We start from the raw sequence: 57,209 nt of genomic DNA on the forward strand, positions 1-57,209 counted from the left end.
CGCGGACGACGCCGCGAAGCGCTCGGGGCTGCGTGACCTCGGGATGGTTGTGCTGGCGGTCACCGCCGCTGACTTGGATGCCGACGACGACGGCATCCAGCCGGCAGCCCCAGCCTGGTACCGGCCGGAGCTGGCGCAGCGGCTCAATGCCAAACCCCAGCTCCAGCACAACGACATCGCCCGGAAGGCGTTGACCGGTGGTCCGATAGCTTTCCTGGAGGCCTGGCTGCAGGGCATCGACGTCGCAAACCTGTCCCGTTTCGGCCATACCGTCCCGGTGCAGCTGTTCGCCGCCGGCAGGCCGCCTTCGGATCCGCTCGGGCACCAGGCAGTCGCGGCGCTGCCTGGTGACGACGTTAGGGTGTGGCGGCACGGCACGCTCGCCGTCGCCGTCGCGAAAGGACCACCGGGTGAGATGCCGTTGCATGCGGTCCTCGACGACACCGCCGACCTGGGAACACCCGAAGCGCAGGACTCGTGGCGGGAGTGGCTGCGCCTGGCCAATGCTGTCGTATTGCTGCCGGTGCATCAGGCGCTGCTGAGTGCCGCGACCATGGCGGCCAAGACGGCTGGACGGCCGGCGGAGAGGACGAGCGTCCCCGTCGATCTGGTCCCGGGCTGGGTGCCGGTGGCCGCCGAGTTCGGCGGAGAGGAGATGGCGCAGGTGCTGATCGGCCAGCTCAGCGCAGCCGGGGTCGAGCCACCGGATGGCGGGGTCGGACAGGAGCTGGGCGACGGCATCCCCTTCGACCTGGTGTGGGAGCAGGACCGGATCGCAGTGCAGCTCGATCCCTCGGCCGAGACGGTGTCGCTGCCGGGCTGGCGCGTACTGGCGCCCAAGGCCGATCTGATAGTCGCCGCCTGGAAGGAGCAGCGGAATGGCTGAGAGCATGATCATCTTTCCGAGACAGAGCAGCAGGCTCGATGGGAGCCTCAATCAGAAGGTGATGGCCTTCCTGAACAAGCTGGCCACCGATGATGCGGCCGCGGGACTGCACATCGAGCGCATCCACAATGCCGCCGACCCGCGGGCCCGCACGGGCCGGGTGGACCTGAGCTACCGGGCCCTGCTGTTCAAGCTCACCGGGGAGAAGACCGCCTACGTCCTTCACGGGGTCTATCCCCACGACGAGGCCTACGAGGTGGCGGCGAAGACCCGCCTGAGCGTCAACCCGGTCAACGGGATCACGGACTTCGTCACCGCCGACCCCGCTCAGCCACCCCGCTACGAGGCTCCGGCGCAGGCCAGCGTGGCGGACGGCCCCAGGCCGCTCATAGACTTCAGCGCGGAGGACCTGATCGTGTCGCTCGGCATCCCGCCCGAGGTCGCACGGACCGCCGTCAGGCTGACCACCCCGGAGACGGTCCGCGACTATGCCTGCACCTTGCCGGAATGGCAGGGCCTGGCGCTGGTGATGCTGGCCGGGGGCGAGTCCATCACCAGCGTCGGTGAGGAGCTCAAGATCTTCAAGGCCGACGAGGCCCCCGCGAACCTGGATCAGGCCGAGGCTGCGTTCAAGCAGTACGAGCAGTCCGATCTGGTCTCCGACCAGGTTCTTCTCGATGGCTTCGACAAGCCGGCTGCCCAGATGGGGTTCGCCAAGCTGGCCGGCGCCGAGGAGCTGCGTCGCGTCATCATGGAGGGCGACTTCTCCGCTTGGCGGGTGTTCCTGCACCCGCAGCAGCGCAACTGGGTGAATCGCGACTGGCGGGGCAGCTTCCGGCTGGGCGGCGGCGCTGGTACCGGCAAGACCGTCGTCGTGGTGCATCGCGGACGGCGGCTCGCCCGCCAGCACCCGGGTGCTCCCGTGCTGCTGACCACGTTCAACACCAATATCGCCGCGGAGCTGGACCGCAGCCTGCGCAGCCTGGACCCGGAGCTGGGACGGGCCAGCAGGCTGGGAGAGCCCGGGGCCTATGTCAAGGGCATCGACGCGCTGGCCAGCGAGGTCCTGCGGCAGGCCGGGCCGGGCATCATCGACGCATGCGCCGAGGTGCTCGGGGTGGGACGCAGCGACCTGCAGCGCCGCACCGCACGCAGCGCCTGGCGGGACGCCGTCGAGACGGCCGGCCAGGGGCTGCCCGAGCGGTTGCGCCGCGATGTTTTCCTGCAGTCGGAATACGAGATGGTGATCCTGCCGGCCCGCATCACCCGTGAGGAGGAATACCTGCGGCAGCCCCGTCCCGGCCGGGGGGTGCGGCTGAACCGGGCGGCTCGCCGGGCGGTGTGGGCGGTGGTGTCGGCCTACCGGGCCGCGGCCCTGCAGGATGACACCATCGATTTCGCGGAGGCGGCCATGATCGCCGCGACCCATCTGGAGCGCTCCGGCACAAGGCAGGCCCAGCATGTCCTCGTCGATGAGGGCCAGGACTTCAAACCCTGCCACTGGCACCTGGTGAGGGCCCTGGTCGCACCCCAGGACAACGACATTTTCATCGTCGAGGACTCGCACCAGCGGATCTACGGGAACAAGGTGGTGTTGTCGCATCACGGCATCCAGATCCGGGGCCGGGCCGCCAAGCTGCGGCTGAGCTACCGCACCACCGCCGAGAACCTGGAGTTCGCGGTGAGGATCCTCGAAGGGCACACGTTCACCGACTCGGATGGCCAGGAGGACTCCCTGGACGGTTACCTGTCCGCCCGCACCGGTCCGAGGCCGCAAGTCGAGAGCTGTCCCTCCCCCGCCGAGGAACTCGACTTCGCCGCCAGGACCCTCAGGAGCTGGCTCAGGGAGGACGGCGTCGCCCCGGAGACCCTGGCGATCCTGGTGCGGGACACCGCGGGCCGGGCCCGTGTGGTGGAGGGGCTCGCGCAGCATGGCATCGAGGTCCGGCCGCTGGACCGGGGCATCCCCCACCCAGGGGCCCCAGTGGCGCTAACAATGCACCGCGCCAAGGGCACGGAATTCGCGAAGATCCTGCTGTTCGGCCTGTCCACCGGTTCCATCCCGATAAGGCTCGACGCCTACAAGTACGACACCGCCGAGTACGAGGATGCGATGCTGCGGGAGCGCTCCCTGCTCTACGTGGCTGCCTCCCGCGCCAGGGATGAGCTGGTGATCACCTATCACGGCAGCCCCAGCGAACTGCTCCCGCAGAGCCCGGCCGAGGTCCACAAACCCCAGCCTCTGCCCTAGCCAGGGTGGCTCAGCAGCTCCAGTGGATCCTCTACGATGTCCGCATGTTCTGCACCCTGACCGATGACTTCGATGCCGCCACCGTCGGAAGGATCCAGGCCCGGCTGGATGAGGTGGAGCTGGAGCATGGCGTCAGGGTGGTGTGGGCGGTCGAGTCGGGCAGCCGGGCCTGGGGTTTCCCCTCCCCCGACTCCGACTATGACTGCCGCTTCTTCTACATACGATCGTATGACGACTACGTCTCGCCGTGGCGGCCCCGCGATGTCATCGAGACCCCGCTCGATGACGTTCTCGACGTCAACGGCTGGGATCTCATCAAAGCCGTCCGGCTCGGAGCCAAAAGCAATGCGACCGTATTGGAGTGGTTGCGCTCGCCGCTGGTCTACCGCGGCCAGCCCGAGTTCGCGGAGGAGCTGCTTGAGCTGTGCAAAGGCCTGGTGAACTACGACGCGGTCCGAAACCACTATTTCCACACCGGCCGTTACGCCTGGGACCGGTCGGGCGTCACGAACGGCGAGGTCATCTCGCTGAAGAAGTTGTTCTATGCCATCCGTCCCGCGGCAGCCCTGCAGTGGATGCGCCTGCACGGCTCTGCCGTGCCACCGATGAACCTGGCGGCGCTGCTCGACGAGGCCCCACCCGCCCCTGACGTCTTGGAGGCGATCACGGCTCTAGTCGAAGCCAAGTCCGTCACCCGTGAACTCGGGAAGGGCATCGCACCAGAGCCCATCCGCCGCTTCATCCAGCACGAATTCCAGCTGGCCGCCGAGACCAAGAGCGGACCACGCCACCCCGCCGCCGAAGCACGGGCCCAGGCATCCCAGGTCTTTATCGACCTAGTGAGGCGTTTCGCCCCCCACGCGAACGTCCCTGCCACATGAGCTCAGCCCACGGCTGGCGTAGGACTGGAGCGCCTCTCCCGGCTCTGACCAGACGTCATCGCGACGGCCAGGTCTCTTCAGCCAGTTGCCGATGCTCTCCTCGAAGACGCCATAGCCCTTTTCCATATCCGGACCTGCCGGCCACCACCGAATGAGAGTCTATCCCAGTGCCCCAAAGACAGGAGCAATGCGCCATCATCACCAGCCCGGACCCCAGCTCCCGGCCTGGTGGGCAATGCAGTAAAAACCCAAGTCAGCCGTGATGGGAAATCTATAATCCAACGTCCCGAAAGCAGCATTTCTACACCACAAGAAAGCTGTTATCACCGGCACCAAGAGCACTGAGATATAACCTGTAAAAATATCTGATTATGGAGACCAGAACATTCACTTGACCTTTAAAATTACCTGCCGACCAGAGGTCAGCTACCCCTGGAAACCTGGCGCAAACAGCCCACAGACGTCGACCTCACGAGATTTATGAAACCCGCCTTACTAATTTGGCCAGCTCCGCTCGTCAGCTCTGGCTGATCCCACGAGCGTCCCGCACCCTGCCCCGGAAACTGCCTTTGAGACAAAATAAATACAAAGTTAACGAGTTTCTGTCTCAGAGTTGGGAAGTCGAGAGTAGAGTTATCCTGTGCCTAGATTCCTAGCCGCCAAGCCGGATGCAGCGCTGATCCGTCTGCCGTGGAACACGCCACTGGAGGCGTGGCCTACGCAGCACTTGGTCGCGCTCCCGAGAGGCATCTCCCGGCACGTGGTCCGATTCATCCAGGTGGGTGACGAGATCCTAGCGGCCAAGGAGATCCTAGAAGATGTGGCGGTGCACGAGTACCGGCAGCTGACGGAGCTGCGGCGGCTGGGGGTGCCGTCGGTCGAACCCGTCGGGGTGGTCCTCGGACGCCAGACCGGCAACCACGACCCGCTGGACCCGATCCTGCTCACCCGGCATCTGCCGTTCTCTCTGCCCTACCGGGCCTTGTTCTACTCGGGCGTGAAGCTGGACACGGTGAACCGCCTGCTCGACGCCATGGTGGCGTTGTTCGCACGGCTGCACCTGACCGGTTTCTACTGGGGCGACGTGTCCCTGTCGAACATCCTGTTCCGGCGGGATGCCGGCGAGTTCGCCGCCTACCTCGTCGACGCCGAGACCGGCGAAGTGCACCCCTCCCTGACCGATGGCCAGCGCGCCCATGACCTGCAGATCGCCCGCACCAACCTGTTCGGCGAGTTCTGTGACCTGGAGGCCGGCGGGATGCTGGATTCGTCACTGGACCCGCAGTGGCTGGTAGACACCATCGAGGAGCGCTATCAGAGCCTCTGGGCGGAGCTGACGGGCGTGGAGGAGTTCAGCGACTCCGAGATGTACCGGCTTGAGGGCCGGGTGCGACGCCTGAACGCGCTGGGCTTCGACGTGGCGGAGATCGACGTGCAGACCTCCCCAGATGGCCGCACCATCCGCATGCAGCCGAAGGTGGTCGAGGCCGGACACCACGCCCGTCGGCTGATGCGCCTGACGGGTCTCGACGCGGAGGAGCACCAGGCCCGGCGGCTCCTGAACGACATGGATACCTTCCGGGCGAAACTCCCTGGGAACATGACCGAGTCGGTGATGGCCCACAAGTGGCTGATGGAGGTCTTCGAGCCCGCGATCAACCGCATCCCGGCGCATCTGGAGGACAAACGCGACCCGGCACAGTTCTTCCATGAGCTCCTCGACTACCGCTGGTACCAGTCGCAGCGGGAGAACCGGGAGGTCTCCATCGACGAGGCGGCCGGCGGATACATCGCCGATGTGCTGACCACCCTGCCCGATGAGCATATGAGCAGCATCGACCCCGTCGGGCAGGAACTGGCCAACAAATACGACCCGTCCCAGGGTTTCATCGACGAGGAATACGAGAAGCCCTACGACCCCTGGGAGGACGAGGCCAACGCCCCAGAGGTGCCCATGAGTCTCGGCTTCGACATCGAGGCGCTGCGGGCAAAGGCAGTGCGGGATTCCTGATTCAGGGCCCCAGAAGCCCCAGGGGAACCACGGCCACCCCGTCCTGACGCCGGTAGGCCCGCTCGCCGGTCGTCAAGATGACCAGGTCAGCGATCCGGTCCGGGACCGTGTCACGCAGCCACCGCAAGTGACGAACATCATCGTCCTTGGGCGCAGCTGTGAGCTTGACCTCCATCGCCACGCACCGGCCGTCGTAGCCCTCAACAATCAGGTCAACCTCATGCTGTCCCCGAGCCGTACGCAGGTGGGAGACCGTTGCCTCCGCCGCCTGGGCGAGAACACGCACGGTCAACGTCGCGAGACTCTCAAACAGCGCCCCGAGAAGACCCCCGGCATGTGGAGCGGCGAGCTCTCCCCGTAGCAGGTCACTGGTCTTGACCCGGAGCAGTCGCGCTGCCAATGCCGGATCAGCCAGTTGATGTTTCTCACCACGGCCGAGGTTGCTCATGCCAGTCCCCACAGGAAGCCAGGGAGCCACCGGGTCAAGCAACCACAGCGAGGTGAGCCAGTCCCGGTAGTTCATAGCGGTGACCTTGGTCGGGGGATCGCCATCGCCCGGAGTGGCGTCGCGCCTGATGTTCTCCCAAGTGCTCGTGGAGGATGAGGCCTGGGCATAAGCAGCAGCCCAGGCACGCAAAGTCGCCGGACGCCGCACCTGGATGCCTCTTTCCTCAGCCAGATCGCGGGAAAATGCCCTTGTCAGATAGGAGTCAAGTTGTATACGCCTGGCGCGGGCCCCGAGAGGACGGATACCAGGAAAGCCCGAGGCCTCTATCTCTTCCACGTAATCGGCAAGCTTCAAAGGACAGGTGCCCTCTATTGCCGGATTTTCCCCCGCCAAGAGACCCTGCAAGCTGATACTGGGCCTCGCCACGCCGCGTTCAGGCAGCGACATCGGCCGCATCCGCAGAGACACGATCCGGCCTGCCCCCGAATGGATCTGGGCATCCGCGGGAGTGGCGCTACCCGCCAATAGAAATGTCCCCGGAGCAGCGCCATCATCCACTGCCCGCCGCACCGTGTCCCACAGCCACGGCAGGCGCTGCCACTCATCGAGCAGGATAGGAGGTTGGCGCTCTGTCCAAGACTGCGGGTCGGCTTCAAGCAGAGCCGCCACCTCAGGGACGTCGGCACGCAGAACCGTGCTGGCGCGCTCCAGCCCTGTCGCCGTCTTGCCAACCCCCTTCGGACCATCCAGGGCAATTGCCACTAGCTCCGGTGTGAGCAGGTCCAGCTCGTCATCGATCAAACGCCGTATATAAGCCATCAACTCACCTTGCCGCCATGCTTTACTATACTTTTATGTAACTTCTTAGTATACCTTTGCGTCAATCTGTACTGGTCCTTTCGTCGGTGTTTGACGGCTTCGTCACGCCGCCTGGCAGCAGTCAGCTGCACGTGTGCAACGCACGGCACTAGACTGCACAGGGTGAGTTTGCGCCTGTACAACACCGCCACCCGAGCTGTCGAGGACTTTGTCCCGCTGGTTCCCGGGAAGGTGTCGATCTATCACTGTGGGCTCACCGTCCAGGCCTCGCCTCATCTCGGGCACATCCGCAAAGAGGTGGTCTTCGACGTGCTGCGGCGCTGGCTGGCCTTCCAGGGCTACGAGGTCACCGTCGTGGCGAATGTCACCGATATCGACGACAAGATCCTGGCGAAGTCGGCGGCGGCCGGCGTCGAGTGGTGGGCGCACGCTTACCGCTATGAGCGGGAGCTCCACGACGCCTACGCGGCACTCGGCTGCCTGCCACCGACCTACGAGCCGCGCGCCACCGGGCACATCCCCGAGATGATCAGCCTGATTGAGATTCTCCTGGAACGCGGGCACGCCTACGTCGCGGAGGACGGCTCCGGGGACGTCTACTTCGACGTGCGGTCCTGGCCGCGCTACGGGGAGCTTTCGGGGCAGAAGGTCGACGACATGGCCCCCGCCGAGGACGCCGACCCGCGTGGCAAACGCGACCCGCGGGACTTCGCCCTGTGGAAGGGCCACAAGGAGACCGAACCGGAGACAGCGTCCTGGCCGACCCCGTGGGGGCGGGGACGTCCTGGCTGGCACCTCGAATGCTCCGCCATGTCTGGAAAGTACCTCGGAGACACCTTCGACATCCACGGCGGCGGCATAGACCTGCGGTTCCCGCATCACGAGAACGAGCTGGCCCAGTCCGCCGGGGCAGGGCACGGGTTCGCCAAGGTCTGGATGCACAACGCTTGGGTGACGATGGCCGGCGAGAAGATGAGCAAATCGCTGGGGAACACAGCCCTGGTCTCAGAGGTCACGAAGGCCTTCGATCCACGCGCGGTGCGTTTCTTCCTGCTCGCGCCGCACTATCGCAGCCAGATCGAGTTCTCCCCCGCCGACGAGACCACCCGCGGTTCACTCGCGGAGGCGGAGAAGGGCATTGAACGTATCGACTCCTTCCTGAACAGCGCACGAGAGCTAGGCGTTGCCGCCGGCGAAGCGGGCGGCCCGCACTGGGAGGCCTTCGCCGCGGCGATGGATGACGACCTGGCCACTCCGGCAGCCGTCGCGGCCCTGTTCGACGCGGTCCGGGCCGGGAACCGGGCGATCACGGGGCACGGGGAGGTATCGGACCTGTACGCCACGGTCACGGCGATGACACGCATCCTCGGCATCAACCCCGACGAGGCTCCGTGGGCGCAGACGTCATCCGGAGATGACCTGGGCCCCGTCGTCGACCGGTTGGTGGCGACGCTGCTGGAACAGCGCGCCGAGGCCCGGGCCGCCAAGGACTGGGGGCGGGCCGACGCCATCCGTGACACCCTGTCAGAGGCTGGGCTGAGCATCACCGACACCCCCGAGGGGGCTCGCTGGAGTCTGGAGAAGAAGTAGATGGCAGGCAATTCGAGACGTCCGGGGGCCAGGCACCACGGAAAGGGCAACACCGCAGGCTCCGGGGGGCGGATCCGCCGCTCCCTGCGTGGCAAGGGGCCGACGCCGAAGGCGGAGGATCGCGTCTACCACAAGGCCTACAAAGCCAAGCAGGAGGCTCTGAAACGACAGGCGGGCAGGCCGAAGCCGAAGACCTCCCGGAGCGCCGTCGGCGCGGACTGGGTGGTCGGGCGCAACCCGGTCCTGGAGGCATTCCAGGCGGGCCTGCCGGTTAAACAGGCCTATGTCGCCGAGGGCGCAGAACGCGACGACCGGCTCCGCGACATCCTCAGGTTCGCGGCCGAGCACTCCGTGCCGCTGCTGCAGGTGACCCGCGCCGAACTGGACCGGGTGACGGGCGGGCTGGCGCATCAGGGGGTGGCGTTGCAGCTCCCGGCCTTCGACTACGCGGACGCCGAGGACGTCTTCGAGGCCGCCTTCGACGTTCCATCACAGGGCTTGGTGGTGGCTTTGGACGGGGTCACGGATCCGCGGAATCTCGGGGCGATCGTCCGCTCGGCAGCGGCGTTCGGGGCGCAGGGTGTGGTGATCCCGGCCCGGCGGTCGGCGTCGATGACGGCGGCGGCCTGGAAGACCTCGGCTGGCGCTGCGGCCCGGATTCCCGTGGCCAAGGTGACCAACCTGAACCAGATGCTGCGCCGCGCCTCCGGCATGGGTTTCACCGTCGTCGGGCTGGCTGGTGAAAGTGGGACGCCGCTGTCGGGGCTGCCCGGCATGGATGGACCACTGCTGCTGGTGGTCGGCTCCGAGGGCGACGGCCTGGCGCGGCTGGTGCGTGAGCACTGCGACGCGCTGGTGTCGATCCCGATCACAAGCCAGGTCGAGTCCTTGAATGCCTCGGTAGCGGCGTCAATCGCGCTGTACGAGGTCACGCAGCAACGCTCTTGACGAGGTGCCCTTCAAGGCCGGACCGGACCAATTAAGTTGCACCGGAGGCCTGTGACCCGTCCGGCCGTACGGCTCCCGTCAGTTGCGTTCGATGCTCCTCCTCGACCCGGCCAGCATCTGTGGGGCCTCCTGCGGTGACGGCAGGTAGTACAAGGCAAGCGATGCCAGCGCCCATCGCACCTGCCATGTCCCTCATCGAAGACTTGCAACCCGCCACCTATAAAACTCCAAGCCCCAGCCATGGGAACCCGAGAGCCTGGAAACTGTCACTGAAAAGTCTACCGAGTGGCCAGCCCACCAGTAGAGTCTTCACGTGACCCTGGATACCGCCACAACGTTGAGGAGAGTTCCATGAACGACAACGCCGCCATCTCGTCGGCCTACCGCACCCTGCTGGGCATCGTCGGGGAGGTGGAGCCACGGATCAGTCAGGCCATCCGCGACGAGCTCACCGACCAGCGCGCATCGCTGAAGCTGATCGCCTCCGAGAACTACGCCAGCCTGCCGGTGCTCGCGGCGATGGGCACCTGGCTGAGCGACAAATACGCGGAGGGCACCATAGGGCATCGCTTCTACGCGGGCTGCCAGAACGTGGACACCGTCGAGTCCGTTGCGGCCGAGCACGCCCGGGAGCTGTTCGGCGCCGAATACGCCTACGCACAGCCACACTCCGGAATCGACGCCAACCTCACCGCCTACTGGGCGATCCTGGCCCACCACATCGAGACCCCGGCGCTGAAGGAGTTCAACGCCAAGAACGTCTCCGAGCTGACCGAGGCCGACTGGGAGACGCTGCGCAGCAGGTTCGGCAGCCAGCGGCTGCTGGGCATGAGCCTTGACGCGGGTGGGCACCTGACGCACGGCTTCCGGCCGAACGTGTCCGGCAAGATGTTCCACCAGCGCTCCTACGGGACAAATCCAGAGACTGGGTTGCTGGACTACGACGCCCTCGCCGCGCAGGCGGCCGAGTTCAAGCCGCTGGTGATCGTCGCCGGGTATTCCGCCTATCCACGTCGTATCGATTTCGCGAAGATGCGGGAGATCGCCGACTCCGTCGGTGCGGTGCTGATGGTGGACATGGCCCATTTCGCCGGCCTGGTGGCGGGCAAGGTGTTCACGGGGAACGAGAATCCAGTCCCGTTCGCCCATGTGGTGACCACCACCACCCACAAGTCGTTGCGCGGACCACGAGGCGGCCTGGTGCTGGCCACCAAGGATTACGCCCCCGACGTCGACCGCGGCTGCCCGATGGTGCTGGGCGGTCCTCTGTCGCACATCATGGCCGCCAAGGCCGTCGCCCTGGCCGAGGCCCGCACCGAGGCGTTCCAGGACTATGCGCACCGCGTCGCGGACAATGCCAAGGCTCTCGCGGAGGGGTTGCTGAAGCGTGGCGGCAAACTGGTGACCGGCGGCACTGACAATCACATCGTGCTGCTCGACGTCACGTCCTTCGGGCTGACGGGCCGGCAGGCCGAGTCGGCGCTGCTGGACGCGGGCATCGTCACGAACCGCAACTCGGTGCCGAATGACCCGAACGGCGCCTGGTATACCTCCGGTGTGCGGCTCGGCACCCCGGCGCTGACATCGCGGGGCTTCACCACCGCCGACATGGATGAGGTGGCCGCCATGATCACCGACGTGCTGAAGAGCACCGAACCGACGCTCACCAAAGAAGGCAAGCCGGGCAAGGCGAAGTACGAGCTCTCATCAAAGGTCGCGGAGGACTCCAAGGACCGCGCGGCCAAGCTCCTAGAGATGCGCCCGCTCTACCCAGGTCTTGAGATCTGAGGGGCCCCGCCCACCAGCAGCATGAGAAGGCCGCCCCCATCTGGGGGCGGCCTCCGTCGGTACTGAGGTCATCGTCCGGTGAAAACCGGGATGATGCCGTCGAAGACCAGCTGGACTCCAAGTCCGTGCGCGATGATCGTCGCAATCCCCGCGAGGACGGCCAGTAGCACCACCGTGAAACACACGCCGGCGGTTATCCAGCCAAGGAGGCTGGGTCTCTGGCCTGGGCCACCGGAACCCAGCGACAACGAACGCACACCCAGTGCGAACACCGCTGGCAGCCCGGCACCCAGGATCAGGCCTGCCAGCAGGACGTGCCAGGTGCCCTCGAATGCGAGCCAGAGGATCGTCATGCCTTGCTTTCCTCAGTCTGCTCGACATCGATTAGTTCCCCGATCTCAGGGACCAGAGGCCGTGGGGCGGTGGCGTTCTCCACCCACTCGTCGTTGACGTTGCTGTGGTCGACAGAGGATTTCCTGGAGTGCAGGTACATCCACAGCGACGTGGCGACCAGGATCAGGAACACCGCCAGGGCACCTGCCAGCCCACCGATGAGATGCCCCACACCCCACATGACGGCACCCACGAGTGCCGCGGCGGGAAGCGTGATGGCCCACGAGGCCAGCATCCTTCCCGCCACGCGCCAGTTCACCTTGGTCTTTGAACGCCCAAGCCCGCTTCCCAGGATCGACCCGGTGGCCACATGCGTGGTGGACAGAGCGAACCCCATATGGCTGGATGCCAGGATCACCGCCGCCGACGAGGCGTCCGCGGCCATGCCCTGCGGGGCGTTGATCTCGACGAGCCCCTTCCCCAGGGTCCGGATGATCCGCCAGCCTCCGAGATAGGTTCCCAGTGCGATCGCGACAGCGCAGGCCACTTTCACCCAGAACGGAACCGAGTGCAGTTCCGTCCAGCTGCCAGTGGCGATCAGTGCCAGGGTGATCACACCCATGGTCTTCTGGGCGTCATTGGTGCCGTGGGCCAGCGAGATCAGCGACGCCGACCCGACCTGCCCCCACTTGAATCTTTTCTCCCGGCGCCTCTCATCCATCGTGCGTGTGATGGCGAACACCAGCCAGGTGCCGACGCTCGCGACGATAATCGCGACCACCGGAGAGACCAGGGCGGGCAGGATCACCTTCCCGACCACGCCGTCGAGTTTGGATCCGTCACCAACCCAGTTGACTCCGCCAAACCCCAGGCCGGCGATCGTCGCCCCCACGAGGCCGCCGAAAAGAGCGTGCGAGGAGCTCGACGGCAGGCTCCACAACCAGGTCAGGAGGTTCCAGATGATGGCGCCCGCCAGTCCTGACAGGATGATCAGCAGAAGCCCCTCGCCGCCGTCGCCGAGCAGCTCGGGACGCGGTGCCCCGGCGTCATCCTGCAGGTTGACCACCGCATTGGTGACGGTAAGAGCCACTTCAACCGATAGGAACGCCCCGATGAGGTTCAGCAGTGCGGAGAGCATCACAGCGGTCTTGGGTTTCAGCGCCCCCGTGGCGATGGACGGAGCCATGGCATTGCCGGTGTCGTGAAATCCATTGGTGAAATCGAAGGCCAAAGCTGTCACGATCACCAAAGACAGCACGACTAACAGTTCTAGCGGCACAGCACTAGTTTGCAACTTCCAGCGGTGAAACCCGCAATCTGAGTCTCAAACCGCGGATATGTCGCATCATCTCAGGGATCAACTCGCAATACACCGGAAAACTCCTCTGGTTGCGGCCGCACCCAGCCAGCGCTCTCAGTCAGCGGCTGAAGAGCTGGCCTTGGACGGTGTTGATGAACTGGTTCAGGGACGGCGGCAGGTCACGCAGATGCCAGGTCTTAGGCGCGTGATACCAGGCGACATCCGTCGGATCCGGGGTGTCGTCGTCATCAGCTGCGGCCATCGCCTCAAGCCAGCGCTGCCGAGCGCCCAGCACGACGGTGTAGGGCAGCAGACGGGAGATCTCCGCCAGCTCCCGGCCCTTCGGCATCTGGTCGGTCGGGTGCGTAGCCAGGAGTGCCGAGAGCGCCCCCAGAGCCGCCACGAGACGCGTACCCTCTGGGGTGCGGCGGGGCATACGTGGCGCTATCCACAGCAACGCGATCGCCAGGGCCAGCAGCACCAGAGCCACCAGCCCAAACGTGGTGAAGGCCACCAGCGCCGCTCCCGCTGCCACCGCGACGCCAAGCCCCACCCAGCCGCGGACAGCCCATGAGCTGCGGGTGGAGTCCGGGCGGGACTCAAACCAGCCCCGCTCCACGACCTCGTTGTAGAGGGCGTCCTGCACCCCGCCGAGGGCGGGGGCCAGCACCTGGGGAAGCTGTGAGGCAAGGGAGTGACTGCCATCAGGCACCACCGCGTCCAGGAGAAGCGCCTCATAGGGGGCCAGCTCGTCACCTGGATTCTCCAAGCGGCTGAACTGCCAGTCCACCAGGCCGTACTGGGTGTGCTGCAGCTCGGTGATGCGCAGGTGCCCACGGACCGCCAAGTCGATCAGGGTTGCGGTCACGTCGATCGGGTCGACGCGTTCGTCAGCGACGGTGCCCACCAGCCCGGGACGCATGCCCTCGGCAGGCTCGAAGACCGACTCGCCGTCCCCGACCGGACGGAAGGATCCGACAGCTGCCACGTCGCCGGAGAAAGACAGATCCGCCCCGGTGCGGCGATGCAGCCACCACAGCAGCAGCGCACCCACCACGAGGGTGGCCAGCGCCGCACCCGCTGTGGCCAGGTCGATCCTGAAGGCGCGGTCAAGGTTCCACTGCTCATGGACCTCCTCAGTCGGCGCTACCTGCTCCGAGGCGAAACCGACCGTGAAGGTCACCTGCTCCCCGGCGCCCCGGGCGCTGGTCTCGAACATCGGCGTGAGCGAATTGTGGGTGCCTGCGGTGTAGACCTGGCATTTGTCGAGAGCCCCGGGCGGCCCCGCCGTGCAGTCCACCAGCTGGGGAGTTGCTCCCACCTGGAGAGTGCCGGAGGCCTTCTCCGTCGCCACAGACAATCCCTGCAGAGCTCGCCAGGTGAACACGCTCGTCTGCCCGTTGGAGCCGGGCTCACGCCGGGTGGTGCCCGTCACCTGGTAGCTAATCTTCACCGTGGTGGAGGGCTTCATCGAGACCACCGTGTAGTCCCCCTCCACCTTGGTGTCGACGTTCTCGGCGCCAGTCACCTCCATACCGGAGATGTCATAGGTGTAGGAGCGTTCCCGGTCGATGGGTGCCTGATTCGCTATCCGCTGGGTCAGCTCCGCGGGCGGGGTGTCGAATTGGATGGTCTCGGTGACCTTGAGAACGCCGGACTGGTCGAGCTGTCCCTCAAATACATATGACTTGGCTATGGGGTCCTCGGCGTGGGCCTGTGGTGTGCCGGCATAACACAACAGCAGCGTGAACGGGACCAGAAGCAGACGGAACAATCGCACCTTCGGGCTCCTCAAGTTGTCTTTGTCTGCCCTGACGGTATCGCATCGAGCACGCAAGGTCTGGCCGCCGGAGGCCTGTTGCCCCCTCAAGAAGATACTCTGACCAACATGTCGAACCCGATGCAGCCGCAGCCTCCGGCTAACCCGAGCCGCCAAGGCCCTGGCGGCAGCCCTGCTCCGCAGCGAGGTTCGCAGCAACCGGCATCGTGGCAGTGGCCCACAGAGCCTCCCGCCCCACGCCGGCAACAGCCCGCCCCATGGCAGGGGGCACCGGAGGGGGTGGGCGCCAATCCACTCCGGCCAGAGCAGCCCTCTCCAGGGCAGGGAACGCCATCCCAGGCGCAGCAGCCAATCCCCTGGAGACCACCCCAGGCCCTAAAGCCCAGCGCACCGCAGCATCAACCTATCCCTCCGGGGCTTCCCCCGGGGGCGCCACGAAGAGCCGCGGCGCCGCAGCAGCCGTTGCCTGCCCAGCCCTTCCCGCAACCGCAACAACCTGTCTATCCCGGGCAGCCCACAATGAAAGCCCCAGGTCACCTGCCTCAGGCACCTGGGCGGCCTCCTACTGCCTTCACCCCGGCCGGCGCTCCGCCGGCCGGCTTCGCCATGCCCGGGGCACAGCATCCGGGATTCCCGCCAGGTGGATTCGCCCCCTACCCAGGACCCTATGCCGCTCCCGCCCGCAAACGCCCTGTCGGGTTGATGGTCGCGCTGGCGGCAGCCGTCGTGCTGCTGTCCGGGGTGCTCGTGCTTGCGCTGTCCCAGGTAATAGGCCAACACCCCGAGACCACCAGCGCCGGATACCAGAACGAGGACTGGAGTGTGCCACCTGTCAGCTCGGAGCCACCGCAGCTACCGACCCCAGAGGACGAGGCAGAAGCCAAGAAGCTCACCCGCCAGAACCGGATCTACGACGTATCGCTGGCATCACCGGTTCGCTGCGATCTGCAACTTCCCCCAGGCGGCGAGATCGACGACGACAAGCTGCAAGAGCACATGGAGGCCTACATAGGCTGCCTGACCCGCGTGTGGGGACCGGCCATCGAGGCGGCAGGCAGCACCGCCTACCAGCCGAAGATCACCGTGTACCCGGCCGGCGAAAAAGTGACGACGGGCTGCGGCAGCACTGACTCCGGGAACGCCTTCTACTGTCCCAGCGACCAACAGCTCTACATCGCCCAGGATGTGTTGAAGGCCCTGTCCGATGACGCCTCCCAGGCGCGCATCGTCTTCGACCTGATCATCGCTCACGAGTTCGGGCACGCCGTGCAGGGACGTACCGGGATTCTGGGCGGTGAACGCTGGCTGGCCGAATCCGCGTCTTCGAAGCAGGAGAAGGCGGAGTTGAGCCGCCGAAGCGAGGTGCAGGCCGACTGCTTCGCCGGCGCAGCCCTGAATTCACTCTCCAGTAGCCTCCAACTCACCGAGACCGACCGAAGCGACATCATGCGCGTCATGTTCGAGATCGGCGACGACCAGTTGGCGGAAAGACACAACGTCAACCCAGACCGGGTCGATGCCCACGGATCGGGCCAGAACCGCAGGATGTGGGCGGAGCGGGGTCTAAAAGCCAAGTCCGTCGAGGACTGCAACACCTTCACGGCCCCGAGCAGCGAGGTGGAATAACCAGTGCTGAACGCTGTGATGACACATCAATACCCCTTCCACACCGTGGTTCGGGGAGCTGCTAGGCCTCTGGGAGGCTACCCTGATGGACGTGGTAGACCCGACGCAGCCATTACCCCCAGGACAGCCGCATCCCCAGCGCCAGGGTTCCGGCCAGCCGGTGAGTCCCTGGGGGGCGCCCAGCAGTCCACGGCGTGCGATGCCCTCACCTGACCCGCAGGTCCCGCCTGGTGTTTTCCAGCCCGCCGGATCCCCGTTGCGTCCCACCTTCTCCCCGGGACCTGCTGGTTTCCAGCCCATGCCACAGGGCTTTCCCGCCCTGCCCCAGCACCCCGGATTCGCCCCTGGCGGATTCTCCCAGTATCCGCCGCCCGGCGGCGCCCCGTCCTGGACGCCCCCGCCCAAACGCCCGGTGGGACTGCTGGTCGCACTCGCTGGAGCCACCACACTCCTGGTGGGGATGCTCATCATGGTCGTTTTCCAGACGCTGAACGGGAACGATCAGCCTCAGACCGTCAGTGTCGAATACCAGAACGAGGACTGGGAGCTGCCCCCTGTCACCTCGAATCCTCCGCCGCTTCCCTTCCCGGAAGATGAGCAAGAAGCCAAGAAGGTGACAGACGCCAACGATCTGTACGACGTCTCACTGGCCTCGCCGGTACGTTGTGACCTGCCGCTCCTGCAAGGCGGGAAGGTCGCGGACGAGGAGCTCAGCAAACACCTCCAGAACTACATCGGCTGCCTGACCCGGGTCTGGGGTCCCGCCCTGCAGCAGGCGGGTTACAAGGCCTACCAGCCCAAGATCACGGTTTTCCCGGAGGGGGAGACGGTCACCACCGGATGTGGTACGAGCAAGTCCCAGAATGCCTTCTACTGCGGGGCTGACCAGCAGCTCTACATCGCCCAGGACATACTGGACGTCCTATCCACCGACGTCGACCAAGCCCGTAGCGTCTTCGACCTGATCATCGCCCACGAGTACGGACACGCCATACAGGGACGCTCCGGGATCCTGGGTGGCAAGCACGTGCTGGAGAGTGATCTCAGCAAGTCCCAGGCGTTGGAGCTCAACCGCCGCAACGAGACCCAGGCCGACTGTTTCGCCGGCGCCGCCATGAGTTCACTGTGGAAGGGGCTCAATCTCACCGACCAGGACCGCGAGGACATCATCAAGACGACTTTCGAGATCGGCGACGACCAGCTTGCCGAACGCCACAATCTGCCAAACACGACCGGGGATCACGGCACCGGCGCGAACCGCAGGCTCTGGCTGGAGCGAGGCCTGGGAGCCCAAACGCTCGGCTCCTGCAACACCTACACAGCCCCCAGCGGCGAAGTCGAATAGATCCCGATCCTGGCCCGGCTAGTCCACCATGGCGATGGCGATGGCAGCGACCCCCTCGCCGCGTCCCGTGAGGCCGAGGCCATCCGTGGTGGTCGCAGACACCGACACCGGCGCACCCAGCGCCTCCGAGAGCACCTGCTGCGCCTCGGCGCGGCGTGCTGCCAGCCGCGGCCTGTTGCCGATCACCTGGACGCTGACGTTGCATATCCTGAAACCGGCATCCCGGACCAGGCGGGCGGTCTCGGTGAGGAAGGCGACTCCAGAGGCTCCCCGCCATTCGGGACGGCTGATGCCAAAGTTCGATCCGATATCACCCAGCCCGGCTGCGGACAGCAGCGCATCAACCATGGCGTGGGCAGCCACATCGCCGTCGGAGTGGCCCGCCAGCCCAGCCGGCTCGTCAGGAAAGCGCAGCCCCGCCACCCGCATGGGCACCCCGGTTTCCAGACGGTGCACGTCGGTTCCGATACCAGCTCTCACGACGTTTGCCTCCCCGACAGAACGCCCTGCGCCAACGCCAGGTCGAGGGGCTCGGTGATTTTCAAGGCGTCGTGGTGTCCCAGCACCAGCTCCACCTTGTTCCCCAGGACCTCCATCACGGCGGCGTCATCAGTCGCTGCGAGTCCCTGTGCCGCGGCCTCCTCGTGGGCAGCCAGCAGGGCCCCGAGCCGGAATCCCTGAGGGGTCTGGACAGCACGCAGCCGGTCGCGGTCGACGACCTGGGAATCGGTCTCCCCGACTTCCCGTATGGTGTCGTGCACGGGGACGACGGGAATCACGGCCACAGCTCCCTCCAGGACCGCACTAGCCACGCGGCGGACCACGCTCGGCGGCACCAGCGGACGGGCGGCATCATGCACCAAGACCACGCTGCTGGCCGGGCATACCCTAGCCAAGGCCTCCAGGCCGAGGCGGACAGAGTCCTGCCGCTGCGGACCACCGACCACGCAGCTCACACCGGGTAGGCCTGAAAGAGCTGCGGCGAATTCTGCCTCGGTCCCGGACGGGATGGTCACGACAACCCTCGTGGCACCGCCTTCGATCATTGCGCTGACGCTGCGGCGCACCAGGCTGACACCGCCGAGCTCCACCAGGGCCTTCGGCAGCCCGGCGCCAAGACGGGAACCAGAACCGGCCGCCACCACCAAGGCAACGACCGGTTCTGCTGTACTACGATTCAACGCTTCACGAGGCGAGAACCTCGTCGAGCATAATCTCAGCGCGGTCCTCAGCGACGTCTTCCGCAAGGGCCAGCTCAGCCACCAGGATGGCGCGGGCCTTGGCAAGCATCCGCTTCTCCCCCGCGGACAGCCCCTTGTCGCGGTCGCGACGCCACAGGTCGCGCACCACCTCGGACACCTTGATGACGTTTCCCGAGTGCAGCTTCTCAAGATTTGCCTTGTAACGACGAGACCAGTTGGTGGGCTCCTCCGTGTGCTCAGCGCGCAGCACCTGGAATACGCGCTCCAAGCCATCGGCGTCGACCACGTCGCGCACACCGACGAGATCCAGGTTGCAGGCAGGAACTCGCACTACGAGGTCATTCTGACCTATGATGCGCAACACAAGGTAGAGCTTGTCCTCTCCCTTGATCTGCCGGGTCTCTATGTCTTCGATGACAGCCGCCCCGTGATTCGGGTAGACCACCGTCTCTCCGACCGTAAAAGTCATGTCTTGTAGGCCCCTTTCCGAAGGGAATTCTACCATGGCGCAGACCATCGCCCCCGGGAAAGCTTCTGAACCCTTCCGCCAGCGCGGCCCAGATCAGCCCTGGAACTTGTACCCCAGGCCGCGCACGGTGATGACACGCGCGGGGTTGGAGGGGTCGCGTTCGATCTTGCTCCGCAGGCGCTTGATGTGGACATCGAGGGTCTTGGTGTCGCCCACATAGTCGCTGCCCCAGATGCGGTCGATGATCTGGCCTCGGGTTATGACGTGTCCCGCGTTGCGCAGCAGCAGCTCAAGCAGTTCGAACTCGCGCAGCGCCAGCCTCACCTCCTGCCCATCGACGTCCACCTGGTGGCGCTCCACATCGATACGCACCCCGTCCGCCTCGATGACGCCGACGGTGAGTGCCAGGTCTTGACCCCGCCTCAGGATGGCACGGATCCGTGCCACCAGCTCGCGATGGGAGAACGGCTTAGTCACATAATCGTCGGCGCCGATCTCAAGCCCCACAACCTTGTCCGTCTCGGAATCACGCGCGGAGACCATGATGATCGCGACGTTGCCGCGAGTACGCAACTGACGGCACACCTCGATTCCCGGCATGCCGGGAAGCATCAGGTCCAGCAGCACCAAGTCGGCCCCGTTGCGCTCATACTCAGCGATGCCAGCCTCCCCGTCGGGTTCCGCGACTACGTCGAAACCCTCCTTGCGGAGCATAAAGGTGAGTGCCTCACGGTAGGACTCCTCGTCCTCGATGATCAGGATCCTGGTCATCCCTCATCCCTCCGGATCTCATCACCTATGGGCCCCTCCAAGTGAGCCGGAAGCCGCAACGTGAAGGTAGACCCCTGACGGGGCCGCGACCACACTCTAACGCTCCCCTGGTGGGCCAGGGCGATATGCCTAACGATCGACAGCCCCAGACCAGTGCCCCCACTCTCCCGGGAACGCCCGTAGTCAACCCGGTAGAAACGCTCGAAGATGCGTTCCTGATCTTCCAGCGAGATGCCGATTCCATTGTCGGTGACCTTGATCTCCACCCAGTCGGCATCCTCGTCATGCACCTGGGCCACGGCCACCGCCACCCGTGCATTCTCGTCGGAGTAGTTGATGGCGTTCTGCACGAGGTTGACGACCGCGTCCATCAGCTGCCAGCGATCCCCCAGCACCCAGGCGGGAGGCATGGCCGTGCGGATGAGGCTCACCCCGCGGCCCTCGGCAGAAGCCCGGGTCCGGGCGACTGCCTCGTCGACGATCTCCTCCACATCCACCACCTCACGGCTGAGCATCGGGTCCGAGGACTGGAGCCGGGAGAGCTCGATGATCTGGCTGACGAGCTCCCCCAGCCGGGCTGACTCGCGTTGCAGCCGCCGGGTGAAATGACTCACCTGCTCTGGGTCACCGGCAGCTGCCTCGATGGTCTCGGCAAGGATGCCGATGGCTCCGATTGGGGTCTTCAGCTCATGGGAGATGTTGGCGACGAAGTCACGCCGCACCGCATCCATGCGCCGGACAGCGGTCTCGTCCTCAGCCATGACGAGCACCAGACCTCCGTGAAGTGGCAGCACCCGGCTGGCAAGATGCGCCGTCTCGGCTCCGGGAAGCTGCTCCAGCACGACCGCCGTCCCTGACCGCCGCGCCTGGCGTACACGCTCCAGCAATCCGGGGAAACCCACCCGGGTGCCCCGGGTCAGGCCCATCGCAGCCCCAGCCCCATTGACTTTTAGCACCTCGTCATGGTCACCAACCAGCAGCCCGCCTATCGGGAGCGCCTCGACGACGTCCTCCAGATCGGCGCGGATGCCCTGGAAGACGGACTGCCCCGGATCCTGACGCCCGGCCTGAGCACCCCGCCCAAGAAACCCCATGACGTGCGCGATCACGAGCGCCAGCACGGCACCCGCTGCTGCGGAGAGGACAAAGAACATGTTCCACCCAATCTTAGAGATCCCCGACGACCAAGTTCGGGGGATCTAGGCCTCTTCCCCGGCCTGCGGATCATCGTCAAACCACGGCTGTGGTGCGCCCCACTTAGCCGAAAACCTTGCCATGGCAGCACCGGGATGCCGCGTGCTTCACACCACCGGTCCACCGGCGCAATCGCATCACTCGGACGCAGCCTTTTAAGCTCGTCCCCTGTGGCCGGTAAACAATGCTGGCGACTAGACTGCGGCTTCAAGGTTCTCATCCTGAAGGGCGGAATCACGGCATGCGCGCCAGCTACCACGAGGAACTCAATGGCTTGCTCGACAGCCTCCAGCACATGGCTGTCCTGGTCGAGGCGGCTGTGAGCGAGGCGTCATCCTCCCTGCTCAATCCCGATCTGGCCCGCGCTGAGGCTGTCATATCGAACGACGCCCAGCTCGATGACATGCATGAGGAGCTGGAGTATCGCTGCCTGTCCCTGCTGGCCCTCCAGGCCCCCGTGGCGGGCGAGTTGCGCACGATAGTCTCCGCGATCCGGGTGGTCTTCGAGCTGGCGCGGATGGGTGACCTGGCCGCCCACGTTGCCAAGATCGCACGGCTGCGATTCCCCGATTCGGCGGTGCCGGAATCGCTGCGAGACAACTTCTCCCGTATGTCGGAGGTGTGCCTGGCCATGATCAGGCTGGCCAACCAGTCTTTGAAGGACCGCGACGCCGTCGCCGCCCTGCGCATGGCCGAGATCGACCACGAGATGGACCACCTGCGACGCGACCACTTCGGGGTGCTGCTGGGTGAGAATTGGTCGGGCTCGGTGGAGCAGGCCATTGATGTGGCGTTGCTGGGACGGTATTTCGAAAGATTCGCTGATCACGCTGTCGCCGTGGCACGGCGTGTCATCTACATCATCACCGGTCAATTCCCGGAAGGTGAGGAGTGGCCCAACGCCTAAGGCATTCCAAGGGCCGTTCTATTCCACGGTGTCATCAGGTCTAGAATTTAATTGAAATTTACTCGAATCCGGGTTTTGTTGATGAAAGGGATGTCCATGACGCTGTTCAGCCGTCGCAGCATACTGATGGGAACCTTGGCCGCCACGGCAGTCGGCCTGGGTGCCTGTGGCTCACCCAGGCAGACTGAGTCGTCACAGAGTCCCACCCCCAGCCCGTCAGGAAGTCCATCGCCAAGCGCTTCGCCCACGCCCGTGGAGAGCCCATCACCGAGCCCGTCGCCGTCACCATCCCAGTCCCCTTCCCCCTCACCATCTCCGGACGGGACGTCGGACGCGTTAATGCCAGGCACCAGCCACGGCCAGGCCGCCGCCGAGTATGCCTACCCAGCCCAGAAGGTCCAGGCGTGGATGAAAGACCCCAGCTCCGCCCCGGAGAAGATCGTCTTCCTCACCTTCGATGACGGACCCAATCACAGCAACTCGGTGAAGATCCTGGACGTGCTGAAGGAGCACGGAGCCCACGGCACCTTCTTCGTCATCGGAAAGAACGTCCATTCCGCTCCAGAGACACTGAAGCGCGAGATCCAGGAAGGCCACTCCGTGGCCATGCACAGCTACACGCACGACTACAAGAAGCTCTATCCCGGCCGCTCGGGAAACGTCGATGTCATCAAGAAGGAGTACGACAAGACAAAAGAGGCACTCCAGGAGGTCCTCGGGTCCGACTTCAAGACCCATGCTTGGCGCTACCCGGGCGGGCATGCGAGCTGGCACAACCTGGGCCCGGCCGATGAGGCTCTGGAGTCAGACGAGGTGTACTGGATCGACTGGAACACGCTCACCGGTGACGCCGAACCTGAGAAACGCCGCCCGAAGGACGCCGCCGGCATGGTGAAGATGGCGACGAGCGCGATCAAAGAGGGGGTGAAGGTCTCCGTGATGCTCGCCCACGATGCCGAGGGCAAGGACCTGACGGTCGAAGCGATGCCAGAGATCATCGCGGCCTACAAGGATGCGGGATACAAGTTCGGGATCATTGCCTGAAACCTGTGCGCAGGGCCATGGGCATCGGCTCTGCCGCCTTGTAGGCTGACGCCATGACCGGAAAGCTCATCCTGCTCCGCCACGGCGAGAGCGAATGGAACGCAAAGAACCTGTTCACCGGCTGGGTGGACGTCGACATCAACGAGAAGGGCCAGGCCGAGGCCCGCAAGGCCGCGGAACTGCTGAAATCGGAGGATCTGCTGCCGACGGTGCTGCACACCTCGCTGCTGCGCCGCGCCATCCACACCGCCTACCTGGCCCTTGACGGCTGCGATCGCCACTGGATCCCGGTGCGCCGCAGCTGGCGCCTGAACGAGCGTCACTACGGCGCCCTCCAGGGCCTGGACAAGACCGCCACCCGCGACAAGTACGGCGACGAGCAGTTCATGCTGTGGCGCCGCAGCTACGACACTCCGCCGCCGGTCCAGGACACCGACGCGGAGTACTCGCAGTTCAACGATCCCCGCTACGCCGACATCCCCGCCAACGAGCGTCCCCGCACCGAGTGCCTCAAGGACGTCGTGGCGCGCATGCTGCCGTACTGGGAGGAGTCCATCATCCCGGACCTGGACGCTGGCCACACCGTCCTGGTCACCGCGCACGGCAACTCCCTGCGTGCGCTGGTCAAGCACCTGGACGGCATCTCTGATGAGGACATCGCGGGGCTGAACATCCCGACGGGGATCCCGCTGTTCTACGAACTCGACGAGAACCACAAACCCCTCGTCAAGGGAGGCCGCTACCTCGACCCAGATGCCGCCGCCGCTTCTATCGAAGCTGTGAAGAACCAGGGCAAAAAGTAGTCCTGAGACCTGAGCTGGCCCCGTCTCCTCCCATGGGACGGGGCCAGCCTGCGTCAATGTGTGGGACGGTTCCGCCACCAGATGGCAGCAGCGGTGGCTCCCGCGATCGCCAGGACGGTGGGAACCAGAACCGTCGCCCCGGAATGCGTGAGCTCCAGGACCAGGGCGAAACCGGTCAGCGGAGCGCTGATAGAGGCCCCCAGGAAAGCCGCAGCTCCGATAAACACGCACGCGACGACTGGGAAACCCGGCCATATGAGCGACCACACGAGCCCAGTCAGCGCCCCCACGCAGGCGCCCAACGCGATTCCCGGATTCAAAGTCCCACCCCAGGCACCCGCCCGAATGGTGAGCAGTGTTGCCCCGGCCTTGGCCAACAGCATCAAGGCAATTAGCCCCAGGGCCGCAGGCCCCACCTGGGTCACCTGGTCGATGGTCGTCTGAGTGGTCGGGTGCCCATTGCCCAACACCCACGGCACCCAGACGGAGACCGTCCCCACCAGCGTGAGCCCCAGAGGAAGGGACCAGAGCAGGCTGGCCGAGGTCGGGCGGCTCCTCTCGATGCGTTTGACGGCGGCACCGAAGACGGCCCCGGCGAGTCCGATCAGAGGGCCGCACACCAGCGCCCACACAACCAAGGCCAGCGAAGGTTCCAGCTCCGGCAACTTGTAGAAGGCCTCCTGAGGCCGGGACCACCCGTAGGAGACGAAGACCGCGATACCGGAGACGGCAAGCGCCGACGCCAGAGAACGCGCCGAGAAGGTCGCCAGCAGAGCCTCGAGAGCGAACATGATCCCTGACAACGGGATGCCGTACACGGCGGCCAGGCCAGCACCTGCTCCACAGGCGACCAGGATTCGACGGTCCTCCGCATCGAGGCCTAGTCTGTCGCTGATCCAGCCGGACACCGCGGCACCGACCTCCCGCGGCGCTACCTCGCGACCCAACGAAGCTCCCATCGCGATGACGATGATCTGCGTGACGGCATGCCAGATGGTGCGCAGCACCGGCATGCGCTCCCCCGCAGCGGCCTGCCTCATAGGCACGGGGCCCGGACCGGTACGGTGCAGCAGCCACCACGAGACACCGCCAACCAGGCCAGCCGCACCGAGCGTGAGAATACGACGCCACCAGGGAATCGTGTACAGCGCTGTCAGCAGATGTCCCTCAGAGAAACTCCAGACGAGGTGTTCCATGACGTGCAACAGGTGGGCGCAGGCCCACCCGGTGATCCCCGCAGCTACCCCCGCAAGTACGACGGCGGCAATAAAACGCCGGAGCGCTGAGGCCCCAGCAATGGTTGGTGATAGGGAGGTTTCAAGATTCACGTCCCTTAACTCTAGAGCCGTCATAGCCGGTCAGTGCACCGACCCCACCCGTAGTCAGAACGGTATTGACCCAGGTGATCTCCGCAGGCCATCCCCGTTGGAAGACAAGGGCGGGGGCACAACGCCGCCAAGCTGTGCAGAACTCAGTACAACTCCGCATGGATGCGGCTGACGCCCCGGGATTCCAGGACCATCCTGGCATCAGCGACCATGGCCGACGAGCCACAGAGGTAGAACCCCGTGCCGGCGTCGACGTCCATTCTCCGGAGCATCTGCGTCACACGCCCCTGGACCGCGTCTGCCACCGGCTCACGGGTGATGCAGCGGATCACCTCTGAGGGGAGCGGGGCGTCGAGCAGGGCGGTGAGGTCCTCGTCGCGGGTGCGGCAGCCGAAGAGAAGCACGTCCTCGCCGCTCGTGTGCTCGAACATGGGCAGGAACGGCGCCAGCCCGGTGCCGGTGGCGACGAACACCCGCCGTCTCTCGCCCGCCGCCAGGGTGAACTGGCCCAACGGCAGCTCGACCTGGGTTCGCGCGCCGACCGGGGCTTCCTCGACAAACCGCGAGCCCTGCCCGCCGGTCCGGGTGCTGATCAGGAACCGCACTTGATCACCGTCGATCCCAGCGATGGAATAGTCGCGCCAGGCGTGATTGCCGACGTGCAGGCGGGCAAACTGGCCGGGGGCCCACTTCCCCACCTCTCCCTCAACGCGGAAGACGGCTTCCCAGACGCTTGGTGTGAGGCGGCGTTTGACGATCAGGGTGGCGTGGTGTTTGCCCGGTGGCAGCGGCCAGTTCGCCAGCACAGGTGATGGCCCCTGCTTCAGTGCCGACTGAATGGTGAGGAACCCCTTAGGCCCCAGCACCTGGGAGGCTGCCAGGACACCGCCCATCATCGCGCCGCCGACACCCAGGCTGAAGACATCCTGCCCTGACAGGTAGAGCCCCCGGACCGGGGTGCGTGACCCTGTTGGCTTGGATCGGTAGTACTCGGGGGTGGCTGGGATGCCGTAGAAGGCGCCGCCGGGATGCGAGGTGTAGTGCTCGACGGTCAGTGGCGTCGAGACCTCCATGTATCCGACCAGGTCGCTCAGACCTGGGATGGCGGTCTCGGCCAGGCGGAGCATCTCATGGCCGAGGTGCTTCTTGAGCTTCGAGTAGCCGGCTCCGCGGTTGCCCAGCTGGGTGCCCTGCCACGCGCCGAACTCCGACGCGGACAGGAACGAGATGAGCTCCGCGGTGTGCACCCTCTCCCCCGACTTGACCGATGGGAACGACACGAAGACACCCTGCGGGAACCTCTCGTCCTTGATCGCGACGGAGCGGTCGTGGTCGAAGTCACGGTAGATCCACGAGTTCCCACCGTCGACGCCGATGGTGCGCGGATCCTCACGCAGCCGCAGGTACACGGTCACGGCCGATGGGCCGGTGCCGTATCCTTCAATCAGCGACCGTACCGGCGCGGTCGCCTGCCCGACGGCGCCCTCGGTGGGCAGCAGCCGGCCGAATGTGATGGCTGCGCCGGCATTCGAGATCACGACCGGGGCGCGGTGGACCACCTCGGGCGAGGAGGGGTCCCGGTGGTCGCGGACCCGCACCCCCGTCGCCGCGCCGTCCTCGACGAGGATCTCGACGACCTCCTGGGAGACGCGGACCGCACCGCCCGCCTGCTCGATGCCCTTCTCGAAGGTGCGGGCGATCCGGGAGCTGCCGCCCTCCGGGAACCAGGCGCCGTCCAGATAGTGCCTGACGATCCCAGCATGGACGACGAAGGGGCTGCGTGACGGCGGCAGCCCGTAGTCACCCCACTGGCTGGCGACCAGCGCCCGCAGCCTCGGGGAACGGAAGCGCCGCTTCAGATAGTCCTGCGTGGTGCGGGTTGCCATGCGCCCGGTGATCCGCTGGAGGCCACGGGCCACCGAGGCGACGGGATGCGGCGCCATGACTTGGATGAGGCGGAGCATCGCCCACCGGGCGGCACGGCGGATGTCCCGGAAATAGCGCCGGATGGCGCGGGCCTCGCTGGGAAAGGCCTCGGTGAGGCGCTGCTGGTAGGCGTCCTGGCCGGAGGGGACCGGGAAGTCGAGGCCCGGATAGACGAACCGGTCGTAATGGTCGGGCATCCGGACCCATTCCAGCTCCCCGCCGGACAGGTAGTCGAAGTAGGAGCGAATGAGACCACCGGGTTCGAGTTGCCCGATGTAGTGCACGCCGACGTCCCAGGACGCGCCGTCCCTCCGGAAGGTGTGGGTGAGCCCACCGGGTTCGCTGTGCTTCTCCAGCACGAGCACCCGCTTGCCGGCGACACGCGCCAGCAGCCCTGCTGCGGACAGCCCGCCAATTCCCGATCCGATCACGATGACGTCGTACACAGTGGCTCCGTTCCATCCAAATTATTTGACAGCGTCTAGCAAACGGTAGCATGCCGCGCAACAGCCGATGCCGCCCGGATGGTGACGAGAACGTCGTAGACTCACCGCCATGAAAACGAGGGGACCTGGGCGTCCGAAGGCAGGCGAGGCACGCGACCTCAAGGCCGAGCTGCTGAGGACAAGCCGCACGATGCTGAACGAGGGCGGGCCGAGCGCGCTGAGCATGCGCGAGGTGGCCCGGCGTACGGGCTGCACCCACCAAGCCCCGTATCACCACTTCGAGAACCGCGAGGCGATCCTGGCCGCGCTGGTCACCGAGGGTTTCAGGGAGCTGACAGAGCGGCTCCGTGCCGCCCATGACCAAGCCGAGGATAAGGGCCCCAGAGCCACCTTCGAGGCCGCTGGCAAGGCCTACATCGGTTTCGCGCTGGACAACCCAGGGGTGTTCCGGATCATGTTCCGCCCCGACATGTACAATTCCAAAAATTCCCCCAGTCTGCTTGAGGCCAGTGGGCAGGCCCACGCAGAGCTGGAACGACTGACCCGCACCGTATACGGCCAGCGGTCAACAACGGAACATGAGGTGGTCATCTGGTCGCACGTGCACGGCCTGGCTGGCCTGCTCCTGGACAGCGATGCCGCTCTCGCCTTCCCCACCACGCAGGAACGAAGCGACTTCGCGCAGAAGATCAACCAGCTGGCGGCCTCACTGCTGACCGGCGAGCCAGGCACCTCGTCTGGTCAGTAGAACCAGCCTGACTAGTAGATTCGAGCGTTCCAGCAGAGCCGGTAGCCCGGTCAGGTGACAAGAGACAGGAAATCCTGCCGGCAGCTCCCCGTGCCCCCGCGTCCCATACGTAAGTATTGCCGATAGGGGTTGACGCCTAGGTCTCATCTGACAACAATGCGGGAGGAACCTCAAATTCTCTGCCGGGAAGCATACCCCCCGAGGTATGGACAGGTATCACGCGGCGTAGCAGTCTATGGGCAGTTCCAATCAACGGGAGTGAGCAATGGTCGCCAATGTCATGCTGATCGTCGAGCGAGAGTTCGACTATCCCCAGAAACGTGTCTTCAGGGCATGGACCGCCCCGGAGGAGATGATGCTCTGGCGAGGTAGTCCCGGCTGGCACGTCGAGCAGGAGACGGTCTCCTCGGAGTTGAGGCTCGGCGGCAAGCACCACCACGTCAAGATCCGCGACAATGACCCGAGCGTCAGGGTCACCACCGACGCCGTCTTCACCGAGTACTTCGACCCAGACGTCTTCGTCGCCAAACAGCGGATCACCGGCGATCCTGGCATCGACCCGGACGTCCCCATGGAACTTCGCGTCGAATTCACCAAATACGGTCGCGACAGCGGCAGGACCCTGGTGCGCATCGTGCAGGGACCCTACGAGCCCTCCCGCGCCGAATACCACGCCACCGGCTGGGAGCGGGAGTTGAACCGCCTTGAGGAATTCCTGGCCACCAACCCTGAGGGGGATGCTCGATGAGCGCGACGACGGTGCGGCAGAAGCCGCTCATGACGATGCCGCAGATCCTGCTGATGAACCTGGGATTCTTCGGTATCCAGTACTCCTTCGGCATGCAGCAGACGGCCATCAACCCCATCTACCAGTTCCTCGGCGCAGACCCCGAGGAAATGCCGCTGCTGAACCTGGCCGGGCCGATCACCGGCCTGCTGATCCAGCCCATGATCGGCGCCATCTCGGACAAGACATGGGTTCCGAAGTGGGGCCGCAGGCGTCCATTCCTGCTGGCCGGCGCCATCGGCTGCTCCGTGTGCCTGTTCCTGTTCCCCTTCGCCTCAGCAGTGTGGATGGCCGTGCTGCTGCTGTGGCTGCTCGACGTGTCCAACAACACCGCCATGGAGCCCTACCGGGCGTTCATCTCCGACAGACTGCCGCCGTCGCAGCTGGCCAAGGGCTTCCTGGCCCAGTCCTTCTTCGCCGGCCTCGGCATCACCCTGGCCAACGTGTCGCTGTTCGTGTTCCAGCAGGTCATCCCCGGCATCTTCGGCAGCCTTCCCTCTTGGGTGATGGCCTCATTCATGCTGGGTACCGTCGCCTCCATCGCCACCGTGCTGGTCTCGATCCTCAGCACCAAGGAACTCGAACCCACGCCCGAGGAACTCGCCGAGCTGCGCGCCCACAAGACCAGTTTCGTCGGCACCGTCAAGGAGATCTGGGAAGCCATCGTCGAGATGCCCGTCCAGCTGCGCAAGCTGGCGCTGGTCTACCTGTTCCAGTGGTACGCCATGAACTGCTACTGGCAGTACGTGACGCTGTCGGTGGGCGAGTCCGTCTTCGGGGCCACCCAGGACCTAAAGACCTCCGATCCGACGCAGTATGCGAGCCTGTACGAGCAAGCCACGGCGTGGACCGGCCTGGTGAACGGCGCATACAACGTCGTGACCTTCTGCGTCGCATTCGCACTCGTCGCCCTGGCCAAGCGGCACGGCGCGAAACTCGTCCACACCACCTGCCTGCTCCTGGCGGCTGTTGGCCTGGCTTTCTTCCCGCACATCGCCGACAGGTACCTGCTGTTCGTCCCGATCATCGGCCTCGGCATCGCCTGGGCATCCATCATGGGCGTCCCCTACATCATGGCGGTCCGCATGATCCCGTCCACCAGGTATGGCGTCTACATGGGCATCATCAACATGATGATCGTCATCCCGATGCTCATCCAGACCCTGACCTTCGGTGTCATCTACCACTGGATCGGCAGCCATCCCGGCAATGCCATCACCTTCGCTGCCGTCTTCCTGGCCCTGGCGGCCATCGCGATGCTCTGGATCAAGGAGCCGCCGACCGTCAAGGACGTCGACGACCTCTCCGTCCCCGTGCCCGCTGAAAACTGATCTCCCGCGATTGGAGGAGAAATGCTCAAGGACTACGCAACGGTGGTCGTCGGGACCGACGGCTCCGACCTCGCCGGACCGACCGTCACCCGAGCCGCGTGGATCGCGGTCAAGGAAGACGCCGATCTTGTCATCGTGTGCGCCTACGGCGGCGGCTCCCGGCGGGCTGATGCGAAGGTGTCGCTGACCGAGACCGCACCTACCCGCATCGGGCAGGTTCCCGGCAGGGAGGCCGCGGCGCTGGCTGTTTCCCATGCCAAGGACATCGCGATTGCCGCGGGCGCGCGCGTGAAGGCCGCGCTACTCGTCGAGGCGGAACCAGCCCAGGCGCTGCTCAGCTCCTCGAAGGCGCATCTCGGAAGCCTGATCGTGATCGGCGCCATCCGTGACCGCTCGATCGCGGGCCGCCTACTGGGGGACGTCGCCAGCGCCGTCGTCCGGCGTGCCCATTGCGATGTGCTGGTCATCCGCCCGGCAAACACGGATGAGGGTGATCAGGTCCGCCCGGAGAGCAGCAGCTAGCCGGCAACGTCATGCCGGGAGGGGCCGTTTCAACGGCCCCTCCTTTTCACGGGTGGGATCAGGGTCTACGGCTCATGCCGAGCCAGAAGATCATGATGATGAACCCGACGAAAAGCGCCACCCATGTTCCCGACCAGTTGAACAGCCGCCACAGGGTGAATAGAACACTCGGCCATTGATTCAGCAGGCTCATCAGGAGATATCCAAGAAAACCCGGCCAGACGCTTCTCGTCTTGAGCGTGATCAGGGCTGGCGGGACGGCGAGCAGCATGCCCAGAATGCCTTCAGCCACTATGTGGCCTAGGGATTGGGGCGCGAATCCCACGTGCAGCAATCCGAATGACAAAGCCACGATCACCACCGCCCATGCTGTTCCCAGGCGGTCACGCAGCCGCGGCAGCGCATAGCCGAAGAACAGCAAACCGTCCACAAAGGCGATCCACGCTGGCTCTACCAGGGCTTTGATTACCAGAAGCCACAGTGGCGGATCAAGCCCGAGAAGACTTCTCCCATCCACTCTGAGCCAGCTTTCCGCGACGGCATAGGCCACGAGTGAGATAGCGACCATGCTGCCTCCGACCGCCAGCGACCAGCCGGAGTCCCTCGCCGTCATCGTCCCCAGGAAACGCCGGAACCTCGTCCTCTCCTGACGGAGCAACCACAGCAGCAACATCAGATTGAGCACTCCGAGGATCGCCTTGCCCTCGTCGTACCAGTAGGGGTTGTGCCCCGAAAGAACCAGCCAGGAACCGAAGATCAGCAGCGGCAGGACACGCAAGCCCAGGGCGAGCAGCGGATGCCAGAGAGCGGCTGGGGGTTCCTTGGTCTTCTTCCTCGTCACCTGACCAAGTGTGCCTTGTACCAGAGACAAACCGCCAAGACGTAGAAGAGGCTCAGAGCAGAACCCGGTACTCCAGCTCAGGTATCCCAAGTTTCTGGGGGATCCATCGGCTGGCAAACAGAGAAAAGGCGGGCCAAGGATCAGGGCCATACGCTGGTATTCCAGCAGCGAACCTGTCAGATAAATAAGGTGAAGATGAAGAAGGTCTCCCCACCGGTTTTCACCGGTGGGGAGACCTTGGTGTGATCAGCGGATCAGAGCTCGATCAGGCCCTGACCTCCCTGGACGGGCTCGCCCTGCTTGACCAGGATCGCGGAAACCGTGCCAGCTGCGGGAGCAGTGATCTCGGTCTCCATCTTCATGGCCTCCAGAACCAGGAGAACCTGGCCGGACTCCACCTCGTCGCCCTCCGCCACGAGGATGCGGGCCACTGAACCGGCCAGCGGAGCAACGACGGCATTCGCGCTGGCGGAATGGGTCGCGGAGGCAGCCGGGGCTGCGGGTGCGGCCCCACCGCTGCCGCCGATCACGATCGGCCCGAGGCTCTGGCGTTCCTCCTCCTGCACCTCGACATCGATCTCGTACTCCGTCTGATTGACGGTCACCTTGAGCTTCATGGATTTTCTCCTTCAATCAGCGGTTGTGGGGGACGGTGCGGTCGTGGGCCTGGCTCCGCGAGGCCGCGGCCCAGCGGGGCTGGTTGGCGAAGCGCACCGCACGGATCTTGGCCTTGTGCCCGAGGAACGCCGCGACGGCGGCACCGATGGCGACAAGGTCGGACTCAGGGATCTGCTGACGCTCCTCAAGCCTCGCTATCCGCTCGTCGAGGACCTTCAGTTGCGCGGTGAGCTGCTTGACGGCAGCGAGCAGCTCTGCATTGGTGTCAGACATCGCTCTCCGATCAGACCGGGCCGAGGCCGTGCTTCTTCGCGGGACGCACCTGACGCTTGCCAGCCAGCAGCTCAAGCGACAGGGCGATCTCGCGACGGGTGTCGGCCGGATCGATGATGTCGTCCACCAGACCGCGGGAGGCGGCCATGTACGGGGTCGAGAAGGTCTCGCGGTATTCCTCCACCAGCTCCTCACGGCGCGCGGCCTGGTCCTCGGCCGCCTCGATCTCGCGGCGGAACACCACGTTCGCGGCGCCCTCGGCACCCATCACCGCGATCTCGGCGGTGGGCCAGGCGAACACCTTGTCGGCTCCCAGGTCCTTCGAGCACATCGCCAGGTAGGCGCCACCGTAGGCCTTGCGCAGCACCACGGTGATCTTCGGGACGGTGGCAGCCGAGTAGGCGTACAGCATCTTCGCGCCGTGCCGGATGATGCCGCCGTGCTCCTGCGCCACACCCGGCAGGAAGCCAGGGACGTCGACGAGGTTAACCACGGGGATGTTGAAGGCATTACAGAAGCGGATGAACTTGCTGCCCTTATCCGAGGAGTCGATGTCCAGCACACCGGACATGACGCTCGGCTGGTTCGCGATGATGCCGATGCTGCGACCGTTGATGCGGGCGAAGCCCACCACGATGTTCTTGGCCCAGCCGGCCTGGACCTCGAGGAAGTCGCGGTGGTCCACGATCTCCAGGATCACGTCGCGGATGTCATAACCCTTGTTGCCGGCGGTCGGGATGATGTCGCGCAGCTTCTCGTTGGGGTCGATCGAGTCGTCGGGGTCGACGATCGGGGGCTCCTCCGAGTTGTTCTGCGGGAAGAAGCTGAGCAGTTTCTTGGCGATCAGGATGGCCTGCTCGTCATCGTCGGCCACGAAGTCGATCACGCCGGAGCGGTTCATGTGGGCGTCAGCGCCGCCGAGGGCGTCCTGGGTGACCTCCTCGCCGGTGACCTGCTTGATCACACCAGGGCCCGTGATGAACATGTGGGCCTTGCGGGTCTGGATGATGAAGTCGGTCAGCGCCGGGGAATAGGCCGCGCCGCCGGCGCAGGGACCGGAGATGATCGAGATCTGCGGCACCGCACCCGACAGCAGGACGTTGGCGTAGAAGACCTTGCCGTAGCCGGACAGGGAGTCGATGCCCTCCTGCACGCGGGCGCCACCTGAGTCGTTGATGAAGATGAAAGGGGTGCCGGTTTCCAGGGATGCCTCCAGCATCTCCGTCACCTTGATCGAGTGGGTCTCACCCGCCGATCCGCCCATCACGGTGAAGTCCTGGCTGGCCAGGTGCACGGGACGGCCCATCACCGTCGCGGACCCCGTCACGACGCCGTCGGCTGCCATGTAGGCCTTGTCCATGCCGAAGGTGGTGGTGCGGTTGCGGCGGAAGGCGCCGGTCTCCTGGAAGCTGCCCTCGTCGATCAGCTCCTCGATGCGGTCGCGGGCGGTCAGCTTGCCCTTGGCGCGCTGCTTCTCCAGCTTGTCGGCGCCGCCGCCGGCCTCGACCTTCGTCCGGGCCTCCTCAAGCTGCTGAAGGCGCTCGGCCATGGTGTGTTCCTTGCTCATTTCGCTCCTCAGGCGGGCTCGACGGAAACGCTGTGCGAACGGCCAGCGATGGTGACGTTGTATTTGACGGGACCGGAGATCCCCTGGGCCTTGCGCTTGGCGGCTTCTTCCTCGGCCGCCAGCTGCTCGGCGGTCTTACCGACGTTCTTCGGACCCTCGGCGCGGGTCTTGAAGAACCCGGGAGCCACTCCCGGGAACATGGCGTTGGTGAGGACGTCCTCCTCGGTGCCATCGGCACCCTCAAGTCCCTGGGCCTGGGAGACGAGCTCGTCCCACTCCGGCTTGAGCAGATCCGCGGGACGCACCGTGATGGGATCCTTCTTCGCCTGCGCCTTGGCCAGCTCAATGACCTCGGGGTTGCGCTCGCCGAGGCATTCGCCGTAGTAGCCAAGCATCAGATCGGCGAACTCGCCGGTGAGGACCTTGTAGCGGCCCATCAGGACGTTGAAGACGGCCTGGGTGCCGACGATCTGCGACGACGGGGTGACCAGCGGCGGATGACCGGCATCGGCCTTGACGCGCGGCACCTCCTCCATGACCTCGCGGATCCGGTCGCCCGCACCCTGGGCCTTCAGCTGCGACTCCATGTTGGAGAGCATGCCGCCCGGGATCTGGGAGGAGAAGATGCCGGTGTCCACCAGCGTCGCCGACTCAAACTCGGCGTACTTCGGGCGGATGTTCGCGAAGTGGTCTCGGATCTTGACGAGACGCTCCATGTCGAGGTCCGTGGTGTAGTCGGTGCCCTCAAGCATCGCGACGAGGGACTCCGTGGGGTTGTGGCCGGGGCCGAGGCTCATCGACGAGATGGCCGTGTCGACCACGTCCGCACCGGCCTCGATGGCCTTCATCAGGCTGACGAGGGTGACGCCTGTGGTGGAGTGGCAGTGGACGTTGATCTGGATGTCGCCGTAGGTGTCCTTGATGCCCTTGATGATGTCGTAGGCGGGCTGCGGCTGGAGGAGAGCGGCCATGTCCTTGAGGGCAATCGACTCGGCGCCCATGTCGATGAGCTGCCCGGCGAGCTTCACATAGCCTTCGACGGTGTGGACTGGGGAGATGGTGTAGCAGATGGTGCCCTGGGCGTGTTTGCCGGCCTTCTTGACGGCCTGCATCGCCCTGGCCATGTTGCGGGGATCGTTGAGGGCGTCGAAGACCCGGAAGACGTCCATGCCGTTCTCAGCCGACTTCTCGACGAACTTCTCCACCACCATGTCCTCGTAGTGGCGGTAGCCAAGCAGGTTCTGGCCGCGCAGCAGCATCTGGAGACGGGAATTGGGCATCAGCTCACGGAACGTTCGAAGCCTCACCCACGGATCCTCATTGAGGAAGCGGATACAGGCGTCGAAGGTGGCACCACCCCAACACTCCACGGACCAGAAGCCCGCGGCGTCAATGTCGGCGCAGGCATCGACCATGTCTTCCATGGCCATTCGGGTTGCCATCAAACTCTGGTGTGCGTCCCGGAGGGCTACTTCGGTGACGCCGATCTTTCGAGGACTCATGGTCCCTATCAAACCACGTTGTGAGAGTTCGCGGGAACGCGCCCCTGGCAATGTGGCGGCCCCACAACGCCGCTTTCATTTCCGCGGTGAGAGACCAAAACGCATTGAACAATGTTCAAGCAATCGTGGCCGGTACGGCGCTGCCGATCACTGTTTTCCGGCTGCCTCAGCCGTGATCAATGCGGAAACTCCATGGTTGCCTGCTTTGTGGCTTAGGTTTGCTGGGTGTCAGTCAAAAAACAGAGCCCGGATTCCCTCCGGATAGAGCGCACCTGGTGGCCTCAGCCCCGCAGCAGCCACGTCCCAAGCCCCCGCTTCCTGGGGCTCGACGCCGCCCGCGGCCTGGCCGTCCTCGGCATGCTGGTGGCCTATTGCCTGGTCACTCCCCCGTGGGGGTCGGGAGCGGGTGCTCTGCTCGGCCTGGGCCACGGCCGCTCCGGGATACTGTTCGCCACCGTCGCGGGGGTGTCGCTGGCCCTGATGAGCGGAGGATCCGGAATACCAGAGGGTGAACAGCTGCTCCGGGCCCGCGCCGCGATCCTGGGCAGGGCCATCGTGCTGCTCTTCCTGGCCGGAGTGTTGTCGATGATCCCGACCACGGTCCAGGTGGTGCTGGCCTCCTACGCCTTCTGGTTTGTCCTCGCCCTACCGGCGCTGCGCTGGCGGCCCAGGACTCTCCTGATCGCTGCCTGTCTCCTGGCGTTGACCGGCAAGTTCCTGGTGACGGGCCTGCCGCTCTGGATCCCGACCTGGGGATACGGCTCCCCCGAGGCCGGGGTCAACTTCGTTCCCACACTGCTGGTCAACACCATGTTCCCTGCGCTGGTGTGGATGGGGTTCGTCTTAGCAGGCATGGCCCTGGGGCGGTGTGGCCTGGACAATGCGAGGGCGCTGAAGGGTTTCCTCATCACGGGGCTGGCGCTGTTCGGAGCCTTCGCCGCGCCTTTCGTCATCGAGGCCGGCTCTGTGGCACCGCTATTCGACGACATCCAGCGGACGGCCGAGCACACCACGGGGGTTGACCAGTCTCTAGACCCGGCCACGGGCATCGACTGGCACCAGGCGCTCTGGTCCTTCGAGCCGCATTCGAACACGGCCTTCGAGGCCTTCTCCTCCGGTGGCCTGGCCTTGGCGCTGATCGCGGGACTGGTGCTGCTGGCCCGGTTGCCGTGGGCGCGCTGGGTGCTGCTGCCCCTGACCGGGATCGGGTCGATGTCGCTCACGGTGTATGCGGTCAGCATCGCCATCCTTGCCGATTTCCAGCCGGAGGGACCCGTCGCCGACTCCGGGCTGGTGGGCTGGCTGTGTCTCTGGGGCGTGGTGGTCTGCTGGGCCTGGACGCAGTTCTTCACCGCAGGCCCCTTGGAGCAGGTGATGGGCGCCGTCGCGGACCGGCTCTCTGGGAGATCCCGCCGCTAGGACTCCCCCGCTGTGAGGGGTTTCGCAGGTAGGTGTGGACGTCACGGCCCAGGCCAGCGGCCGGTCAGTGCCTCTCTCCAATCGCTCGCATCCAGGTGGCTGCCAGATCCACCCAGGCAGCGACATTGACCGGCACGTCGTCCCGGTCGGCGCTGCACAGTTCATCGGCGGTTGACAGGCCGTGGCGGCCCCACTGGAAGTGGTGGTACTCGAAGGGCACCCCGGCATCAGCCAGCGCGGAGACGAACCGCAGCGACTGCGACGGCGGCACCACCTCGTCCTCACCGGTGGTCCACACGAAGGCCGGCGGTGTCCGCTCCGACACCGCCGCTATGCAGTCCACGACAGCGGCGGTGGCGAGGATGTCCTGGACCTGACCCGCCTGCCAGTCGGCGCTTATCTCCTGCACCCAGTCGAAGTTGAAGGCCCCATAACAGATCACCAGGGAATCGGGGCGTGAACCGTGCCTGAGCAGGTCCAGGCGTCCCGACGCCTCATACTCAGCCCGCTCCGCCGCCGCCAGGTCGTCACGATGCCAATGGGTGCCGAGCAGCGCGGCGACATGCCCGCCCGCCGAGAACCCCAGGAGACTCACCCGCTCCCGGTCGATGCACAGCTCGTCCGCGTTCGCACGCACCCAGCGCACGGCCTGGGCGGCATCAACGGCGGGATGAGGGTAGGCGGCATGCCCCCGGAGGGAGTACCGCAGCACGAAGACATTGAAACCCCGCCTCAGAAAAGCGGCGGCCACCGGGTCAGACTCCCGCTGCGACAACATCAGGTAGGCCCCGCCCGGGGCGATGATGACGGCCGGCCGGGGATACTCGAAGGGACTCGGCTGCTCGTCAGGGGAAGGAGCATCAAACAGGATCGCTTCGAGACTCGCGGATCGCTCCCGGTTGAGGTCGACGACAACATGGCGCATAGCCTCATGCTAGTGCCGGGAATTCGCGGGTGTTATCTCCCCGCCGGAAGCGGCACCTCGCACACCCGCTCGCCCACGATACGGTCTGGCAGCGTTTCGGGAGCAGATGACTCCTGGATGCGGAAGACTGGGTGGTGAGGCAATTACTCGGGATCGGGAGGCGACCGGTGGCAGAAACCAGCAATGCATGCAGTCCTCTTCGTGGCCTCGCCGCGGCTGCGGCCTGTGCCTTGGCACTGGCCGGATGCTCGCCGGGAACTGCGGAGAGCTCGTCCAACACCGGCGCGAACCCGGGTGGCCTGGATGACACGTCGCAACTTGCATCGGCAGCACCCCCCCTCGCCGTCGCCAACACCGGCCGGGGTACGGTGCCGGGTGATGGCTGATTCCCTGACCACGGAGCAGCAGGCTGGGCAGCTGTTCATGATCGGAGTCAGCACCTCCGGACTGGACAACGCGACCCGCAAAGCCATCGAGTCTGGCGCCATTGGGTCGGCGGTACTGCTGGGTGAGAGCAGCGCGGGAACCAGCCAGATCGCCGCCATCACGGCTGAGCTGGGGAAGCTGCGGTCCGCCGGGCTGCCGCTGCTGGTGTCGGTAGACCAGGAAGGCGGAAAGGTGCAACGCCTCCAAGGGAAGGGGTTCAGCACCATTCCGCCGGCCCTCAGGCAGGGGGCTCTCGAAGATGGGCAGCTGCGGACCCAGGCGCGGGGCTGGGGTGAGGAGCTGGTGGCTGCCGGCGTCCACTACGACCTGGCTCCCGTCGCCGATGTGGTGCCGAAAGGCAAACAGGACAGCAACGCACCCATCGGGAAGCTGGACCGCAACTTCGGCAACGACGTCGCCGGCGTCAGCAGGTCGGTGGTGGAGTTCACCCAGGGCATGCAGGACGCTGGGGTCGTGACCACTCTGAAGCACTTTCCCGGGCTGGGTGAGGTCACGGTGAACACCGACTTCGGGGTCGCGAAGGACAGCGACATCACGGCAGACGACGAGTATCTGGAGCCGTTCCGGAAAGGTATCGAGGCTGGGGCTGACTCGGTGATGATCTCGTCGGCGATCTTCACTCAGATCGACCCAGATCAGGAAGGCGTCTTCAGCAAGAAGATCATCACCGGCATGCTGCGCGGCGATCTGGGATTCGATGGGGTCGTGATCAGCGACGACCTGGGGGCGGCTGCAGCGGTCGGCGACGTCAAGCCAGGCGACCGGGCGGTGCGGTTCTTCGCCGCGGGAGGCGATCTGCTCATCAACGCTGACCCGTCGCTGATGGACGAGATGCTGAAGGCAACCGTCGCCTGGGCCGCCAAGGACCAGGCACATGCCGCTCGCCTGGCTGAGTCGGCGGGCCGGGTGCTGGCGCTGAAGGAGTCAGCGGGACTGCTGACCTGTAGCTGAGTGAAGTAAATGACATTACGAGTGACGTGAATGACATGGACGATCTCAACGAGCTCTTCGAGAAAGACAATCCGGAAACTGCCCTACCTGAGCTGCAGGAGGCGGCACAAAGGGATGACACCGGCGCCATGCTGACCCTGGGCGGGCTGTTCAATGGGCAGGGGAAAAGCCGGTTGGCTGAATACTGGCTCACTCAGGCAGCATACAAGGGGGATGCGAAGTCCATGCGTGATCTTGCTGGTTTCCTCAGAGAGCAGGGAAGGCACCAGGAAGCGGAGCGCTGGTATACGCAGGCCGCGACCACGGGGGACACCAAGGCCATGTTCGTCCTGGGCAACCTGGCCAATGAGCAGGGACGAACTGGCGAGGCAGAAAGATGGCACCTTCAGGCAGCAGAGAATGGGCATGTCCCGTCCATGAACAACCTGGGAAATCTCCTCAATAAAGGAGGGAAACCCCGGGAGGCCGAGCACTGGTATCTTCAGGCCGCGCACGCCGGTGACGTCTTGGCCATGCACAATCTCGCAATGCTGCTGGGCAGCCAGGACAGGCTAGAAGAGGCCGAACACTGGGGGTTCCAGGCTGCGAGCGATGGCCACGTACCGGCCATGCGCACTCTCGCCACCCTGCTCCAATACCAGGACAAACTGAGAGAGGCCGAGCACTGGTACCTTCAAGCCGCCGACAATGGCGACACCTCTGCGATGAACAGGCTCGCCATCGTCCTTGAGAAACAGGACAGGCTCCAGGAGGCCGAGCATTGGTACCTTCAGGCCGCCGACAATGGGAGCACCCCCGCCATGAGCAACCTCGGTCACCTGCTCAAAGACCAGGGCAGGCTTGAGGAGGCTGAACGCTGGTATCTGCGGGCCACGGAAACTCACCACCCAAAGGCCATGCATATCCTGGGGCTCTTTTTCAAGGAGCAGGAAAGAAGCCAGGAGGCTGAGAAGTGGTTCACCCGCGCCGCCGAGGATGGGAACACCGAATCGGCCTATGAACTCGGCATCCTCTACACCAGGCAGGACAACACCCGGGAGGCTGAGCGCTGGTACCGTCAGGCCGCCGGCGAAGGGCATACCTATGCCATGTGCAACCTTGGTTCCCTCCTCGACAAGCAGGGCAACACCGAGGAGGCGGAGGCCTGGTACACCCAGGCAGCGGACAATGGCGACTCCCTCGCCATGAAGAACCTCGGAGTCCTCTTCAAAGAGCAGGGGAACCTCCAGGCCGCCAAGGCATGGTTTAAACGCGCGTTCGACAACGGGAACACCGGATCGGCGTATGAACTCGGAATTTTATATGCCAAACAGGACAAAACCGCTGAGGCCGAACGCTGGTACACCAAGGCGGCGGGCAAAGGGAACAGATCGGCCATGTACAACCTCGCCTGCATCCTTGAGAGACAGGAGAAACTCAAGGAGGCAGAAAACTGGTACCGTCAAGCCGCGGACAATGGCCACAAGTCAGCCATGTACAACTTGGCGATCCTCTTCCAACGGCAGGACAGAATCCAGGACGCCGAAAGCTGGTATCTCCGGGCAGCAGCCAAGGGGCACGTCTACGCCATGTGCAATCTGGGTCTCATGCTCAAGAAACAGGGCAGGTGCGGAGAAGCCGAGCACTGGTACCTCCAGGCCGCGGACAATGGCGACTCCATGGCCATGAACAATCTCGGTTTCCTCTTCAAGGAGCAGGGAGATTTCCGGGCCGCCGAGGCCTGGTTCAAACGCGCGGCCGACAACGGATACCCCAAGGCCGTCGACAACCTCAATGCGCTCCGCACGGAACGGGGCAGTGCTGAGAGCGCCAGGTCCCAGTAGGCGGCCGCCACATCAGGTGAGACGTGCCGTCTCGTAGTCCTCAACCCACCGGGCGAGATCCACGCGGGCCAGGGACATGAGACAGCGGCCGTCGCGCGCTGGTGTCCTCTCCCGGGTCCAATGCCGCGACGCCGCCGTCACCAGGTGCTCCGGCAGCCGGCCCGTCGCGTTGGTCACCCGCCACCACGGAACTGCTGCCCCAGCAGAGCTCATGATCGCCCCCACCCGCCTCGCGGAGGTCCCCACCAGCTCAGCGATATCCCCGTAAGAGACGACACGTCCCGCCGGCACGCACTCGACGGCGCACAGCACCCGTTCGATCGTCAGGTCCACAGCATCATCCCGCACCCCCACAGTCTGCCTCCCACCCAACTGATGGGGACACCACCGGCCGCTCAGACCCAGACGGTAGAAGCGCTCTAGGGCCTAACTCCAGTGGAAAAGAAGTCGAGGGGCTCCTCTCCTGACCCGGCTTTGGACGAACGAGCCAGCCGGGTAGAAACACTTCTCCAGCAGATCCATGAATCAGTCAGCAGCACTGATGGCCCCACTGGCACTGACTTCTTCTATGATCCGGCGACGGGGTTGCCAGTTCGCTCATCGATCGAATAGCTAGGCTGGCTGGCATGACGCAGACCCACCCCAACCTCATCGCCACCGACGTAACAGTGCACCTTCCCGAGGATCCCGCTGCGGCGCTCACACAGCAGAAAGATCTCTTGGAGGTGACCGCCGACTATCCGTCATCGTCGCTGTGCTGGGCGCTGCTGGCTGAGGAAGCCCTGGCCAAGAACGAGCTGGCGGACACCCTGGCCGCCTACGCCTACGCGCGGACCGGCTATCACCGCGGCCTCGACCTGCTGCGCCGCAATGGCTGGAAGGGGTCGGGGCAGGTGCCGTGGGAGCACGAGCCCAACCGCGGTTTCCTGCGCAGCCTGTGGGCGCTGAGCGTCGCCGCGGGACGGATCGGTGAAACCGACGAGCAGGAGCGCTGCGCCCAGTTCCTCCGCGACTCCTCCGAGACCGCCTACCAGCACCTCGCGGGTGAGCAAGGATGAGCGGCTAGGCCTGTTATCCACATGAGAAGATTTAAGCACGGTACTATGAGGCTTATTCATAGCTATAGTTCCCAGCCAAACAGAAAATCTATCCAGAGTAAGTCTGGCCAAAATTTCTAAATAGACTTCGAGGCAACGAGAGTCCCTTCATGGATGGTTTGAAAATAGCAAAATTTCTTCTCAACGCCCGGTCGCCCATGCCAGCGAATAAGCTTCACTGATATTCCCGCTCGAAAACAAGATTCGAGCGGGAATATCAAGCCAGGTAGAGTAACACCATCATCAGGGAATGATCACCGCAGGCAAGAATTTCTTGACCCTATGCGATACCATTTCCTCAGTCTTCCCAATTGCATCCATGATCAGGTAAATCAAATAGCCAATTAGGCTTGCTTGACCGCCCAGCTTCCAGATCCCAGTGGAAACCAGCATGAAACACATCGTACCCGCCTAGCACGTGGCAGTCATACTGCTGCTTCAGGGTATCCGCTGGATCCGGACCGACTAGATAAGTTTTCCATTCATCCCAACCATAGGTACGGATAATGGTATTTCCGAATAAAGTGGAACCGGGGGTAGGGGGAATGCGTCGGAATTCTCCGATGTAGACACTCCTGCCCCAAGGAGTCAGCATAGCCGAGTAAACAGGCTGACCATTGTAATATGGTTTTCGACTGTCAGTGAAATCCTTGAACAGCATGTCATCCCACCATGGGTCAGCGACAATCGGGTATGCGCTTCCCTCACCATGTTCGATGACCTGGGTTACGGCCGTCCCTGAAACTTCATAGTGGGTAGGCACTGAATTGCCATTGGCATCCTTTGCCCATGCTGGCGCCAAGCCACCAAGCATCTTCCCGTCTTGGTCGAGGAACAAGATGGTGCCGCCCTCCTCGCGTACCTCAGCAGTTCCAGGGACTGAGAACGTGTATGGGTAGGCGGTGGGTGCGCTGGGAGACTCGATCACGGTGTTGATCTGCATACTTCCATCGCCGCGAGGCACAGGCACTGTCTTTGAACCGTTCTGGTTGTCATAGACGACTCGATCAGCCACAACTTGGGCGGATGCGGCGGTTTCTGCGAACGGCAGGCTGACTGAAATGTCAGATCGGTCTTTGGAATCGACTTCAATGGTCTTTGCCGCATCTTTGGGTAGCGTTATCTGACTATCACCAACATTCAAAGGACTCTGACCAGTGATGTTCTCTTCTGACACTTTGACTGCGTCTTCCGCCAGAGAGGGATCTGCTTTCGTGACAGACGATACAGCCTCATCTGAGGAGGACCCATTATCCGCAAAGGCGGAATTAGCCGTCGCCAAGCACATTGCGACCACAGCACTGGTCGCTACAAATATCAGTTTTCTTCTACTCATGTGAGCACCTCCATTACTCAGGAATGCCCCCAGAAGAGCAAGTTACAATTCGCAAAAACCATAAGCCTTAAAATCGAACCGTAGATTTGTTATTCCGGTTTGGGATTAAAACAGCTTAAGCGCAGAGGAAATCTAGACACCTCTCGCTACTCTACCGAGGGCTGGTCTTGTCTTTTTTGCACACTAGATTTTTTGCGGATGTTGCAACCGCCAGACGACGCTTCGATCTTCAATCAAGCTCGTCTTTGATCTTCTAGTTGCAGACTAGGTTCCCAATGATCGGATGTCAAGGGTCAAATTGACCTTTGACATCTTTTCGACAGCACATTTTGATTGATCGATGAACAATACCCAGTTGACTAGGAGAGCCGCAGGTTGCATCACCCACCGCGCCGGAGTCAAGGTTAGTGTATGCGCATTGCCCTGGCTCAGATCCGGTCCACCACCAGCCCGCGGGTCAACCTGGCGCTGGTCACTGACGCAGCCCGGCAGGCGGTCCAGGCCGGGGCGGATGCGGTGGTGTTCCCGGAGGCCACCATGTGCTCATTCCTGCGACCTCCCGCGCAGATCGCCGAGCCGTTCGACGGCCCGTGGGCCTCGGCTGTGCGGGAGCTGGCCCGCGAACTTGGGATCACCGTCGTCGCGGGAATGTTCACCACGGCTCCCGGTGGGCTGGTGCACAACACCCTGCTGGCGACGGGCGGAACCGAGGCCCGGTACGACAAGATCCACCTGTTCGACGCCCTCGGGAACCGGGAGTCCGAGCACGTGGCCCCCGGTCATCAGCTGGTCTCGGTGCCGCTGGCTGGCCAACAACTCGGGTTGGCGGTCTGCTACGACATCCGCTTCCCGCAGCAGTTCATCGACCTGGCGCTGGGCGGCGCGAAGGCGATGGTGGTGTGCGCGTCCTGGGCACCCGGCCCGGGCAAGCTCGCCCAGTGGCGCACCTTGGTGGCTGCCCGGGCGATGGACTCGACGTCCTTCGTGATCGCAGTCGACCAGGCGACGTCAGGCGATATCAACGCCTCCGGGCCGCCGACGGGAGTGGGTCATTCGATGGTGGCCGGGCCGGCAGGAGAGGTGCTCTTGGAGCTGGGGTCAGAGCCGGAGCTGTTCATCGTCGACCTGGACCTGCGTCAGGTCGACGCCACCCGCGAGGCCCTCCCCGTACTCAGAGGACACAAGCAGGCATCCCAAGACCTACACTCCGGTAGGTAGCAAGAAATGGTCGGCAGACCAGCCAAATATTGCCACCTACCAGACCGTAGGTTCCGTTCGCCTTCGTCATCCAGCGTGAGTGAGTGCCCGTTGGTCATCAGCCTCGGTTGCGAGGATGATTGCTACAGCTCCCACGACTGCGATTGCTCCCGCGAGCGGTTCGGGTATGCGACCGATGGTGATCGTCAGCCACCAATAACTGATGCCGAGCACCGCCGCGAGGGTTCCCGAGCCTGCCATCGCGAAGACATCCTCACGGCGATAGGGAACCGCCTTACCCGCCAACAGGCCAGCCCCCATGCTGACCAGCCCCATGCCCAGATAGATAGGCAGTTCGGGGATCAGTAGCTCCCGGGTCTCGGAATCGGCCAGCACGTAGTACGCCGCGAAACCGCTAGCTGCTATGAGGATGGCTGTGCCCTCATGGCCAAGGAACCATTGGGCTGCGGTGCTGCGAGAGGATGCAGGAGAAGCCAGGACACGCCAGCGCAGCGTCAAATACTCGCCATAGGTGATGATGCCGCCTGCGGCGCATAACAACAGCGCACAGCTGACAACTACCTGCCCGGTGATCTGGATCGACGTTACCCGCTCCATGAACGCCGCCAGTCCGATAATGGCCATCAACGACACCAGGCCCATCACGTTGCTCGGCTCACGAAAGAAGGTGAGGGCGCCGGACTTGACGATGTTCCCGTCCCGGATCACACAACGGGGACGCCGCCCGTGTGCACGCATTACGTCCCGGCTCGTCAGTGCGTCAGCCACCAGCCACAGGCCGAGCGCCATCGTCATGATCACCACAGCGATCACACAACTGTGGCCTGTGGACCATCTCAGGACAAGTTCCCCTGAGGCCACCAGCGCACTGTTCAGCCCATCGGCCTGCATGCTGGAGGCCGTCAAACCTAGGAAAGCGCACAACACAATGAGGGTCACGATGGCAGCACCACCACGCGATGCTGTGTTGTCATGTGTCACTGCGGTACCGATCCACTCGATGACCGAGGCAAAAGCGGCGATGGCGACATTGACGGCGACTGCCCAGGCCAGCGCCTCGACGGCGGATACCTCATCGGAGGCGGCAGCCATCGCGAACAGGCCTATCGAACCAACACCAGCACACACCACGGTGGTTGTCACCGCGTCAGGAATGATCTGGACAACAGCCCGGGTGATGCGGCCGAGGGGAGCCGTGGCCAGCAGCATGCGCAGGTCCTTCGACACGAAGTCGAAAGCAAGCATCATCACCCTGATCAGTGAGCAGATCAGCGCATAGCTCAGCGATACGCCGACGATCATGAGAGCAGCGATCCGCTCATTCGCGTTGATTATCCCGCGAAGCGTGGGGGCAAAGACGGGCCAGATGCCCCACCAGAACGCAGGAGCCGCCAATCCCAGCACAACAACCAGCAGAATGGATGCCACAGTGCCGATACTTGAACGCAACCGACGCCACCACAGTCGCGCACTTGCCCCGAGGACTCCGCCGACGATCCGGAAAGGCTGCCCGGCCTCAGGCCTCGTGGGAATGGTCATGCCTCTTCCTCGCCTGCTTCACAGCCAACACAGCACCGACGATGGCACCCACGGCTAGGCAGACACCGGTGGTCACAAGTGCGGGCCGGATGTCCACGGTGAACTGGAAGCCGCCTCCCTCTGTGATGTGCATATCAAGCCCGAAAATGCTAAGTGATTGCCCCATAACTAGGCCGGTTACGAAAACGATGATCGCCAGCAACAGCGAAAAGAAGAGCCCTACGAATAAGCCTGACAGGGCTCCGCTAAAGCCACCTCTGATACCGGCCTTGACAGGATTAGGATATGAGACGCCGGTCATTATTTCTCTACTTCTTTCTCGTCGAGATATTTCTGAATGCAGTCCTGACATCAGCTGCGGACCCGAAATCTAAAATTTCCTCGACACTTCCGGTAAAAATCACGCGGCCGTGGTCAATCATGACGATTTCATTGGCCAATCGCGCCACTAATTCAAGATCATGGGAGGACAGCAGATTCGATGCCCCTTCTTCCTGGCGCTGCCGTAGGATGCCAGAGATTTCATCGACCATCCATGGATCCATACCACTAAATGGCTCATCCAAGATCAACACATCCGGCCTCACGACGATGGCCGCGATGAAATCGACCTTCCTGGCCATTCCATGAGAGAAGCTCCCCACCAGCTGGTCCAAGCGGTCAGACATCTCAAGACGATCGGCCAGTTGATTGACGACGGCCTCATCCTGACGCCGCCCGTAGAGGCGGGTATTCAACGAGATCAACTCACGTCCCGTCAAATGATCGGGCCGCGGCAAATCATCGGGCATGAATGCGAGACGACGCTTTGCCTGAGCCTGTCGCGTCGGGATACCGTCTAATGTGATGTCCCCTGCGTCAAGCCGAGTCAGCCCCACAATCGCGTGAAGCACAGTGGTCTTGCCGGCGCCATTGACGCCGACAAGACCGACCGTAGTTCCCGGTTTGACCTGAAAAGAGACATCCTCAACCGCCAGCTGCTTGCCATATGACTTGAAGCAGCCGCAGCACACGAGTCCTTCCAGGGTCATACCAGAAGCACCCCGCGCACTAGGTGTAAGGATCCTTCCGACGCACAGCCCCGAAGCTCACGCCCTTTGATGAGCACCAGATGATGCTACCAAGAAGAATCGCAGTAGCTCACGGTTCTCAGAAAAAACAACCAGGTTACGGTCCAGTAGGTAGCAATATTTGGTCGGCAGACCAACCACGTGTTACTACCTACCGGACCGTAGGTTCTGTCGCGGGATGTGTCAGGTAAGGATCTGCTAGGCGTCGTGGGTCCAGAGCGACGACACAGGCGGTGTCTCCAAACGATCACCGACCGGCCGTCCCTCCCCCGCTGTGAGCACAATCCCAGCGACAAACGCGTCGCCTAGCCTGTCTCGCAGTGCTTTGAGATGCTTGAAATGATGACCAGCTGGAGCGACGGCCGACTTCACCTCCACCGCGATCACACCTTTGGGGGTTTCGATCACAAGATCTACCCCAGAGCCGTTTCGGTCACGGTAGTGGAAGACCTCGTAGCGCATCGCGGACAACAACCCCTCAGCAGTAGGCCAAGACGACGGGCGAGGGGTTGGGAGCTCCTCCACCCAGGTCCTAAAGTTCTTTTACAACGGCTGCGCGAAACCAGACCAGCAGTTCGCCGCCCCCAGATCAGCAAAACGCTGGGCGGTAGCCAGCAAAACGCTGAACGTAAATCAGCGATTTGCTTACCTCTCAGGGTTGGATTCCTGCCGTTTCCAGGCCCCGCAATGCGAGCCGGATCACCCGCTTCCAACCCGGGAAAGCGAGGGGACCGCCACCCAGACGCTGCTGAGCCCTGAGACCGTTGCTCTGCTGCTGAGCTACACGCCGTGGCATCGACGGCGCCGGTGGAGCAGAGCAGACCGAAGCGAGCGGTGACGGCAGGGGTCAACCACCCAGTACAGTTCCGCTTAAGACAAAAAGCCTGAACCATCCCCGGCATAGCGGCCTCGTCGGTGGTTCACCCTTAGATGAGGTGAGGTGCATGCCGTTCAAAGCTCCAGGCATGAGCGCCAGGGATATCCGGTCCACGTGGAAGGGGCATCCCGACCTCACCAAGGCTGTGCTCAAAGCCAACGAGCAAGGTTGGAGGATCGTCAAGGAGGGGAAGCACTATCGCGCATTCTGCCCCTGCGAAAACGGGGCGGACTTCACCATCCCGGGAACGCCACGCTCAGACTCAAACGCAGCTAGACGCGTGCGAGCCGATGCCTCGAAGTGTCCCGCCCAGCACGATTTGCTCAAGGCCCGCTCCCCTCGCCCAGAACGCCCCTCGCCCGCCGTGCCCGACTCATGACCCCCTGGAGACTGTTGTCGATTGACAACAACACCGGATGTGATGCAGCATGGGCGCAGGATGCGCCATGTAACCGACCTCACTCCTGCAACCCGCCAGCAGAACGCCTCAAAGAGGAGTCTGACCATGAATCTGTATGAGATGACTTTCCACGCGGAGCATGTTGACGACAGCATCGTCGACAAGCTCATCGATGAATTCGACGGGACTGTCGGGACCGATCACACTGGCCACGAGTTCGTCACGGTCCTGGGCGAGGGTTCCGACTTCGACGCTGCTGCGCGCGCGACCATCACCGAGTTGCAATCGCTTGGGCTGTGTATCCTCCGCCTCGTCCCAGACCTCGCCACCCGCCCCGAGATCGCAGCCCGCCTGGGTGTTACCCGCCAGGCGGTGCAGAATTGGACCTCCGGCAAACGCCAGAGCGACTTCCCGCTGGCGATCAACCCCGTTGGCGGCGGCGTTTGGTCCTGGCACGACGTCTGGGAGTGGGCCCTCACCCACGGATACGCAACCAGTGACGACGTGAGCCACCCCAGCCAGGCCGAGGTGGACATCATCAACGCGTGGCTCGGGTCCCGTATGACTGTGTCATGGACCTGCGGTCCGCAGAGAGCCGAGAAGACGGTTACCGTCCTGTCTTCACCGCTCGTTCAGCCACTGCGTCCGGGTGAATACAAGACCAGGTATCAGACCTCCAAGAAGGTCGCAGCATGAGCACTAACCCGCTCCATGCACTCGTTGCAGCCGTCCAACTAGTAGATATTCGTACAGCCTCAATAGAAGGTACGGTCGATCTTAGGGCGGGCGTCAAGGAGACAGGGACGGATGAGGTCTCCACCCCAGTGGAGATCAAGAGCGCTGTGGCAGTCAGCGACGACGCCAATAGACTGCTGGCTTCCCTCTCAGCGACGATAGACCGTCTAGCAACCCCTTCATCTCCGGCGGTTCACATGCATGTAGAGATTGCTGCGCTCTATGAGCTGACCGGTTGGCGTAGCGAAGAACTGGACGAGAACCTACTCAGCGGCTTCACCTATAAGGTTGCGGCGTACCAGATGCTGCCGTTCCTCCGAGAAGCATTCTTCGGCCTTGCAGCGCGGCTTAGAGTCCAAGCACCTATTCTTCCCCTGATGCCCCAGGATCTCGGACCAGCAGAATTCACGGAAGACTAGAAGACTGCGTCGATCGGCGGGGCGTGCAGGGGTGCCGTCAAAACTGATGGCACCCCTGCACTTCGCACAAACAGTCTGCCACGTCCCAGAGTGGCGCCCTTGCTGCTTTCGGACCCCACAACACGAGTCGGATCGCCCACTCCAACACCAGAAAAGTGAAGGGCCGCCACCCAACGGTGACGGCCCTTGGCTCACTTGCCGGCCAGGAGTGCCTCCTCGGCTTCCTTGGTCCACAGGCCGCCTTTCAGCTTGACCGCGACGTGCGGGAGTTTCTCCGGCAGGTCAGCGAGCCGCACCAGGCCAAGGTCATGCAGCGACGGGAAGACCATGATCTTGCCGCCTGAGGTGCGGTTGATCACCGAGTCGATGGCGTCGGCGAAGCCCGCCATGCCGGTGACGGCGTCGAGGGAGATGGTGGTGTCGATGACGCCCGCCTCGATCTTCCTCAGCACCGTGCGCATATCAGAGACATCCGATCCGGAGGTGCCCAGCATGAAGATGCGCCGCTCGATGATGCCCTGCAGGTCGAACTCACCGAAGGTGCCCGCCGGAATCCCCGCGAATGCGTTGACGATGGCCCCCTCGGCGGCCAGGTCGACAGCCTGCGCCACCAGGGCCGGGACCGGGACCATGCAGCTCAGGTGCGTGTAGCCAGGCTCCAGCGGGGTGGTGCCGGTGTTGACGATCGTCAGCTCCACGCCCCTGGCCTCGGCGACCGGGGCGACGACATCACGCAGATGCGCCAGGCGGTCGTCACTGAGGTCGGTCCCGGCGACCGTGATGCCCGACACCCCCGAGGTGACGGCCCGCATGGTGTGCATCTGCCCCATCGGACCGGCCGCGCCGATGATCGCCACCTTGTCGCCGTCGCGCAGCTCGCCGTTGGCAGGAATCCAGGCGTAGCCCTCGGCAGGATCACTGCCGGTGGTGCCGCAGAACCGGATGAAGTCGTAGTGGACCCGTCCGATATCCAAGCTGACCTTGCGTCCGATCCGCTCGCCGGAGAGCACCACGCACAGCACCCCGCGGGTGCCGAGCAACCCCGCGAGGGCCTCGATCACGCCGGCGTCGGAACCGAAGTAGACGATGTCGTCGAAGACCTGACCCGCCAGGCCTGCGACCTCCCCGGCCGTGACCCGGACGATCTCGCCGGGCTGGTGCTCAGCGGTCAGAGCCGCGAGGTCGCCGTCGCCGGCCACCAGCAGCCGGCCGCCGTCGGCGATGTGGTCGCGCTCGACCCAGGCGTAGGAGCCTTCGACGGTGGCCCACGGCTCGATCAGCCCGACGGCCGCAGCCGACGGCCCGTCGGTGACATGGATCAGGAACTCCTCGCCCGACGGCGAGACCGCGCAGCGCTCGTCGATCACGACGTACTCCTGCAGCGCCCCCTCGAAGTTGTAGCCGAACGCGCCGTTCGACTTCGGGGTGCGCAGATGCTTCCAGTCGGCCTGCACCAAAACGCGGTCTCCCACCGCGAAGTGGGTGACCTTCTCCCCTGCCTTGACGATGCGTCCCACCGGCTCGTGGCCTGGCACCGTCGGCTGCGCACCAGGCCGGTAGTCCGGGATCTCGGCGAGGGCCTCGGGCGCGATCCCCGCGATCACCTCGGCCTTGCGCGGGTGGGCGTCGAAGGCGTGCAGCAGCTTGGTGTCGCTGAAACAGATGCCGCAGGCCTCCACCTTCAGCAGCATCTGATGGGGACCCACCTCGTCGACAGGTTTGGCGGGGTTGAGCACGAACTCGTCAGCCCCGACGATCTGGATGGCGTGCTGAGTGGCGGGAATCTCGCCCATGTTCTCCTCCTTGAAGTTTCTGACCGGTCAGGCATTCAGCATGACCTGGCCGCCGGTGACGGGAACGGCCTGGCCGGTCTCGTAGGCCTGTTCGACGATGTAGTAGATGGCGCGCAGCACGTCGATGCCGGTGGTGCCGCGACGCATCGGGACCTTGGCCTCGTAGAACGCCTTGACGTCCTCGACGGTCTTCGCGCCGGGCACCTTGCCGGAGTTGAGGTATTGCACGAACAGTCCCTTGTCGGGATCGGACCACAGCGGGCCGTCGTAGAAGTTGCCGGGGCACACGGCGTTGACCTTGATGCCGTGCTCCACCAGCTCCAGTGCGAACGACTGCACCAGCCCGATGCCGCCGAACTTGCTGCCGGCGTAGGCGCCGTTCTTGTTGGACCCGACCAGGCCGGATTTGGAGTTGATCTGGATGATGTCGGTGAGCCAGCCGGGCGCGGTCTCACGCTGGCGGGCTAGCAGGCCACCCAGGTGTTTGGTGACCAGGAAGAACGCGACGTAGTTGATGTCGGTCGAGAGCTTGAACGCGGCCAGGTCCTGCTCCAGGACGGAACCGGCTCGCACGATTCCCGCATTGGAGATCACCAGGTCCAGGCCGCCGGTGGTGCGCTCCACCTCCGCGGTCATGGCGGCGACGGAGTCCTCATCGCCGACGTTGACGGTGATGGGGTGGGTGCGATCGCGCCCCAGTTCGGCGCACTTGGCTGCGGCGCCGTCGCCGTTGAGATCGGCGATGTAGACGAAACAGCCCTGCTCCACCAGGCCCTTGGCGATCTCCGCGCCAAAGCCCTGGGCGCCACCCGTGACGAGGGCGACGCGGCCGCTGATCTCGCGTTCCCCGCGCGCGGGGGCGGACACCTCGTAGGTCTCCTCCCCCATCCTCACGACCACCGGCAGGGTGACGTCGGCGGGGACGGGGGTGGTCTTATCGAGGACGATGGCGGGATCAGCGTCGCTGGGACGCACCAGGACGGGGCGCCGCAGCGCGGTGAGGAACAGGCCTCGGACCGTGGGTGCATTACTCATGATCAGTCACTTTCTGTTCAGGCCTTGGGTGCAGTGGCGGCGAGTTCCGTGGCATCGGCTCCGTCGGCATAGGCCCGGCCGAGCGGCGCGAAATCGTGGATGCGGGCGGCGAGCTGCTCAGGGGTGGGCCGGCCCTCGCCGAGCAGGTGCAGTGACGGGTCGACGGAGCTGAGGGCCTCGTGGGCGACGAGTGCCCAGGTGGCCTCGTTGAGTCCGGCGAACTCGGGACGGCGCAGCTCGGGGCAGGTGAATGACTGGCGGGGCTGGTTGATGTCGACCCCGGAGATCTCCAGCATCCCGTGCCTGGCGGCCAGCTCGTGGACGCGTCGCAGCTGCTCAGGTGTGTTGCGGGGCGGCATGTACGTGACGGCCCGCAATCCTCGTTCGGCCATGGCGTCGAACAGCTCATCCAGGAACTCGTCCTCGAATTTCTCGGCCTTCTTGTCGCCCGTCGGTGAGGCCGACACGTCACCCAGGTAGGCGTAGGTGGCGATGGCCCCGACGGAGTCGGCGAAGGCGACGACCTCCTCGGCGGTCGGGCATTCGGTGGTGGGCTGGATGTAGATCCGCTCCAGATATTCAGACTTCAGCACACCCAGCAGGTCGTACATCAGGTGCGGGTTGTCCTCATCGGCCAGCACCGCTTCCAGGGCGGGCGGGATGGCAACACCCATCCCTCTCAGGCCTGTGACCAGCGCCTGGCCGCGGCCGAAGCCCGCGATCTGTGCGTCGGCCATCGCCGCCAGCAGGTGGCGCTCTGTGATGCCGCCGCCGGTCGCGTACTGGCTGCGCGCCACCATGCCGGACTCGGGGTCGAACGGGGCCAGGCCCAGTCCGGTGAGGATGTCGTTGGCGGACTGCGCCATCGCCAGGGTGCGCTGCAGCCGGGCCTCGCGTTTCGGGGCGAGCCACTCGGCGGTGCGCTGCCGGGCGGGGGCGGGCACGCCCTGCACGGTCATGTAGGCGATGCCTGCCGAGTCGGGGTTGTTGAGCTTCCGCGTCGCGAACGGACCGCCGGGGTCGAAGAAGGCCCGGCATTCGAAACCGGTCACGCTGCCCATTCCGAGGATGCGGGTGGCCTCGCTCATCTCGGCGGCCGCGGCGATGGAGTCGTGGTCGACGGACCCGACTACCCGCAGCCCCGCGCGCCGGGCGCCCAGCGCAGCCCCGGACGGGGTGTAGGGGCTGAAGGAGTAGCAGGTGTGGATGTGGTTGTTGGACTCCGCCACCCACTGCGGGAAGGTCTCCCCGGCCGCGACGGCGCGCAGCGCGGCGAGACGTTCAGCCGGGGTAATCCCCGGGTTGTTTGTCTGGTTCATGTGGTTCCTTAGATCACTGCGTCAGGTCACTGCGTCCCCTGCCCACCGCGCCGGTCCGCTGGCCTTATCCCAGGCTTGCTGGCGTTATCGCTGTCTGCTGGCTTCACAGCACAGGCAAACGTGAATAAGGCCAGCACACTGGCGTCAGGACCAGCGGATACGGACCGGACGAGGTGGGCGCGACGAGCTCAGAGGCCGAGACGGCTGCGGCGCGCCAGCTCGGCGGTGGTCTGGTTGCTGATCGTCACGTGTCCGGGAAGCGGCAGGATCCGCTCATGAACCGCGTCGATGAGCCACTCGGGCTGCGGGAAGAACTCCTTCTCCAGCTCCGCCGCCGGGGTGATGGCGTTGCGGGAGCCGACCACGGTGATGGGCGCGTCGAGGTGGTCGAAAGCGATGGTCTGCACCTTCGAGGCGACGTCGTGCAGGAAGGAGCCGCGCTCGACCGCGTCGGAGCTCAGCAGCAGGCGGCCGGTCTTCTTCACCGACTCCACCACCACGTCGAGGTTCAGCGGGGCGACGAAACGCAGGTCGATGACCTCCGCGGACAGGCCATACCTGGACTGCAGGAGCTCAGCGGCCTCCAGGGCGCGATACAGGGTGGCGCCGAGGGTCGCGATCGTCAGGTCGCTGCCCTCGCGGCGGATGACGGGCTCGCCCTCCGGCACCTCGTAGTAGCCCTCCGGCACACCCCCGGGCTGGAACTCCTCGGCCTTGTCGTAGAGCAGCTGCGACTCGAAGAACACCACCGGGTCGGTACCACGCAGCGCCAGGTTCATCATGCCCTTGGCGTCGTAGGGGGTGGCCGGGTAGTAGACCTTCAGGCCCGGCATGTGGGCGCACAGCGCCGACCAGTCCTGCGAGTGCTGCGCCCCGTACTTGTTGCCGACCGAGACGCGCATCACCAGCGGCATCTCCAGCAGGCCGGCGGACATCGCCTGCCACTTGGCGGCCTGGTTGAAGATCTCGTCGCCAGCACGGCCCAGGAAGTCGCAGTACATCAGCTCGACGATGGCGCGGCCGCCGGAGAGGGCGTAGCCGACGCCAGCGCCGACGATCGCGGCCTCGGAGATCGGCGAGTTGAACAGCCGGTGGTACGGCAGCAGCTCCGTCAGGCCACGGTAGACGGCGAACGCGCCACCCCAGTCGCGGTTCTCCTCACCCCAGGCCGCGAGGGTTGGGTCGGTGGCGAACCGGTGGGCGACGGCCTCGAAGATGGCGTCGCGGTAGGCGAAGGCCTTGTTCTTGGAAACCGGTTTGCCGTTCTCGTCGCGGGCGGTGCGTACCTTGTTTCTCAGCGCCTTGACGCGCGGGTTCTCGGCGAGCGGGGTGAGCAGCTGCGGTTCCTCATCGGACAGCCGTTCCTTGTTCCCGTTGGAGTACATCACGGTGTCGATGAAGTCCATGTGGACTCGCGGTGACTGGTCCTCGTCGCGGGTGGCCAGGGCGATCACCTTGGTGAGGCGCTCGTCGAACCTCGCCTGGATGGCGTCGACGTCGGCCTGGGTGAGGACCTTGTTCTTCACCAGGTAGGCGGCGTAGTTCTTCAGGCCGTCGTGCTTCTCCCACAGCTCGACCTCCTCGCGAGTGCGGTACGACGAGGCGTCCGACGGCGAGTGCCCGGAGAAGCGGTAGGTGATGGTGTCGGTGAGCACCGGCCCGTGCCCCGACTCCAGGACCTCACGTTTGCGGGCGACAGCGTCGGCGACAGCGAGCGGGTTGAGGCCGTCGACGCGCTCGGCGTGCATGGCTTCCGGGTTCACGCCCATGCCGACGCGCGCCAGGATGTCGTAGCCCATGGTCTCGCCGGAAGTCTGACCACCCATGCCGTAGAAGTTGTTGAAGAAGTTGAACCAGATCGGCGGATTGCCGGTGACGCCGTCCTGCCACAGGGTGCGGTACTGATCCATGGCGGCCATCATCATGGCCTCCCAGACAGGACCGCAGCCCATGGAGGCGTCGCCGATGTTGGCGATCACGATGCCAGGCTTGCGGTTGATGCGCTTGAACAGGGCAGCGCCGGTGGCGATGTCAGCCGACCCACCGACGATGGCGTTGTTCGGCATCGACCCGAAGGGCGTGAAGAAGGCGTGCATGGAGCCGCCCAGTCCGCGGTTGAACCCGGCCTTGCGGGCGAAGGTTTCGGCTACCGCGCCGTAGAGGATGAAGTTTTCGGCGACGTCGGCCAGGTCGTCGTTGGAGACCTGCTCGGCGAAGGAGAGGGTCTCGCCGTCCAGGAACTCCTTCATGATGCGTTCCAGGTCGGCGGCATCGAGTTTGCGGGAGGCGGAGAAGCACTTGGCAAGGATTTCGCCGTGGCTGCGGTGGGACCCGAAGACGAAGTCCTCGACCCTCAGCTGGGAGGCCTGGCCGACGACAGCCGACTCCTGGCCGATGCTGAGGTGGGCGGGGCCGCGGTGGTTGTACTCCACGCCATTCCACGCGCCGGTGGTCTTGATGGAGTTGAGCATGGTCTCGAAGCTCCGCACGGCGATCATGTCGTGCAGGATGTCGATCAGCC

General features: G+C 64.6%; 51 protein-coding genes and 1 pseudogene (2 of these 52 running past the window's edge). 24 read left to right on the top strand and 28 right to left on the bottom strand.

The window, feature by feature from the left end; all coding sequences use genetic code 11:
* The 4 genes from SK1NUM_RS11420 to SK1NUM_RS11435 all read left to right on the top strand — a co-directional run.
* Positions 1-886, top strand: the final stretch of a protein-coding gene (locus SK1NUM_RS11420) for a DEAD/DEAH box helicase (protein ID WP_212322075.1). 5,345 nt of this gene lie to the left of the window's left edge; the window shows 886 of its 6,231 coding nt (coding positions 5,346-6,231); its start codon lies beyond the left edge, outside the window; its stop codon occupies positions 884-886.
* Positions 879-3,137 (top strand): UvrD-helicase domain-containing protein, encoded by a 2,259-nt coding sequence (locus SK1NUM_RS11425; RefSeq protein WP_212322076.1) that lies wholly within the window; start codon positions 879-881, stop codon positions 3,135-3,137. The genes SK1NUM_RS11420 and SK1NUM_RS11425 overlap by 8 nt, the downstream gene beginning before the upstream one ends.
* Before the next feature lie 5 nt (positions 3,138-3,142).
* The gene (locus tag SK1NUM_RS11430) at positions 3,143-4,018 is read left to right on the top strand and encodes a nucleotidyltransferase domain-containing protein (protein WP_223927539.1); all 876 of its coding nucleotides are present in this window, start codon (positions 3,143-3,145) and stop codon (positions 4,016-4,018) included.
* A gap of 640 nt (positions 4,019-4,658) precedes the next feature.
* Positions 4,659-6,029 (top strand): DUF4032 domain-containing protein, encoded by a 1,371-nt coding sequence (locus SK1NUM_RS11435; protein WP_212322077.1) that lies wholly within the window; start codon positions 4,659-4,661, stop codon positions 6,027-6,029.
* A 1-nt stretch (position 6,030) separates the two neighbouring features.
* Here SK1NUM_RS11435 and SK1NUM_RS11440 read toward each other — a convergent pair whose 3' ends face one another.
* Entirely contained in the window at positions 6,031-7,296 is a 1,266-nt protein-coding gene (locus tag SK1NUM_RS11440; protein WP_212322079.1) for an ATP-binding protein, read from the bottom strand.
* 162 nt (positions 7,297-7,458) lie between these two features.
* On the opposite strand from SK1NUM_RS11440, the gene cysS reads away from it, so the two are divergent.
* The 3 genes from cysS to SK1NUM_RS11455 all read left to right on the top strand — a co-directional run bounded on the left by cysS (position 7,459) and on the right by SK1NUM_RS11455 (position 11,622).
* A complete protein-coding gene (gene cysS, locus SK1NUM_RS11445) occupies positions 7,459-8,886 on the top strand; it encodes a cysteine--tRNA ligase (protein WP_212322080.1) in 1,428 nt (475 codons plus the stop codon).
* Positions 8,887-9,834 carry a 23S rRNA (guanosine(2251)-2'-O)-methyltransferase RlmB gene (gene rlmB, locus SK1NUM_RS11450; protein ID WP_212322081.1) on the top strand — a complete coding sequence of 316 codons (948 nt, stop codon included), beginning with the start codon at positions 8,887-8,889 and terminating at the stop codon, positions 9,832-9,834.
* Positions 9,835-10,185: 351 nt separating this feature from the next.
* On the top strand, positions 10,186-11,622 hold the full coding sequence (locus SK1NUM_RS11455; RefSeq protein WP_212322082.1) for a glycine hydroxymethyltransferase: 1,437 nt from the start codon (positions 10,186-10,188) through the stop codon (positions 11,620-11,622).
* A 68-nt stretch (positions 11,623-11,690) separates the two neighbouring features.
* Here the strand turns inward: SK1NUM_RS11455 and SK1NUM_RS11460 are convergent, their stop codons facing one another.
* From SK1NUM_RS11460 to SK1NUM_RS11470, 3 genes are all read right to left on the bottom strand, one after another.
* Positions 11,691-11,975 (bottom strand): hypothetical protein, encoded by a 285-nt coding sequence (locus tag SK1NUM_RS11460; protein ID WP_212322084.1) that lies wholly within the window; start codon positions 11,973-11,975, stop codon positions 11,691-11,693.
* Complete coding sequence (locus SK1NUM_RS11465) at positions 11,972-13,234, bottom strand: inorganic phosphate transporter (protein WP_212322086.1); 1,263 nt, start codon at positions 13,232-13,234, stop codon at positions 11,972-11,974. The genes SK1NUM_RS11460 and SK1NUM_RS11465 overlap by 4 nt, the downstream gene beginning before the upstream one ends.
* 139 nt (positions 13,235-13,373) lie before the next feature.
* Positions 13,374-15,035 carry a DUF2207 family protein gene (locus SK1NUM_RS11470; RefSeq protein WP_212322088.1) on the bottom strand — a complete coding sequence of 554 codons (1,662 nt, stop codon included), beginning with the start codon at positions 15,033-15,035 and terminating at the stop codon, positions 13,374-13,376.
* 519 nt (positions 15,036-15,554) lie between these two features.
* On the opposite strand from SK1NUM_RS11470, the gene SK1NUM_RS11475 reads away from it, so the two are divergent.
* Together SK1NUM_RS11475 and SK1NUM_RS11480 are read left to right on the top strand one after the other, a co-directional pair.
* Positions 15,555-16,661, top strand: a complete 1,107-nt coding sequence (locus tag SK1NUM_RS11475) for a neutral zinc metallopeptidase (protein WP_212322090.1) — start codon at positions 15,555-15,557, stop codon at positions 16,659-16,661.
* 199 nt (positions 16,662-16,860) lie between these two features.
* Positions 16,861-18,006, top strand: a complete 1,146-nt coding sequence (locus SK1NUM_RS11480; protein WP_223927541.1) for a neutral zinc metallopeptidase — start codon at positions 16,861-16,863, stop codon at positions 18,004-18,006.
* A gap of 18 nt (positions 18,007-18,024) precedes the next feature.
* Here SK1NUM_RS11480 and ispF read toward each other — a convergent pair whose 3' ends face one another.
* The 5 genes from ispF to SK1NUM_RS11505 all read right to left on the bottom strand — a co-directional run bounded on the left by ispF (position 18,025) and on the right by SK1NUM_RS11505 (position 21,602).
* Complete coding sequence (ispF, locus tag SK1NUM_RS11485; protein WP_212322094.1) at positions 18,025-18,486, bottom strand: 2-C-methyl-D-erythritol 2,4-cyclodiphosphate synthase; 462 nt, start codon at positions 18,484-18,486, stop codon at positions 18,025-18,027.
* Positions 18,483-19,187 carry a 2-C-methyl-D-erythritol 4-phosphate cytidylyltransferase gene (ispD, locus tag SK1NUM_RS11490; RefSeq protein ID WP_212322096.1) on the bottom strand — a complete coding sequence of 235 codons (705 nt, stop codon included), beginning with the start codon at positions 19,185-19,187 and terminating at the stop codon, positions 18,483-18,485. The genes ispF and ispD overlap by 4 nt, the downstream gene beginning before the upstream one ends.
* 4 nt (positions 19,188-19,191) lie before the next feature.
* Complete coding sequence (locus SK1NUM_RS11495) at positions 19,192-19,677, bottom strand: CarD family transcriptional regulator (RefSeq protein WP_212322098.1); 486 nt, start codon at positions 19,675-19,677, stop codon at positions 19,192-19,194.
* Positions 19,678-19,770: 93 nt separating this feature from the next.
* Positions 19,771-20,448, bottom strand: a complete 678-nt coding sequence (locus tag SK1NUM_RS11500) for a response regulator transcription factor (RefSeq protein ID WP_212322100.1) — start codon at positions 20,446-20,448, stop codon at positions 19,771-19,773.
* Complete coding sequence (locus SK1NUM_RS11505; RefSeq protein ID WP_212322102.1) at positions 20,445-21,602, bottom strand: sensor histidine kinase; 1,158 nt, start codon at positions 21,600-21,602, stop codon at positions 20,445-20,447. The genes SK1NUM_RS11500 and SK1NUM_RS11505 overlap by 4 nt, the downstream gene beginning before the upstream one ends.
* Positions 21,603-21,883: 281 nt before the next feature.
* On the opposite strand from SK1NUM_RS11505, the gene phoU reads away from it, so the two are divergent.
* Positions 21,884-22,549 carry a phosphate signaling complex protein PhoU gene (gene phoU, locus SK1NUM_RS11510; RefSeq protein WP_212322104.1) on the top strand — a complete coding sequence of 222 codons (666 nt, stop codon included), beginning with the start codon at positions 21,884-21,886 and terminating at the stop codon, positions 22,547-22,549.
* 47 nt (positions 22,550-22,596) lie between these two features.
* On the opposite strand, the gene SK1NUM_RS11515 is transcribed toward phoU, so the two are convergent.
* Positions 22,597-22,899 carry a hypothetical protein gene (locus SK1NUM_RS11515; protein ID WP_212322106.1) on the bottom strand — a complete coding sequence of 101 codons (303 nt, stop codon included), beginning with the start codon at positions 22,897-22,899 and terminating at the stop codon, positions 22,597-22,599.
* Here SK1NUM_RS11515 and SK1NUM_RS11520 point away from each other — a divergent pair.
* A complete protein-coding gene (locus tag SK1NUM_RS11520) occupies positions 22,889-23,593 on the top strand; it encodes a polysaccharide deacetylase family protein (protein ID WP_212322108.1) in 705 nt (234 codons plus the stop codon). The genes SK1NUM_RS11515 and SK1NUM_RS11520 overlap by 11 nt on opposite strands.
* Positions 23,594-23,646: 53 nt before the next feature.
* Positions 23,647-24,396, top strand: coding sequence for a phosphoglyceromutase (locus SK1NUM_RS11525; protein ID WP_212322110.1), 750 nt, complete (start codon positions 23,647-23,649; stop codon positions 24,394-24,396).
* A gap of 53 nt (positions 24,397-24,449) precedes the next feature.
* Here the strand turns inward: SK1NUM_RS11525 and SK1NUM_RS11530 are convergent, their stop codons facing one another.
* Both SK1NUM_RS11530 and SK1NUM_RS11535 read right to left on the bottom strand, forming a co-directional pair.
* Positions 24,450-25,724 carry a chloride channel protein gene (locus tag SK1NUM_RS11530; protein ID WP_223927543.1) on the bottom strand — a complete coding sequence of 425 codons (1,275 nt, stop codon included), beginning with the start codon at positions 25,722-25,724 and terminating at the stop codon, positions 24,450-24,452.
* Between the two features lie 143 nt (positions 25,725-25,867).
* Entirely contained in the window at positions 25,868-28,096 is a 2,229-nt protein-coding gene (locus tag SK1NUM_RS11535; RefSeq protein ID WP_212322114.1) for an FAD-dependent oxidoreductase, read from the bottom strand.
* 109 nt (positions 28,097-28,205) lie between these two features.
* Between SK1NUM_RS11535 and SK1NUM_RS11540 the strand changes: the two genes are divergently transcribed.
* From SK1NUM_RS11540 to SK1NUM_RS11555, 4 genes are all read left to right on the top strand, one after another.
* A complete protein-coding gene (locus SK1NUM_RS11540) occupies positions 28,206-28,844 on the top strand; it encodes a TetR/AcrR family transcriptional regulator (protein WP_212322116.1) in 639 nt (212 codons plus the stop codon).
* A 265-nt stretch (positions 28,845-29,109) separates the two neighbouring features.
* Entirely contained in the window at positions 29,110-29,592 is a 483-nt protein-coding gene (locus SK1NUM_RS11545; RefSeq protein ID WP_212322117.1) for an SRPBCC family protein, read from the top strand.
* Positions 29,589-30,962 (top strand): MFS transporter, encoded by a 1,374-nt coding sequence (locus tag SK1NUM_RS11550; RefSeq protein ID WP_212322118.1) that lies wholly within the window; start codon positions 29,589-29,591, stop codon positions 30,960-30,962. Before SK1NUM_RS11545 ends, SK1NUM_RS11550 begins: the two co-directional genes overlap by 4 nt.
* A 21-nt stretch (positions 30,963-30,983) precedes the next feature.
* Positions 30,984-31,484, top strand: a complete 501-nt coding sequence (locus tag SK1NUM_RS11555) for a universal stress protein (RefSeq protein ID WP_212322119.1) — start codon at positions 30,984-30,986, stop codon at positions 31,482-31,484.
* A gap of 58 nt (positions 31,485-31,542) precedes the next feature.
* On the opposite strand, the gene SK1NUM_RS11560 is transcribed toward SK1NUM_RS11555, so the two are convergent.
* The 5 genes from SK1NUM_RS11560 to SK1NUM_RS11580 all read right to left on the bottom strand — a co-directional run bounded on the left by SK1NUM_RS11560 (position 31,543) and on the right by SK1NUM_RS11580 (position 36,285).
* Positions 31,543-32,325, bottom strand: a complete 783-nt coding sequence (locus SK1NUM_RS11560; RefSeq protein WP_212322120.1) for a CPBP family intramembrane glutamic endopeptidase — start codon at positions 32,323-32,325, stop codon at positions 31,543-31,545.
* Between the two features lie 254 nt (positions 32,326-32,579).
* Positions 32,580-32,942: a biotin/lipoyl-containing protein gene (locus SK1NUM_RS11565; RefSeq protein ID WP_212322121.1), complete on the bottom strand. Its 363-nt coding sequence runs from the start codon at positions 32,940-32,942 to the stop codon at positions 32,580-32,582.
* Between the two features lie 16 nt (positions 32,943-32,958).
* Entirely contained in the window at positions 32,959-33,216 is a 258-nt protein-coding gene (locus tag SK1NUM_RS11570) for a hypothetical protein (protein ID WP_212322122.1), read from the bottom strand.
* Between the two features lie 10 nt (positions 33,217-33,226).
* On the bottom strand, positions 33,227-34,783 hold the full coding sequence (locus SK1NUM_RS11575) for an acyl-CoA carboxylase subunit beta (protein WP_212322123.1): 1,557 nt from the start codon (positions 34,781-34,783) through the stop codon (positions 33,227-33,229).
* Positions 34,784-34,791: 8 nt separating this feature from the next.
* Positions 34,792-36,285, bottom strand: a complete 1,494-nt coding sequence (locus tag SK1NUM_RS11580; protein WP_212322126.1) for a methylmalonyl-CoA carboxytransferase subunit 5S — start codon at positions 36,283-36,285, stop codon at positions 34,792-34,794.
* A gap of 225 nt (positions 36,286-36,510) precedes the next feature.
* On the opposite strand from SK1NUM_RS11580, the gene SK1NUM_RS11585 reads away from it, so the two are divergent.
* The gene (locus SK1NUM_RS11585) at positions 36,511-37,704 is read left to right on the top strand and encodes a heparan-alpha-glucosaminide N-acetyltransferase domain-containing protein (protein WP_212322128.1); all 1,194 of its coding nucleotides are present in this window, start codon (positions 36,511-36,513) and stop codon (positions 37,702-37,704) included.
* A gap of 64 nt (positions 37,705-37,768) precedes the next feature.
* Here SK1NUM_RS11585 and SK1NUM_RS11590 read toward each other — a convergent pair whose 3' ends face one another.
* Positions 37,769-38,629 carry an alpha/beta hydrolase gene (locus SK1NUM_RS11590; protein WP_212322130.1) on the bottom strand — a complete coding sequence of 287 codons (861 nt, stop codon included), beginning with the start codon at positions 38,627-38,629 and terminating at the stop codon, positions 37,769-37,771.
* Between the two features lie 167 nt (positions 38,630-38,796).
* Between SK1NUM_RS11590 and SK1NUM_RS11595 the strand changes: the two genes are divergently transcribed.
* The 3 genes from SK1NUM_RS11595 to SK1NUM_RS11605 are packed head-to-tail and all read left to right on the top strand — an operon-like array spanning position 38,797 to position 41,850.
* Positions 38,797-39,015, top strand: a complete 219-nt coding sequence (locus tag SK1NUM_RS11595; protein WP_223927545.1) for a hypothetical protein — start codon at positions 38,797-38,799, stop codon at positions 39,013-39,015.
* Positions 39,008-40,027: a glycoside hydrolase family 3 protein gene (locus tag SK1NUM_RS11600; protein ID WP_212327760.1), complete on the top strand. Its 1,020-nt coding sequence runs from the start codon at positions 39,008-39,010 to the stop codon at positions 40,025-40,027. The genes SK1NUM_RS11595 and SK1NUM_RS11600 overlap by 8 nt, the downstream gene beginning before the upstream one ends.
* A 35-nt stretch (positions 40,028-40,062) precedes the next feature.
* A complete protein-coding gene (locus SK1NUM_RS11605; protein WP_223928001.1) occupies positions 40,063-41,850 on the top strand; it encodes a tetratricopeptide repeat protein in 1,788 nt (595 codons plus the stop codon).
* Positions 41,851-41,862: 12 nt separating this feature from the next.
* On the opposite strand, the gene SK1NUM_RS11610 is transcribed toward SK1NUM_RS11605, so the two are convergent.
* The gene (locus tag SK1NUM_RS11610; RefSeq protein WP_223927547.1) at positions 41,863-42,198 is read right to left on the bottom strand and encodes an MGMT family protein; all 336 of its coding nucleotides are present in this window, start codon (positions 42,196-42,198) and stop codon (positions 41,863-41,865) included.
* Positions 42,199-42,476: 278 nt separating this feature from the next.
* Between SK1NUM_RS11610 and SK1NUM_RS11615 the strand changes: the two genes are divergently transcribed.
* Positions 42,477-42,908: a DUF3151 domain-containing protein gene (locus SK1NUM_RS11615; RefSeq protein WP_212322134.1), complete on the top strand. Its 432-nt coding sequence runs from the start codon at positions 42,477-42,479 to the stop codon at positions 42,906-42,908.
* A gap of 337 nt (positions 42,909-43,245) precedes the next feature.
* On the opposite strand, the gene SK1NUM_RS11620 is transcribed toward SK1NUM_RS11615, so the two are convergent.
* On the bottom strand, positions 43,246-44,283 hold the full coding sequence (locus SK1NUM_RS11620) for a hypothetical protein (RefSeq protein ID WP_212322135.1): 1,038 nt from the start codon (positions 44,281-44,283) through the stop codon (positions 43,246-43,248).
* Positions 44,284-44,694: 411 nt separating this feature from the next.
* Here SK1NUM_RS11620 and SK1NUM_RS11625 point away from each other — a divergent pair, with 411 nt between their 5' ends.
* On the top strand, positions 44,695-45,501 hold the full coding sequence (locus SK1NUM_RS11625) for a carbon-nitrogen hydrolase family protein (RefSeq protein ID WP_212322136.1): 807 nt from the start codon (positions 44,695-44,697) through the stop codon (positions 45,499-45,501).
* Between the two features lie 66 nt (positions 45,502-45,567).
* On the opposite strand, the gene SK1NUM_RS11630 is transcribed toward SK1NUM_RS11625, so the two are convergent.
* The 4 genes and pseudogenes from SK1NUM_RS11630 to SK1NUM_RS11645 form a co-directional block, all read right to left on the bottom strand.
* Complete coding sequence (locus tag SK1NUM_RS11630) at positions 45,568-47,040, bottom strand: hypothetical protein (protein ID WP_223927549.1); 1,473 nt, start codon at positions 47,038-47,040, stop codon at positions 45,568-45,570.
* Positions 47,018-47,341 (bottom strand): hypothetical protein, encoded by a 324-nt coding sequence (locus tag SK1NUM_RS11635; protein ID WP_212322138.1) that lies wholly within the window; start codon positions 47,339-47,341, stop codon positions 47,018-47,020. Before SK1NUM_RS11635 ends, SK1NUM_RS11630 begins: the two co-directional genes overlap by 23 nt.
* Positions 47,342-47,348: 7 nt before the next feature.
* Positions 47,349-48,071 (bottom strand): ABC transporter ATP-binding protein, encoded by a 723-nt coding sequence (locus tag SK1NUM_RS11640; protein ID WP_212322139.1) that lies wholly within the window; start codon positions 48,069-48,071, stop codon positions 47,349-47,351.
* 237 nt (positions 48,072-48,308) lie between these two features.
* A pseudogene (locus tag SK1NUM_RS11645) lies at positions 48,309-48,560 on the bottom strand (ATP-binding protein); the annotation flags it as partial.
* Positions 48,561-49,492: 932 nt separating this feature from the next.
* Between SK1NUM_RS11645 and SK1NUM_RS11650 the strand changes: the two are divergent.
* Both SK1NUM_RS11650 and SK1NUM_RS11655 read left to right on the top strand, forming a co-directional pair.
* Positions 49,493-50,083, top strand: coding sequence for a helix-turn-helix domain-containing protein (locus SK1NUM_RS11650; RefSeq protein ID WP_212322143.1), 591 nt, complete (start codon positions 49,493-49,495; stop codon positions 50,081-50,083).
* Positions 50,080-50,541: a hypothetical protein gene (locus tag SK1NUM_RS11655; RefSeq protein ID WP_212322145.1), complete on the top strand. Its 462-nt coding sequence runs from the start codon at positions 50,080-50,082 to the stop codon at positions 50,539-50,541. Before SK1NUM_RS11650 ends, SK1NUM_RS11655 begins: the two co-directional genes overlap by 4 nt.
* Positions 50,542-50,732: 191 nt before the next feature.
* Here the strand turns inward: SK1NUM_RS11655 and SK1NUM_RS11660 are convergent, their stop codons facing one another.
* From SK1NUM_RS11660 to SK1NUM_RS11675, 4 genes are all read right to left on the bottom strand, one after another.
* Positions 50,733-52,334 (bottom strand): alcohol dehydrogenase catalytic domain-containing protein, encoded by a 1,602-nt coding sequence (locus tag SK1NUM_RS11660; RefSeq protein ID WP_212322146.1) that lies wholly within the window; start codon positions 52,332-52,334, stop codon positions 50,733-50,735.
* Between the two features lie 27 nt (positions 52,335-52,361).
* On the bottom strand, positions 52,362-53,369 hold the full coding sequence (locus tag SK1NUM_RS11665) for an SDR family NAD(P)-dependent oxidoreductase (RefSeq protein ID WP_212322147.1): 1,008 nt from the start codon (positions 53,367-53,369) through the stop codon (positions 52,362-52,364).
* A gap of 17 nt (positions 53,370-53,386) precedes the next feature.
* Positions 53,387-54,688, bottom strand: a complete 1,302-nt coding sequence (locus SK1NUM_RS11670) for a PHP domain-containing protein (protein ID WP_212322148.1) — start codon at positions 54,686-54,688, stop codon at positions 53,387-53,389.
* Positions 54,689-54,876: 188 nt separating this feature from the next.
* On the bottom strand, positions 54,877-57,209 hold the 3' portion of the coding sequence (locus SK1NUM_RS11675) for an alpha-ketoacid dehydrogenase subunit alpha/beta (RefSeq protein WP_212322149.1). Its footprint extends 127 nt past the window's final position; 2,333 of the gene's 2,460 nt are visible here — the last part of the coding sequence; its start codon lies beyond the right edge, outside the window — the gene reads right to left on this strand; it ends in the stop codon at positions 54,877-54,879.

Source organism: Arachnia rubra (assembly GCF_019973735.1).
In the GTDB taxonomy this organism is placed as follows: domain Bacteria; phylum Actinomycetota; class Actinomycetes; order Propionibacteriales; family Propionibacteriaceae; genus Arachnia; species Arachnia rubra.

Coding starts and splice junctions, on each gene's coding strand:
- SK1NUM_RS11475 (WP_212322090.1), top strand. CDS start 15,555: ATGAAAGCCCCAGGTCACCTGCCTCAGGCACCTGGGCGGCCTCCTACT.
- SK1NUM_RS11480 (WP_223927541.1), top strand. CDS start 16,861: ATGCCCTCACCTGACCCGCAGGTCCCGCCTGGTGTTTTCCAGCCCGCC.
- SK1NUM_RS11605 (WP_223928001.1), top strand. CDS start 40,063: ATGGACGATCTCAACGAGCTCTTCGAGAAAGACAATCCGGAAACTGCC.
- SK1NUM_RS11670 (WP_212322148.1), bottom strand. CDS start 54,688: ATGAACCAGACAAACAACCCGGGGATTACCCCGGCTGAACGTCTCGCC.
- SK1NUM_RS11545 (WP_212322117.1), top strand. CDS start 29,110: ATGGTCGCCAATGTCATGCTGATCGTCGAGCGAGAGTTCGACTATCCC.
- SK1NUM_RS11575 (WP_212322123.1), bottom strand. CDS start 34,783: ATGAGCAAGGAACACACCATGGCCGAGCGCCTTCAGCAGCTTGAGGAG.
- SK1NUM_RS11570 (WP_212322122.1), bottom strand. CDS start 33,216: ATGTCTGACACCAATGCAGAGCTGCTCGCTGCCGTCAAGCAGCTCACC.
- phoU (WP_212322104.1), top strand. CDS start 21,884: ATGCGCGCCAGCTACCACGAGGAACTCAATGGCTTGCTCGACAGCCTC.
- SK1NUM_RS11635 (WP_212322138.1), bottom strand. CDS start 47,341: ATGACCGGCGTCTCATATCCTAATCCTGTCAAGGCCGGTATCAGAGGT.
- SK1NUM_RS11425 (WP_212322076.1), top strand. CDS start 879: ATGGCTGAGAGCATGATCATCTTTCCGAGACAGAGCAGCAGGCTCGAT.
- SK1NUM_RS11440 (WP_212322079.1), bottom strand. CDS start 7,296: ATGGCTTATATACGGCGTTTGATCGATGACGAGCTGGACCTGCTCACA.
- SK1NUM_RS11615 (WP_212322134.1), top strand. CDS start 42,477: ATGACGCAGACCCACCCCAACCTCATCGCCACCGACGTAACAGTGCAC.
- SK1NUM_RS11590 (WP_212322130.1), bottom strand. CDS start 38,629: ATGCGCCATGTTGTCGTCGACCTCAACCGGGAGCGATCCGCGAGTCTC.
- SK1NUM_RS11550 (WP_212322118.1), top strand. CDS start 29,589: ATGAGCGCGACGACGGTGCGGCAGAAGCCGCTCATGACGATGCCGCAG.
- SK1NUM_RS11565 (WP_212322121.1), bottom strand. CDS start 32,942: ATGAAGCTCAAGGTGACCGTCAATCAGACGGAGTACGAGATCGATGTC.
- SK1NUM_RS11460 (WP_212322084.1), bottom strand. CDS start 11,975: ATGACGATCCTCTGGCTCGCATTCGAGGGCACCTGGCACGTCCTGCTG.
- SK1NUM_RS11600 (WP_212327760.1), top strand. CDS start 39,008: ATGGCTGATTCCCTGACCACGGAGCAGCAGGCTGGGCAGCTGTTCATG.
- SK1NUM_RS11650 (WP_212322143.1), top strand. CDS start 49,493: ATGAATCTGTATGAGATGACTTTCCACGCGGAGCATGTTGACGACAGC.
- SK1NUM_RS11665 (WP_212322147.1), bottom strand. CDS start 53,369: ATGAGTAATGCACCCACGGTCCGAGGCCTGTTCCTCACCGCGCTGCGG.
- SK1NUM_RS11580 (WP_212322126.1), bottom strand. CDS start 36,285: ATGAGTCCTCGAAAGATCGGCGTCACCGAAGTAGCCCTCCGGGACGCA.
- SK1NUM_RS11520 (WP_212322108.1), top strand. CDS start 22,889: ATGCCAGGCACCAGCCACGGCCAGGCCGCCGCCGAGTATGCCTACCCA.
- SK1NUM_RS11525 (WP_212322110.1), top strand. CDS start 23,647: ATGACCGGAAAGCTCATCCTGCTCCGCCACGGCGAGAGCGAATGGAAC.
- SK1NUM_RS11620 (WP_212322135.1), bottom strand. CDS start 44,283: ATGAGTAGAAGAAAACTGATATTTGTAGCGACCAGTGCTGTGGTCGCA.
- SK1NUM_RS11630 (WP_223927549.1), bottom strand. CDS start 47,040: ATGACCATTCCCACGAGGCCTGAGGCCGGGCAGCCTTTCCGGATCGTC.
- SK1NUM_RS11495 (WP_212322098.1), bottom strand. CDS start 19,677: ATGACTTTTACGGTCGGAGAGACGGTGGTCTACCCGAATCACGGGGCG.
- SK1NUM_RS11505 (WP_212322102.1), bottom strand. CDS start 21,602: ATGTTCTTTGTCCTCTCCGCAGCAGCGGGTGCCGTGCTGGCGCTCGTG.
- SK1NUM_RS11625 (WP_212322136.1), top strand. CDS start 44,695: ATGCGCATTGCCCTGGCTCAGATCCGGTCCACCACCAGCCCGCGGGTC.
- SK1NUM_RS11540 (WP_212322116.1), top strand. CDS start 28,206: ATGAAAACGAGGGGACCTGGGCGTCCGAAGGCAGGCGAGGCACGCGAC.
- SK1NUM_RS11555 (WP_212322119.1), top strand. CDS start 30,984: ATGCTCAAGGACTACGCAACGGTGGTCGTCGGGACCGACGGCTCCGAC.
- SK1NUM_RS11655 (WP_212322145.1), top strand. CDS start 50,080: ATGAGCACTAACCCGCTCCATGCACTCGTTGCAGCCGTCCAACTAGTA.
- rlmB (WP_212322081.1), top strand. CDS start 8,887: ATGGCAGGCAATTCGAGACGTCCGGGGGCCAGGCACCACGGAAAGGGC.
- SK1NUM_RS11660 (WP_212322146.1), bottom strand. CDS start 52,334: ATGGGCGAGATTCCCGCCACTCAGCACGCCATCCAGATCGTCGGGGCT.
- SK1NUM_RS11640 (WP_212322139.1), bottom strand. CDS start 48,071: ATGACCCTGGAAGGACTCGTGTGCTGCGGCTGCTTCAAGTCATATGGC.
- SK1NUM_RS11500 (WP_212322100.1), bottom strand. CDS start 20,448: ATGACCAGGATCCTGATCATCGAGGACGAGGAGTCCTACCGTGAGGCA.
- SK1NUM_RS11455 (WP_212322082.1), top strand. CDS start 10,186: ATGAACGACAACGCCGCCATCTCGTCGGCCTACCGCACCCTGCTGGGC.